The organism is Pseudomonas sp. EZ-C24, from assembly GCF_014525325.1.
Taxonomy (GTDB): domain Bacteria; phylum Pseudomonadota; class Gammaproteobacteria; order Pseudomonadales; family Pseudomonadaceae; genus Aquipseudomonas; species Aquipseudomonas shirazensis.
Genome location: NZ_JACDIU010000010.1, coordinates 22,049 through 76,970, shown reverse-complemented (window position 1 = coordinate 76,970; position 54,922 = coordinate 22,049). Strand labels below are relative to the sequence as shown.

Sequence of the window (54,922 nt, the reverse complement as noted above, 5' to 3'; positions counted from 1 at the left end):
TGACGGCCAGGCAGACAAGGCCAGCCGCATCGACCTGGGCAAATCGTTCATTGCCATGGCCGTGCGCCAGGGCGAGCCGAAGCCGAACATCAGCACGATGCAGAACCTGCGCAAGGTGCTGGTGGAGAGCAAATCGGTCGCCTATTCGGACAGCGCCAGCGGTGTTTATCTGTCCAGGACGTTGTTCCCACGTATGCAGCTGGGGTCGGAGTTCGATGCCAAAGCCCACATGATCCCGGCCGAACCGGTCGGTGCAGTGATCGCTCGCGGGCAGGCGCAGATCGGCTTTCAGCAGCTCAGCGAACTCAAGCCGGTACCGGGCATCGACATCGTTGGCTTGATCCCGGCCGAGGCACAGAAGATGACCATGTATTCCGGCGCGATGATCAGCAAAAGCCAGCATCAGGCAGCGGCCAAGGCACTGCTTGAATACCTCGCTTCGCCTCAGGCAGATGCGGCGATCAAGAGCAGTGGCTTGTCACCGCTGCCGCACCACGCCAGCTGATCACCGAGAAAATGACCACAAGGTTTGCGCAGCCGCGCAAGCCTTGCTCAGTCGGCAGCCAGCGCATCCAGCAGCTCCGCCCGGCACGCTTGCAGTATTTCATCTGCCAGCGCTGAGTCATCCGGGCACGCCCGCGACAACATGACGGCACCCACGGCATGAGTAAACAGGCTCACGACTTTGGCGCGCGCCTGCTCGGGCGTCGCCCCTGTCCCCGCCCGGTACTTCTCTTCAAGAGCTGCAAGGGTCTTTTCGATGCCGCTGGCGAAGGTCGCCTTGACCTCATCGGACTGGCGAGCAGCATCGCCACCCAAGGCTGCAACGGTGCAGCCTGTGTCTCTGCCATCTCGGTGGGCGCGGGAGACGTAGCGATTGACGAACTCCTCCAGACCAATAGTGCACGCACCGGCGGCAGACCTCTCCAGGCTGAGCGCTGCCGCTTCGGCCATCAGGTCGGCCTTTGAGCCAAAGTGCTTGTAGAACCCCCCTTGCGTGAACCCGGCAGTGGCCATCAGCTCGGCCACACCCACACCGTCGTAGCCGCGTTCACGAAACAGCTGCGAAGCCGTCTCGACGATATGCGCGCGATTAGCGAGTGATTGCGTCTTGGTGATCTTCATGGGGCGCCTCGGGGACTTCGTAACGATGGCCCAGCATACTCTGATGTCGACCATAATCAAAACCGTTGACAGTTTTGATTGTGATCGACATCATAAAAACGCTTCCCCATCTGACTGTCCCAACAGCCACTCACCTTGAGTACTCGTCCATGAACAATGCTGAAACCGTACTGATCACCGGCGCTTCTTCTGGCATCGGCGCAACCTACGCCGAGCGCTTCGCCCAGCGCGGCCATGATCTGGTGTTGGTAGCCCGTGACAAGACCCGCCTGGATGCCCTCGCCGCAACGCTGAGCCAGCAATATGCCGTGGCCATCGACGTGATTCAGGCTGACTTGACGCAAAGCAGCGACCTGGCGACCGTCGAAGCCCGCTTGCGCGATGACAGCAGCATCACCCTGCTCGTCAACAACGCCGGCGCCGCGCAATCCGGCAGCTTTATCGAGCAATCAACGGACAGCGTGGCCAACCTGGTCGCGTTGAACACCAGCGCCCTGGTTCGACTGGCCAGCGCCATCGCGCCACGGCTGGCGCAGGCCGGCAGCGGCGCGATCATCAATATCGGTTCTGTGGTGGGCCTGGCGCCGGAATTCGGCATGAGCGTGTACGGCGCGACCAAGGCGTTCGTGTTGTTCCTGTCACAGGGGCTGAGCCTTGAACTGGCGCCCAAGGGCGTCTATGTCCAGGCGGTTCTGCCTGCAGCGACACGCACGGAAATCTGGGATCGTGCCGGTATCGACATCAATACCCTGACTGAGGTGATGGCCGTGGGCGACCTGGTCGACGCTGCCCTGGTCGGCTTCGACCGCCGCGAGCCGGTGACCATCCCGCCCCTGCAGGACGCTGCACGCTGGGATGCGCTGCAGCTTGCCCGGCAAGGCTTGCTGGCAGAGATTCGCCAGTCCGTCGTCGCCGAGCGCTATCAAGGTCAGGCTATCGCCTGACCCCGCCAACGGCTGGCGCAGCATGATTGCTGCCCAGCCGGCTGAGCCAGACCGAGGCCAGAATCATCAAGCCACCTATCAGCAAGCGCCCAAGCGGCTCGTGCTGGTTCCAGATCAGCAGGTTGAGCAGCAAGCCCACCGGCACATGCAGGTTGTTCATCACCGCAAGCGTTGCGCCAGAAACCAGGCAGGCGCCCTTGTTCCACCAGTACAGCCCCAGCGCCGTCGGCACCAGCCCCAGGAACAACAGCACCAGCCACTGCACATCGGTGCTCGGCAGGCGCTGGGCATTGCCGAACAGCAGAAACGCCGGCAGCACCACCAGCAGCGCGCCGAGGTAGAAGTAGCCGAAGCGTCTGTAGTGAGGTAAGTCGCTAGGGTTGCGGGCGATCAGGTGGCGATACAGCACCTGACCTGCGGCATAGGTGAAGTTGGCCAGTTGCAGCAGCAGGAAGCCGATGAAGAACTCGCCACTGATGCTGTCCATGCGGATCACCGCCGCACCCGCCACTGCGACCAGTGCAGCCACCAGCGCCCAAGGGTTGAAGCGCCGGTTCAGGGCGTCTTCGATCAAGGTCACGTGCAACGGCGTGAGGATGGTGAACAGCAGCACCTCGGGCACAGTCAGCACGCGGAAGCTCAGGTACAGGCAGACGTAGGTGACGCCGTATTGAAGGGCACCGATCAGCAGCATCGAGCGCAAAAAGCGCGGTTCGACCTGGCGCCAGCGGGTCAGCGGCAGAAACACCAGCCCGGCCAACAGCACCCGCGCCAGTACGGCGAAGTAGCTGTCGACGTTGCCGGCCAGATACTCGCCGATCAGGCTGAAGGAAAACGCCTGGATCAGCGCGACGATAATCAGGTAGCCCATGGTGCTCTCTCGCAAATCAAGGCGGCGACCTTAGCCGGTTGCGCCACCCTGGGCAACAGATCTGCAGCGGGCAACATCAAGCCTCAGTGGCTCACGCCAGCGCGGCCAGCCTGGCCTTGGCCTGGTTGACGCCCTTCTCGTGGAAATCACCACTCATGTTCAGCCCTTCAGCGTGGATGAACTCCACGTCGTGAATGCCAATGAAGGCCATGGCCTGACGCAGGTACGGTTCCTGATGATCGCTGCCGGCACCGGCATGAATGCCGCCACGGGCAGTCAGAACGATGGCGCGCTTGCCTTGCAGCAAGCCCTGCGGTCCGGTCGGGGTGTACTTGAAAGTGATACCTGCGCGCAGCACATGGTCCAGCCAGGCCTTGAGGGTGCTGGGAATGGTGAAGTTGTACATTGGCGCCGCCATCACCAGCACGTCGGCGGCGAGCAGTTCGTCAGTCAGCTGGTTGGAGCGCTCGAAAGCCTCCTGCTCAGGCATGGACCGTTGCTCCGCAGGCTTCATCCAGCCGCCGAGCAGGTCGGCGTCAAGGTGCGGCAGCGGGTTGGCGGCAACGTCGCGCAGATTGATCTGGTCGCCAGGATGCGCCGCTTGCCACTGCTGGATGAAGTCGCGGGTCAGCTGGCGCGACACGGAATCTTGCTGGCGGGCGCTGCTTTCGATGATCAATACGTGGGACATGCTGCCTCCATTGGCATAAACGGGGTGCGATTCAATGGAGGCGAGATTAGAGGTTGACCTATCGATAAAAAAGCGTAAAAAGTAGAGCCAATCTATCGATTTATCCGTTTTATTGCGACTGACAGCTCAGCGCGATGCGCAGCTTGATGATCTGCCGGTTGAACTTCGCGGTCACGTCCACGCTTTTGTTTGCCGGCACCACGACGCGCCGCACGCGAGGCGCTTCCGGGCCGTTGCGAAAGCTGACCTTGCACGCCGCGGCCACTTCGCCGTAGTTGTTCACGGTAATGCTGCCGATGTCCTGATCAGTGTCATAGGCGGTGTAGTCGATCTTCACCCCGCTGATGTCCTTGGCCACATCGATCGGGTAAGCCATTGCGCTCAATGGCAGGCACAGCAAGACAGCCAGACAATATTTCTTCACAGGGCGCTCTCCTTGAAAGAGCGCAGCTTAGGACAACAGGAGCCGAAGATGAAAGCGCCGCGCGTAACCCTTGATCAGTGGCGAACCCTGCAGGCAGTGGTCGACCACGGCGGGTTTGCCCAGGCAGCCGACGCCCTGCACCGTTCGCAATCGTCGGTCAGCTATACCGTGGCGCGCATGCAGGAGCAACTCGGCGTGCCGCTGCTGCGCATCGACGGGCGCAAGGCCGTGCTGACCGAAGCCGGCAACGTGCTGCTGCGGCGCTCGCGGCACCTGGTCAAGCAGGCCAGTCAGCTGGAAGACCTGGCCCATCATATGGAACAAGGCTGGGAAGCCGAGGTGCGTCTGGTAGTCGATGCAGCGTACCCCAGCGCCCGCCTGGTGCGCGCACTGAGCGCGTTCATGCCGCAAAGCCGCGGCTGCCGCGTGCGCCTGCGCGAAGAGGTGTTGTCCGGGGTCGAAGAAGTGCTCCACGAAGGCATCGCCGACCTTGCCATCAGCAGCTTCAGCATCGGCGGTTACCTGGGCACCGAGCTGAGTTCGGTCGAGTTCATCGCCGTCGCCCACCCGGAACACAGCCTGCACCGACTGGGCCGCGAGATCACCTTCCAGGATCTGGAAAGCCAGTTGCAGGTGGTGATCCGCGACTCCGGCCGCGCTCAACCGAAAGATGTCGGCTGGCTCGGCGCCGAGCAGCGCTGGACAGTCGGTAGCCTGGGCACCGCCGCGACCTTTGTCGGCAGCGGTCTGGGCTTTGCCTGGCTGCCGCGGCACATGATCGAGCGCGAGCTGCGCGAGGGGCTGCTCAAGCCATTGCAACTGGATCAAGGTGGCAGTCGCCACCCACTGTTCTACCTTTACTCGAGCAAAGAGAAAGCCCTCGGCCCGGCCACGCAGATCCTCATCGATCTGCTGCGCAGCTTCGACACCGCGCCGCTGGATGTGCCTTTCGCCGCCCCTCCACAAGCCTGAGAAGCCCGCGCCCATGGCCTATTTCGAACATGAAGGCTGCACCCTGCACTACCAGCAATACGGTCAGGGCGAACCGCTGGTGCTGCTGCACGGCCTCGGTTCGAGCAGCCTCGACTGGGAGCTGCAGGTGCCGCTGCTGAGTCAGCACTACCGGGTGATCCTGCTCGACAGCCGCGGCCATGGCCGCTCGGATAAACCCGCCGACGGCTACCAGATCGCAACTTTCAGCGAAGACCTGCTGGCCCTGCTCGAACACCTGCAGACCGGCCCGGTGCACCTGGTTGGCTTATCAATGGGGGGCATGATCGGCTTTCAGTTCGCCGTCGATCACCCGCGCTGGTTGCGCAGCCTGTGCATCGTCAACAGTGCCCCGGAGGTCAAACGGCGCACCCGCAGCGATTGGGTCTGGTGGGCCAAGCGCTGGGCCCTGGCCCGCGCCCTGAGTGTCGAGACGGTGGGCAAGGGCCTGGCCGCGCGCCTGTTCCCCAAACCAGAGCAGGCTGACCTGCGGGAGAAGATGATCCAGCGCTGGGCGCGCAACGACAAGCGCGCCTACCTGAAGAGCTTCGACGCCATCGTCGACTGGGGCGTGGCGGAACGCATCGGCCAGATCCAGTGTCCGACACTGGTGATCGCCGCCGACCACGATTACACCCCGGTACAACTAAAACAGCGTTACGTCGAACGGATCCCGCACGCCAGGCTGGCGGTAATCGAAGATTCGCGGCACGCTACGCCGCTTGATCAAGCCGAGGTCTTCAACCAGACCCTGCTGCAGTTCCTCACTAGCGTTTCCACCTCTCAAGGATCTTTGAGCCCATGCTGAAAAAAATTCTGCTCGCTGCCTGTTCGGTTGCTTTTGCCACTAGCGTCCTGGCCTCGGACAAGACCCCGCACGTGCTGCTCGACACCAGCTTCGGTCCGGTCGAAATCGAGCTGAACGCCGAAAAAGCACCGATCAGCACCAAGAACTTCCTGCAGTACGTGGACAGCGGCTTCTACAACAACACCATCTTCCACCGGGTCATTCCGGGCTTCATGGTGCAGGGCGGTGGCTTCACCGAGCAGATGGTGCAGAAAGACACCAAAGACCCGATCAAGAACGAAGCCAGCAATGGCCTGCGCAACACCCGCGGCACTTTGTCGATGGCGCGCACGTCCAACCCTAACTCGGCCACCAGCCAGTTCTTCATCAACGTGAATGACAACGCCTTCCTCGACCCGGGCCGTGACGCTGGCTATGCAGTGTTCGGCAAGGTCACCAAGGGTATGGAAGTAGTCGATCAGATCGTCAATTCGCAGACCACCGTGAAAAAAGGCATGCGTGATGTACCGGCTGACCCGGTGTTCATCAAGTCCGCCAAACGCATCGACTGACCGCTGGTTTCACAGGGACGTGATACTGCCTGCGGTCGGGTAGAACAGGAGTTGCAATGCCCATGCTGTACCGCCGTTTCGAAAAGCTCATCGATATCTTCCGTGACGCCCCGAGCGAGGCTCCACCAACTACGGTGTGGGCCTTCTACCTGTACTACCTGCGTCAGGTCTGGCCGAGCTTCGTTGCCCTGCTGATCGTCGGCCTGGTCGCAGCGCTGATCGAAGTGGCGATGTTCGGCTACCTGAGCCGGATCATCGACCTCGCCCAGGGCACCCCGGACCCGAACTTCTTCAGCCTGCACGGCGCCGAGCTGCTGTGGATGCTGGTGGTGGTGCTGCTGATCAGACCGCTGTTCTTCGGCCTGCATGACCTGCTGGTGCACCAGACCATCAGCCCGGGCATGACCAGCATGATCCGCTGGCAAAACCACAACTACGTGCTCAAGCAGAGCATGAACTTCTTCCAGAACGACTTCGCCGGGCGCATCGCCCAGCGCATCATGCAGACCGGCAACTCGCTGCGCGACTCGGCGGTGCAGGCAGTGGATGCGCTGTGGCACGTGCTGATCTACGCGATCAGTGCGCTGGTGCTGTTCGCCGAAGCCGACTGGCGCCTGATGGTACCGCTGCTGGTGTGGATCGCCTGCTACATCGGCGCACTTTGCTACTTCGTGCCACGGGTCAAGGCGCGAGCGGTGGTGTCTTCGGATGCCCGCTCCAAGCTGATGGGGCGGATCGTCGACGGCTACACCAACATCACTACCCTCAAGCTGTTTGCCCATACCGACTACGAGCAGCAGTACGCCCGTGAAGCGATCAGCGAGCAGACCGAGAAAACCCAGCTGGCCTCGCGCGTGATCACCAGCATGGATGTGGTCATCACCACGCTCAACGGTTTGCTGGTAGTCACCACCACCGGCCTGGCGCTGTGGCTGTGGAGCAACTCGCTGATTACCGTGGGTGCCATTGCACTCGCGACCGGCCTGGCGATCCGCATCGTCAACATGTCGGGCTGGATCATGTGGGTGGTCAACGGCATCTTCGAGAACATCGGCATGGTCCAGGACGGCCTGCAGACCATTGCCCAGCCGGTCACGGTCACCGATCAGGCGCAGGCACCAGCGCTTGAAGTGACGCGCGGCGCGGTGCGCTTCGACAACGTTGGCTTCAACTATGGCAAGGGTCGCAGGGTCATCGATGGCCTGAACCTGGATATTCGTCCGGGTGAGAAGATCGGTCTGATCGGCCCGTCCGGCGCCGGCAAGTCGACTCTGGTCAACCTGCTGCTACGTCTGTACGACGTTGAAAGCGGGCGCATCCTGATCGACGGGCAGAACATCGCCGAGGTCAACCAGGCCAGCCTGCGCGCACAGATCGGCATGATCACCCAGGACACCTCCTTGCTGCACCGCTCGATCCGCGACAACCTGCTGTACGGCAGGCCCGACGCGACCGACGAGGAAGTCTGGGCCGCTGTGCGCGGGGCCAGGGCCGATGACTTCATCGGCCAGTTGTCCGACTCGCAGGGCCGCACTGGCTTCGATGCGCATGTGGGCGAGCGCGGGGTCAAGCTCTCGGGTGGCCAGCGCCAGCGCATCGCGATTGCCCGAGTACTGCTGAAGAACGCGCCGATCCTGATCATGGACGAAGCCACCTCGGCACTCGACTCAGAGGTGGAAGCGGCTATTCAGGAGAGCCTGGAGACGCTGATGCAGGGCAAGACGGTGATCGCCATTGCCCACCGACTGTCGACCATCGCGCGCATGGATCGACTGGTCGTACTTGACCAGGGCCATGTGGTCGAGACCGGCACCCACGCCGAACTGCTCGCCCATCAGGGCTTGTATGCACGCTTGTGGCACCACCAGACGGGCGGTTTCGTCGGGGTCGACTGACAGCCTTGTCGCGCCGGGCCTGCACAGGCTCGGCGTACACCTTGCTGACCCTTACTCCTGACGATAAGGCAGCATGCCCCGCGCCTCTTCGGCGTAAGCTCTGACGCCCTCCCCCTCCTGCTGCAAAAACTCCGCGACCGCCTCCCGCAAGCCTGGATGCAGCAGGTAATGCCACGAGCGAGTGATGACTGGCTCAAAGCCGCGAATCAGCTTGTGCTCGCCCTGCGCGCCAGCATCAAAACGTTGCAGCCCTTCAGCGATAGCGAAGTCCATGCCCTGATAAAAACAGGTCTCGAAGTGCAGCCGGTCGAACTCATCCAGGCAGCCCCAGTACCGCCCGAACAGGCTGTCGCCGCCGACCAGGCTCAAGGCCATGGCCACATCGCGGCCGGCCTGACGCGCGATCACCACGCGGATGGCCTCGGGCATGCGCTCGGCCAGCAGGCTGAAGAACTCACGGGTCAGATACGGCGCACGCCCGCGGATGGTGTAGGTGTTGGCGTAGCACAGGTAGACAAAGTCCCACTGCAGCTCGCTTAGCTGATCACCGCGGTACCACTGGAAGTCGATACCGTGGCCAACCACCTGCTCACGCTCCTTGCGCATCTGCTTGCGCTTGCGCGAGCTGAGCGTGTCGAGAAAGTCCTGGAAATCTCGATAGCCGCGGTTGCGCCAGTGAAACTGACAACCGAGGCGCTCCAGCCATCCCGGCAAGCCGGCGATGGTCTGGTCCAGCGCGGTGTCGGTGAAGTTGATATGCGCGCCGGACAGGCCGCCCTTGTTCAGGTACTCAGGCAAGGCCTGCAACAACAGCAAGCCGTCGGCTGAATCCTGCATCAGCACGCGTGGGCCACTGACCGGGCTGAACGGCACCGCGCCGAGCAGTTTGGGGTAGTAGGCGATACCGGCCCGGGCACAGGCATCCGCCCAGCCATGGTCGAACACATACTCGCCAAACGAATGCCACTTGCGATAGGCCGGCAACAGCGCGCGCACCTCGCCGTCGCGCTCCAGCACCAAGTGCTCGGCGGCCCAGCCGGTGGCCCGTACCACACTGCCGCTGTCTTCCATGGCACTGAGAAAGGCATGCCGCAAAAACGGCTGGCCAGCGGGCACCAGTGCATCCCAGCTAGCGGCTGGCAGGTCGCGGATGTGGGCAAGGCTGTACAAGCTGATCACGATATAAGCGCTCGTCGAGGTGGCCGCCAGTATCCGGCAAGGATGGCGCCACTGACAAATCCAGGCGGACTGTTTAACCGCAGTGCCACTAAATAGACATTATTCTGTCATTGCCCCCCGCAATACTTGCGCCTGTTTTCGAAACCGCGGCGACCTGTCTATTCAGGCGCTTTGCGCAGAATTGCCAACTCGGGGGTGGGCGTCCAAGCCTCCCCATATTGCTCAACACGGGAGAACTTTATGCGTCTTGTTTCTACACTAACTGGAGTGAGCCTGACCGGTCTGATGCTGGCTCTGAGTACTCCAGCCAGTGCTGCAGTCGACGCCAAGCTGCTCGAGATGCTCCGCGCCAATGGTTCGATCAACCAGGCACAGTACAACGAGCTGCAGGCCGACCTGTCTCAGGAAACCAAGGAAAAAGCCACGCAGAAAGCCCAGGCCGAACGCATGAGCTCCTTCGAACAGAAAGTCGCCTGGGCGGCCAAGACCCAGATCAAAGGTGATGTGCGCCTGCGTTACGAAGACGTCAACGTCGACGACCCGAACGCCTCCAGCGGCAACCAGGACCGTCAGCGCGTGCGTGCTCGCGTCGGCTTCTACAGCGAGATCAACCCACAGGTCGATGCAGGCGTGCGTATCGCCACCGGCAGCAGCGCCGACCGCCGTTCGACCAACCAGAGCCTGGATAACTACTTCGACAAGAAGTCGCTGTGGGTCGACCTGGCTTACCTCGACTGGCACCCGACTGCCCTGCCCGGCCTGCATTTGATCGGCGGCAAGATGGCTCAGCCGTGGGTGAGCATGGGCGACATCATCTGGGACAGCGACATCAACCCGGAAGGCGTGGCGGCTACCTACAAGACCGACCTGGGCGGCGCCGAGGTGTTTGCCAGTGCCGGTCAGTACACCCTCAAGGACAACGTCGACGGCGACGGTGTGCAGTACAAGCATGATGCGCAGGTCTACCACGGCCAGTTGGGTGCACGCTTCGCTCCGGCAGACACGCTCAAGGTCACCGTTGGCGCCAGCATCTACGGTTACGACAACGACAAGGAAGCGACCATCCTGCGCTCGTTCGGCAACACCACCAACGAGTTCAACCTCGTTGAAGGCTTTGGCCAGATCGACCTGACCGGCCTCGCGCTGCCACTCTCGGCCTATGGTCAGTACGTGAAGAACACCGACAGCACCGATGGCGAAGATCAGGCCTGGCTGGCGGGTCTGAAGACCAAGCTGGGCGCCTGGAGCCTGGATTACAACTACCGCGACGTGCAACGCAACGCTGTGGTCAGCCTGTTTACCGACTCTGACTTCGGCAACGGTTACACCGGTTCGCGTGGGCACAAGTTCAAGGTCGGTTACGAAATCGACAAGAACTTCTCGGTGGGCGCTGCTTACCTGATGGCCAAGACCGACCTGTCGCAGCTGCCGAACAGCAATGCCGATGTCGACACCCTGCAGGTGGATCTGGAAGCCAAGTTCTAACCGAGTAATCTGGGGCCGCTTTGCGGCCCTTTCCGACCGGTCCGGCGCCCCGGCAAGGCCGCTCCTACACCGCGGTCTCTTGTAGGAGCGGCCTTGCGTCGCGAAATGAGGGCGCAGCCCTCACCGGGGCCGCTACAGCCAAACACAATCCCAATGCGAATACTCACCAACTCTGCGCACGATCCCCGCGCGTATTGGGTTGCGAATGATGTACAGCGCGACAGCTTTGATATCCTCATCCAGGCGTAATGCCCGATCATGAAATCCTTGCGCCAGATATGCTGTCCAATGGCTCCCGTACGGTACAGAGCAACGCTGCTGCGGGATTTGAAGCTGCACATCAGGTTGGCGAGGGTTCCCGCTCCAAGCTCTACCAGCCAGTGCAAATGGCCGGGCATCAGTACCCAGGCCAGTGAGCGGCAGACACCCTCGTCCTGGATTTTGCGTAGTTGCTGGATGGCCGTTCTGGCGTAGATGAGATCAGTGAAAAGCGGCTGGCGATTTCGGGTGACGGTGGTGAGCAAATATGAGCGTCCGGGCTCGGATATTCGGCCACGGCGTAAGCTGTGGGCGTGGGGACTTTCCATGTCCTGCTCCTTTTGTGGGGTTCGGATACGGTAGTCGCGGTGGCGCTGAGGGATGTGTGATTAGGGTGTCCGGATGTTACGCCAGTGAGGGCTGCGCCCTCATTTCGCGACACAAGGCCGCTCCTACAGAGGACCGCGCATGACTGGCTAGCGCGGTCTCTTGTGGCGCGAAAGGGCTGCAAAGCAGCCTCGCTGTTAGATCACAGCTTGCGCAGGATCACGCTGCCAATCGAATACCCCGCCCCAAACGAACTCAGTACGCCCAACGCGCCCTTGGGCAGATCATCCTGATACAAATGCAGGGCAATCACCGAGCCCGCCGAGCTGGTATTGGCATACCGATCAAGAATCACCGGCGCATCCTCTTCAGCCACCTCGTGGCCGACCAGCTTCTTCACGATCAGATGGTTCATGCTCAGGTTGGCCTGATGCAGCCAGAACCTGCGCACGTCACTGGCCTGCAGATCGTTCTCGGCCAAATGCTGAGCAATCAGCTCGGCCACCATCGGGCACACTTCGCGGAACACCTTGCGGCCTTCCTGCACGAACAGCTTGTCGGCAGCACCCTCACCGTCTTCGGCAGTGCGGTTGAGGAAGCCAAAGTTGTTGCGGATGTTGTTGGAGAACTGGGTCAGCAACTTGCTGCTGACGATCTCGAACTGATGCGCCGAGGTCGCCAGGTCGGCACGCTCGATCAGCACAGCCGTAGCGCCGTCACCAAAGATGAAATGGCTGTCGCGATCACGGAAGTTCAGGTGCGCGGTGCACACCTCAGGGTTCACCATCAGCACCGCCCGCGCCTGCCCCAGCTGCACGCTGTTGGCGGCAGTCTGGATGCCGAAAGTCGCCGAGGAGCAGGCCACGTTCATGTCGAAGGCAAAGCCCTGGATGCCCAACGCAGCTTGCACTTCGATGGCGATGGCCGGGTATGGCCGCTGCAGGTTGGAGCAGGCGACGATCACGCCATCGACATCGGCCGCAGTGCGGCCAGCGCGTTGCAATGCCATCAGCGCCGCGCTCACGGCCATCTCGCAGAGGATCGACTGTTCTTCGTTGCTGCGCTCAGGCAGCAACGGCTTCATCCGCTGCGGGTCGAGGATGCCGGCCTTGTCCATGACGAAGCGGCTCTTGATGCCCGAAGCCTTTTCGATAAAGGCCGCATTGGATTCGGCCTGAGCCTCGACCTCGCCACGCTCGATGGCGTCGGCGTTGTCGGCATTGAATTGCTGCACCCAGGTGTTGAACGACTCCACCAGTTCTTCATTGGAAATGCTCTGGGCCGGAGTAAACAGGCCGGTGCCGCTGATCACGACGTTATGCACGATCGTTCCTCTGGTCGAAGGCCATCACGCTGGGGCGTTGGCCGAAATAGGGTTTGGCTAATGGCACCTTGGTACCAAGTTGAACCTGTAATTGTCTGCCTTGAAACGGCCGAAGGCTGTGCCTTCGAACGTTGCGCCTGGCCACACCTGCATCGGCGTATTGCTGCCCATGCCGGCCTGGCCAGGTCTCGCTGAAACCTGCAGCGAGTTTGCCACAACTTCAGCAATTTAGCCTTCTACCTGGCTCCACTGCTTGCTCAGGCGCTTGTCCGAAACCGCAACCTTGGTCCCCAACTGCTGGGCGAATAACGACACCCGGTACTCTTCCAGCAACCAGCGATACAGCACCAACTGCTCATCGCGCTTGCCTTCCTGGGCGTGCTTGTCGGCGCGGGTTTTGTACTGCGCCCAGAGGTTGGCCAGTTCGCCACTCCAGACCCGGTCCTTCTGCACCTGGCTGCCCAGCTTTTCCAGGCGCAGCTCGATCGCCTTCAGGTAACGCGGCAGCTCTTTGAGCCACTGCGCCGGTGTCTCTCGAATAAACCCTGGATAGACCAGGTTGGCCAACTGCTGCTTGATGTCGTTCAGCGACACCGCCTGACTCAGGTCGATCTTGCCCTTGAAGCGCTTTTGCAGGCCATGCCACAGCTTGAGAATCTCCAGGCTCAGGCGCGCCAGCCGCTCGGCATGCTCCGCCCAGCTGCCACGCTTGCGCTCGGCCAGCGACGCCAGTCCGGCGCCATCGCGTGGCAACTGCGCCTCGCCGTCGAGGATGCAGCTGTCGAGGCTGGCCAGGAGAATATCCTCGACCAGTCCCTCGACCCGGCCCATGTCGCGGTACAGCAAGCCCAGCTCGGTCAGCCCCGGCAACTTGCTGCGCAGGAACTTGGCCGGCTCTGCCAACTGCTGCAGGAGCAACCGCTGCAACGCCCGGCGGTGCTGGAACTCGGCCTCGGCATGGGTCGAAAAACGCCCTTCACGGACCGCGCCCTTGTCCTCGACCAGCGCCGGATACACCGTCATCGACAACCCGGCGATCTTCTGCTGGGCGGTCTCGGCTACCGGGGTAAAGGCCTTGGCCTGTACCGGCTGGTCGGATTTTTCGGTACGCGGCATGGCCAACGCCGCCTGGCTGGCGGCAACAAAGCGTGCAGTCAGTTCGGCCAGATCACGGCCCTCGCCGAGGAACTTGCCCTCGCCGTCGACCACTTCGATGTTCATCCGCAGATGGCTCTCGACCAGCTCGACGGCTTCGGCCCAGGCTTCGTCCGAGACGCGCGCACCGGTCATGCGCAGCAACTCCTGGCCAAGGGCCTGAGGCAGGCTGCCCTGGCCGAAGGTCATGCGCGAAAGCGCCGCTTTGACGAAGTCCGGCACCGGCACGAAGTTCTTGCGCAGCGCCTTGGGCAGGCTGCGCACCAGTGCAATGCACTTGGCTTCGAGCAGGCCCGGCACCAGCCACTCCAGACGCTCGCCCGGCAGGCTCGGCAACAGCGGCGCCGGCACCCGCACGGTGACGCCGTCGCGCGGATGATTGGGCTCGAAGTGATAGCTCAGCGACAGGCTCAGATCACCGATCTTCAAGGTGTCCGGATACTGCGCGGCAGTGACTTCGCTAGCCTCGCGAGCGAGCACATCCTCTTCGCGCATGATCAGCAGGTTGGCGTCCTTCTGGCTGGTCATGCGGTACCAGGCATCGAAGGTCGCGGTCTGGTGAATCTCTGCCGGCAGGCGTGCTTCGTAGAAACCGTAGAGGGTTTCTTCATCGGCTAGAATATCCCGGCGGCGGGCCTTGGCCTCGAGTTCGTCGAGCTGCTCAAGCAGGCGCTTGTTGGCCGTCAGGCATTTGGCCCGCGACTGGATTTCGCCGCCAACCAGTCCTTCGCGGATAAACAGCTCACGCGAAACCACCGGATCGATCGGGCCGTAATGCACCGGGCGGCGACCGACCAGAATCAGCCCATAGAGGGTGATCTGCTCGAAGGCGACCACCTGGCCACGCTTCTTCTCCCAGTGCGGCTCGAAGTGGTTCTTCTTGATCAGGTGGCCGGCCAACGGCTCGATCCAGTCCGGTTCGATCTTGGCGACCATGCGCGCATACAGCTTGGTGGTTTCGACCAGCTCGGCGGCCATCACCCACTGCGGGCGCTTGCGACCGATGCCGGACGATGGATGAATCCAGAAGCGCCGCTGCCGCGCACCGAGGTAATCGCCCTCTTCGGTCTTCTGCCCGATCTGGCTGAGCAGGCCACTGAGGATTGCCTTGTGCATGCGCTGATAATCGACCGGCTCTTTGTTCACGGTCAGTTGCAGGTCACGGCAGATCAACGCCAGTTGCCGATGAGCATCACGCCACTCGCGCAGGCGCAGGTAGTTGAGGAAGTTCTTGCGGCACCAGTTGCGCAGCGGGTTGGCGGTCAGGGCCAGGCGCTGCTCTTCGAAACCGCGCCACAAATTCACCAGCCCGGCGAAGTCGGAGTCGACGTCCTTCCATTGCGCATGGGCCTGATCGGCCGCCTGCTGACGCTCGGGTGGACGTTCACGCGGGTCCTGCACCGACAGCGCACTGGTGACGATCAGTACTTCCTGCAGGCTGCCCAGGCGCGCGCCTTCAAGCAACATGCGCCCCAGCCGTGGGTCGATCGGCAGGCGTGCCAGCTGCCGTCCGAGCGGAGTCAGCTGGTTCTCGCGGTTGACCGCCGACAGCTCTTGCAAGAGGTTGAAGCCGTCGCTGATGGCCTTGCCATCCGGTGGTTCGATGAACGGGAAGGCATCGATATCGCCCAGGCGCAGATGCAACATCTGCAGGATCACTGCGGCGAGGTTGGTACGCAGGATCTCCGGGTCGGTAAACGCCGGCCGGCCATTGAAGTCATCTTCGCTGTACAAGCGAATGCAGATGCCCGGCTCGACCCGGCCGCAGCGGCCCTTGCGCTGGTTGGCACTGGCCTGCGACACCGCCTCGATCGGCAGGCGCTGGACCTTGGCCCGGTAGCTGTAGCGGCTGATGCGCGCGGTGCCGCTGTCGATCACGTAGCGGATGCCCGGCACGGTCAGCGAGGTCTCGGCGACGTTGGTCGCCAGTACCACGCGACGGCCCGGGTGCGACTGGAAGATCTTCTGCTGCTCAGCCGGCGACAGCCGGGCATACAGCGGCAGGATTTCGGTGTGGCGCAATTGCGCCTTGCGCAGCATTTCGGCGGCATCGCGGATCTCCCGCTCGCCCGGCAGAAACACCAGCACGTCTCCCGGCCCCTTGCCGGCACTGCGCTCGTGCGCAGCGATCTCGTCGAGGGTGGCCAGAATCGCCTGATCGACGCTGAGGTCTTCTTCGACCTGGTTGCCTTCCTCGTCATGCTCGCTGGTCAGCGGCCGGTACCAGGTGTCGACCGGATAGGTCCGGCCAGACACCTCGATGATCGGCGCATCGTCGAAATGCTTGGAGAAGCGCTCCAGGTCGATGGTCGCCGAGGTGATGATCAGCTTCAGCTCGGGCCGACGGTGCAGCAAGGTCTTCAGGTAGCCGAGCAGGAAGTCGATGTTCAGGCTGCGTTCGTGGGCTTCGTCGACGATGATCGTGTCGTAGCGCTCAAGAAAGCGGTCATGCTGGGTTTCAGCCAGCAAGATGCCGTCGGTCATCAGCTTGACCAAGGTGTTGGCATCGCTCTGATCTTCAAAGCGCACCTGATAGCCAACCAATGCTCCCAGCGGCGTGCCGAGCTCTTCGGCCACCCGCGCGGCCACGCTGCGTGCAGCGATCCGCCGCGGCTGAGTGTGGGCGATCTGGCCGTGGCTGCCGCGGCCCAGTTCCAGGCAGATTTTCGGCAGCTGGGTGGTTTTGCCAGAGCCGGTTTCGCCGGCGATGATCAGCACCTGATGTTCGCTCAGGGCTTTTTTGATCTCGTCACGCTTGGCCGCAATCGGCAGGCTGTCGTCGTAGCGGATACTCGGCACACTCGCCTGGCGCGCGCTGACTTTGTCGAACGAGGCTTGCACCTTGTCTGCCCACAAGGCCAGCTTGGCCTCGTCCGGGCGCTTGCGCAGCTCGTGCAGTTGCCGACGCAGACGATGACGGTCGGCGATCATGGCGTGGTCGAGATTGTTCAGCAGCTGGTCGATGGCGTTATCAGTCATGGGGCTTTTTAATGATGCAGGTGAGCCTGCTGGTACATGATTGGCATTCGAAGAGGGGCGATTGTCGCAGATTTGCCGAATCTTTGCTTTCAGCGCCGGGCGCGGGTTGCGTGAACTTCAGCGAGCATGGCTGGCGCGAATGTTTAGCCAGCAGCTAACTTAAGGTAGCCATTCGCTGATTTAATCAACCTTACAGCCCATGGGAGTATCAACCCATGAGCGTCCCCACCCGCACCGCACGCCCGCCGTCCCGCCCTTCGCTGCCGAAGGCCCGGGCCTGTGTCGGCGAAAATCCACTGGTGCACATCATCCTCGCCTTCTGGGCCCTGTGGCACTGCCGCCACGCTCGCCCGCCCGATCTTTCGCCCGCGTTGCACTGACCAGACCCGGCGTCTCTGCGCCGGTTTACCGAGTCCGGCCTGGCGCCCATTGCGCGCAGGTCCGTGCGCCTCAGCAATGAGCCGCGAGCGAATCCACCATGCACTTTGCTCCCCTTGAGCAGGCCGAACAGTTTCTGGCCAACAACCCTGATATCGACCTGATCGAGCTGTTCATCCTCGATGCCAACGGTGTGCCCCGCGGCAAGCTGCTGCACCGTGACGAGCTGCTGGCGGTTTACCAAAGCGGCAGGCCGCTGCCGAGCACCATTCTTGGCTTGACCATCAATGGCGACGACGTGGAAAACTCCGGCCTGGTGTGGGACGTCGGCGATATCGACTGCCGCGCTTATCCCCTGCAAGGCAGTCTGGTGCGCCTGCCGTGGCGGCGGGTGCCAACCGCGGCGGTGCAAGTCAGCATGCACCCGCGTGAAGGCCTGCCAGCCAGTGTTGCCGACCCACGTCACGTCCTGCTGCGCACCATCGAAGCGCTCAAGGCCGACGGCTACCACCCGGTGATGGCCTGCGAACTGGAGTTCTACCTGCTCGACCAGCAGCGCGACGCCCACGGCCGGCCGCAGCCCGCGCTGGACAACGACGGCGGCCGCCCGCGCGCCACCCAAGTGTATGGCCTGCGCGAACTGGAGCAGATCGAGCCGTTTCTGGCTGACCTGTACGCCGCCTGCAAAGCCCAGGGCATCCCTGCGCGCACGGCGATTTCCGAGTACGCCGCAGGCCAGGTCGAGATCACTCTGGAACACGGCGACGCCCTGGCGGCGATGGACCAGGCCGTGCGCTACAAGCGCCTGGTCAAAGGCATTGCCCATGCCCACGGCATGCAGGCGTGCTTCATGGCCAAGCCGTTCGCCGACCTGGCCGGCACCGGCATGCACATGCACCTGAGCCTGGCCGACGCCGAGGGTCACAATCTGTTTGCCAGTGAAGATCCGGCCGGCACGCCGCTGCTGCGCCAGGCAGTCGCCGGTATGCTCCGGCATCTGCATGAATCACTGTTGCTGTTTTGCCCCAACGCCAACTCGTTCCGCCGCTTCCAGGCCAACAGCTACGCGCCGCTGGCGCCGACCTGGGGCGTCGACAACCGCACCGTGAGCCTGCGCGTGCCCGGCGGCCCGGCCAACAGCCGGCACATCGAACACCGCATCTGCGGCGCCGACGCCAACCCGTATCTGGCGGCTGCGGCGATTCTCGCCGCCACCCATCAGGGCCTGCGCGAACAGCTCGACCCCGGCGCGCCGGTGACGGGCAACGGTTATGCCCAGGCCACCGAACACCTGCCCACCGACTGGCTGACCGTGCTCGCTGCACTGGAGCAGTCGACCTGGGCCAAAGAGGCTCTCGGCGAGGATTTTCTCGGGGTATACCTCAAGGTCAAGCGCGCCGAGTACCGCCAGTTCATGGCCGAAGTCGGCGAGCAGGACTGGCGCTGGTACCTGCACCAGGCCTGAGCCCTACCCTTTTCATCTCAAGGAATTCGCATGAACGCAGCACTGAACAAGGGTTCGGCCCAGCGCGCGCCGTCCTACTACAGCGCCACTGTCAACGATCACAGCCAGTACCCCACGTTGCAGGGTACGCACCAGGTCGATGTGGCGATCATCGGCGGCGGTTTCACCGGCGTAGCCACGGCGGTCGAGCTGGCCGAACGTGGGCTCAAGGTGGCCATTGTCGAAACCAATCGCATCGGTTGGGGCGCCAGCGGGCGCAACGGCGGCCAGGTGACGGGCAGCCTGTCCGGCGACGAGGCGATGCGCCAGCAGATGAGCGCGCGCCTCGGCAGCGAGGTCGATGACTTCATCTGGCAACTGCGCTGGCGCGGCCACGAGATCATCGAGCAACGGGTGCAACGCTACGGCATCGAGTGCGACCTCAAGCGCGGCCACCTGCACACCGCGATGAAGCCATCGCACATGGCCGAGCTGCAGAGTTTTCAGGCCGAGGCCCAACGCCGTGGCATGGGTGATCAGCTTGAGTTGCTCGATCGCGACGGGGTTGCCCGCCACCTGCAGAGCCCGCTGTACCTGGGCGGCCTGAAGAACATGCGCAACCTGCACCTGCACCCGCTCAACCTGTGCCTGGGCGAAGCGCGCGCGGCACACGCGATGGGCGCCCTGATTTTCGAGAATTCCGAGGTACTCGACATCGTTCACGGCCCTCGCCCGGCGGTGGTCACCGCCCAGGGCCGGATCGAGGCGCGTCAGGTGATGCTCGCCGGCGATGTCTATCACAAGCTGGAAAAGCGCCAGCTAAAGGGCAAGATCTTCCCGGCGATGGGCGGCATCGTCACCACCGCGCCACTGGGCGAACTGGCCGAGCAGATCAACCCGGAGGATCTGGCGGTGTACGACTGCCGCTTCGTCCTCGACTACTACCGCCTGACCGCCGACAAGCGCTTGCTGTTCGGCGGTGGCGCCAACTACTCCGGCAAGGATTCACGGGATATCGCCGGCGAGCTGCGGCCGTGCATCGAGCGCACCTTCCCCGCTCTCAAAGGCGTGCCGATCGAGTTCCAGTGGAGCTGCGCGATGGGCATCGTGGTCAACCGCATTCCGCAGTTGGGCAAACTCTCGGACAACGTCTGGTACTGCCAGGGTTATTCCGGCCACGGCGTTGCCACCAGCCACATCATGGGTGAAATCATGGCTGAGGCGGTGACCGGAACGTTGGAGAAGTTCGATACCTTTGCCGGCTGCAAGCACGTCAAGGTGCCAATGGGCGACCTGCTCGGCAATCCGCTGCTGGCGGCGGGGATGTGGTACTACCAGATGCTGGAAAAACTGCGCTGACAGCTGCAGCGGCGACTGCGCGGGCATGAGCTGCCACGCAGTCGCCACCTGATCAGGCGGTCTTTTTCAGGCCTTGCTTCTTCAGCTCTTCGTCACGCAGCTCGCGGCGCAGGATCTTGCCGACGTTGGTGGTTGGCAAGGCATCACGGAACTCGATATAACGCGGCACCTTGTAGCCGGTGACGTTGGCGCGCATATGCTCCATGACCTGCTCCTTGGTCAGGGTCATGCCCGGCTTGACCACGATGAACACCTTGATCAGCTCGCCCGACTTCTCGTCCGGTACACCGATCGCAGCGCACTGCAGCACACCCGGCAAACCGGCGAGCACGTCTTCAAGTTCATTGGGGTAGACGTTGAAGCCGGACACCAGAATCATGTCCTTCTTGCGGTCGACGATACGCATGTAGCCATCGGTCTGGATCAAGGCGATGTCGCCAGTCTTCAACCAGCCGTCGGCATCGAGAATCTCGGCGGTAGCCTCTTCGCGCTGCCAGTAGCCTTTCATCACCTGCGGACCTTTGACGCACAGCTCGCCGACCTCGCCCAGGGCAAGCTCCTGACCGCTGTCATCGATGATCTTGCACAGCGTCGACGGCACCGGGATGCCGATGGTGCCGACCTGGTTGGCCTCAGCCGGATTGACCGCAGCAACCGGGCTGGTTTCGGTCATGCCGTAGCCTTCGCAGATGGCGCAGCCGGTTACGGCTTTCCAGCGCTCGGCAACGCTCAACTGCAAGGCCATGCCACCGGACAGGGTGATCTTCAGTGCCGAGAAGTCCAGAGCGCGGAAGCCTTCGTTGTTGCACAGGGCAACGAACAGCGTGTTGAGGCCGACAAAGCCGCTGAACTTCCACTTGCCGAGCTCCTTGACCATCGCCGGCAGGTCGCGCGGGTTGCTGATCAGCACGTTGTGGTTGCCGATCAGCATCATTGCCATGCAATGGAAGGTAAAGGCATAGATGTGGTAAAGCGGCAGCGGCGTGATCAGGATCTCGCAGCCTTCTTGCAGGTTGGCGCCCATCAACGCACGGCACTGGAGCATGTTGGCGACCAGGTTGCGGTGGGTGAGCATAGCGCCCTTGGCCACCCCGGTGGTGCCGCCGGTGTACTGCAGCACGGCAACATCATCGGCCTGCGGGTTGGCTTCGTTGACCGGCTGGCCGGCGCCCTTGGCCAAGGCATCGTTGAAACGTACGGCCTTGGGCAGGTGATAGGCCGGGACCATCTTCTTGACGTATTTGATGACGCTGTTGATCAGCAGCCGTTTCAGCGGCGGCAGCAGGTCGGCCACTTCGGTGACGATGACGTGTTTGACCTGGGTCTTGGGCACCACCTTTTCAGCCAGGTGGGCCATGTTGGCCAGGCACACCAGCGCCTTGGCGCCAGAGTCGTTGAACTGGTGTTCCATCTCCCGCGTGGTGTACAGCGGGTTGGTGTTGACCACGATCAGGCCAGCGCGCATGGCACCGAATACCGCCACCGGGTACTGCAGCACGTTCGGCAGCTGCACGGCGATGCGGTCGCCCGGCTTGAGGTCAGTGTGCTGCTGCAGCCACGCGGCAAACGCGCCGGACAGGGTGTACAGCTCGCCATAGGTCAGGGTCTTGCCCAGGTTGCTGAAGGCCGGCTTGTCGGCAAAACGCTGGCAGGATTGCTTGAGCACCGCCTGGATATTGGGGAATTCATCAGGATTGATTTGCGCCGCTACCCCGGCTGGGTACTTATCCTTCCAAAAATTTTCGATCATGGAAGCCAACTCCTTGAGCAACAGCGAATTCTTTATACGCGTTTATGCGTTTATTATTGATAGAAGGCGCCGGTTCATTGCCAACCGTATCCTCTGAAAGCGGGCCGAGAGTATCAGCTTTGCCAAGGGTCGCCTAGAGGCCAAAACAGGCCAAACGGTCACAAATATGACTCAATGAATTATATAAGTCATATTTAGAGTAATTAGCCAAAATGTCGCAAACCGGCTGCTGTGGGTTGATCTACTGGCTATGCATATAAAGAGAGGCAAGCGCGTCGCCGCTGCTTGCCTCTGCAGTGCCTAGGCCAGACCGGTCAGGCGATGTCGCGCAGCTCGCGCCGCAGGATCTTGCCGACCGGCGTCATTGGCAGCGAATCGCGCAGGACGATGTGCTTGGGCACTTTGTAACCGGTGAAGTTGGCCTTGCAGTAGGCCTTCAGCTCTTCAACGCTGACGCCCCCTTCACGGGCCACCACAAACAGCTTCACTGCCTCGCCGGAACGCTCGTCCGGCACCCCGATTGCGGCGCAGTTGGCGACCTGCGGGTGGGCCATCACCACATCCTCGATCTCGTTCGGGTACACGTTGAAGCCCGAGACAATGATCATGTCTTTCTTGCGGTCGACAATCCGCGTGTAGCCATCAGGATCGATGACGGCGATGTCACCCGTCTTGAACCAGCCTGCACTGTCGAGCGCCTGCGCCGTTGCCTCGGGCTGCTGCCAGTAGCCTTTCATCACTTGCGGGCCCTGGATACACAGCTCGCCGCGCTCGCCCAAGGGCAACTCGTTGCCATCGTCATCGATGACCTTGAACGCCGTGGCCACTACCGGGATGCCTACTGTGCCCAGCCGCGCCAGCTGCCCATAAGGGTTGGTACTGGCCACAGGCGAGGTTTCGGTCAGGCCGTAGCCTTCGACGATGCGGCACTTGGTCAGGCTCTCCCAACGCTCCGCGGTGGCCTTGACCAACGCGGTACCACCGGAGTTGGTGACCTTCAACGCCGAGAAATCCAGCGACTTGAAACCGGGGTGGTCCATCAGCGCGACAAACAGCGTATTCAGGCCAATCAAGCCCGAGAAACGCCACTTGCCCAACTCCTTGATAAACCCTGGGATATCACGTGGGTTGGTAATCAGCACGTTGTGGTTGCCGGTGACCATCATGCACATGCAGTTCGCCGTAAAAGCATAGATGTGGTACAGCGGCAGCGGCGCGATCATCACCTCCTGGCCTTCCTTGATCATCTTCTGGCCGTCGGCGCCGTGCTGGGAGAAGCACGCCAGTACCTGCAGCATGTTGGCGACCAGATTGGCATGGGTCAGCATGGCGCCCTTGGCCAAGCCGGTGGTGCCGCCGGTGTACTGCAGCACGGCGACATCGTCGAGGCTGCGCGGCACCGGTGTGTGGCTCAACGCCCTGCCCTCGCGCAGCACCTGCTTGAACGACTTTGCCTGCGGCAGATCGAAGGCCGGGACCATCTTCTTGACCTTGTCGACCAGGGTATTGACCAGCCAGCCTTTGGCGGTAGGCAGCAGATCCCCCATCTTCGCTTCGATCAGGTACTCAAGGCCGGTATCGGGGAGCACCTCCTGCACCCTTCTGCCAAACATGTTCAGGTACACCAGCGCACGCGCGCCGGAATCCTTGAACTGGTGGCGCATTTCCCGCTCGGTGTACAGCGGGTTGGTGTTGACCACGATCAGCCCGGCCCGCAGCGCACCGAACACCGCAATCGGGTACTGCAGCACGTTGGGCATCTGCACGGCAATACGATCGCCGGGGGCCAGGTCGGTATTGGCCTGCAGCCAGGCGGCGAAGGCCGCCGAGTGGCGTTCGAGCTCGCCATAACTCAAGGTCACGCCGAGGTTGCTGAAGGCCGGGCGGTCGGCGAAGCGCTTGCAGGAGCGCTCGAACACATCGACCACGCTGCGGTAGGCATTGATATCGATGGAGGAAGGCACGCCCGCCGGGCGTTTGTCATTCCAGAAGTCGGCATGCATTTATTATTGTTCCTCTTGGCCTGGAGCGTCCTTGACCTGCTGCACGGGGCGACAGGCGTTGAGCCGACGTTAGCAGGTAAGTGGGAGGTGGCAAACACGCCAAGGGCCGCCATTAACATTGTGAATCTTATTTGTGCCCGCCCTGCAATTTCAGTGGTAGTGCGTACACTGTCGGGGAACATGCACAGAAAAGGACGCGGTCATGGCTTACGATGCGCTCTGGGTTGCCGCCAGTGAGCACGGCAACCTGTACCTGCACCAATGGCTGCCGGCCACACCGGTCAAGGCCGTGGTGCTGCTGGCGCATGGCATGGCCGAGCATGGCGGGCGCTATCAGCGCTTGGGCCAGGCACTGAGCGCCGCCGGCTTTGCCCTGATCGCGCCTGATCAGCGTGGCCATGGCCGGACCGCCGAGAACGGTCGTCTGGGCCTGTTTGCCCGCAAGGATGGCTGGAATGCCGTGGTCAACGATCTCGGCCTGCTCAGCCAGCACATCGGCCAGCGCTTTCCTGGCACCCCACTGTTTTTGTTCGGCCACAGCATGGGCAGTTACATCGTCCAGGCTTACCTGCTGCACCACAGCGCCAGCGTGCACGGAGCTATTCTCAGCGGCTCCAACCTGCAGCCGCCCAGGCTGTATCGCGCCGCGGCCCTGATCGCCCGCGCCGAAGCCTGGCGCCAGGGCGCCGAGGCCAGCAGTGCGCTGATCGACAAGCTTTCGTTCGGCAGCTTCAACAATGCCTTCAAGCCTACCCGGACGCCATTCGACTGGCTAAGCCGCGACGAAGCCGAAGTAGACAAGTACATCGCCGACCCGCTGTGCGGGTTTCGCTGCAGCAATCAGTTGTGGCTCGATCTGCTCCGAGGCCTGGCGCAAGTCAGCCGGCCAAGCAACCTTGCCCAGGTCGATCCGAACCTGCCGATACTGATAATTGGCGGTGAATGTGATCCGGTGAGTGCCGGCAAGCGTCTCAGTGATCTGGCCGTCGCTTTGAGCGCGACCGGCAACCGGCATGTGCAGTTGCGCCTGTACCCGCAGGCGCGCCACGAACTGCTCAATGAAACCAATCGCGACGAGGTTACCGCCGACATTCTCGGCTGGCTCGAGCAGGCGCTGGCCCTTGGCCGCCCCGCTCGCAGTGAATGATAGCCAGGCCCCGTCCGCCAATAAGGAAGCCCTGATGACCCAGGTCACCAACACCCCCTACGAAGCCCTCGAAGTGGGTCAGAAAAATGAAGAGTTCGTCAAGCGCGTTGAAGAGCGCGACATCCAGCTCTTCGCCGCCATGTCCGGTGACCACAACCCCGTCCACCTCGATGCCGAGTACGCTGCCAAGACCATCTTCCGCGAGCGGATTGCCCACGGCATGTTCACCGGCGCCCTGATCAGCGCGGCAGTGGCCTGCAACCTGCCCGGGCCAGGCACGGTGTATCTGGGCCAGCAGATGAGTTTCCAGAAGCCGGTAAAAATCGGCGACACACTGACCGTGCGCCTGGAGATCCTCGAAAAGCTGCCCAAGTTCAAGGTGCGTATCGCCACCAACGTCTACAACCAGAACGGTGAGCTGGTGATTGCCGGCGAAGCCGAGATTCTCGCGCCGCGCAAGCAGCAGACCGTGCAGCTGGTGACGCCGCCGACCTTCGAGCCGAGCGTTGCCGAAGCCTGACTTCTAGCGGCCCTGCAAGTCGCGCAGGCGCTGCTCGATGTAGCGCCGCTCCGGCCCTTGTTGAGTCAGTATCAGGGCTCGCTGCCACGCTGCGCGAGCCGGCTCGGTCTGGCCCAGTTGGCCGTGCAGTTCTGCGCAGGCGGCGTGCGCCAGGTGATAGTCGAGCAGTTCGCCGCGCTGCAACAACGCTTTGATCAGCACCAAGCCCGCCTGCGGGCCATCGCGTCTGGCCAGGGCTGCGGCGCGATTGAGTTCGATCACCGGTGATGGCCAGTGGCGCTGCAATACATCGTACAAACCAATGATCTGCGCCCAGTCGGTATCTGCCGGGCGGAGCGCTTCTGCATGCAGCGCCGCGATCGCCGCTTGCAGGCTGTAGATACCGGCCGGGCCAGCGCGCAGCGCCCGTTCGGCCAACTGGCAGCCTTCGGCGATCTGCTGGTGATCCCACAGGCGGCGATCCTGTTGATCGAGCAGCACCATGTTACCGTCAAGGTCACTGCGCGCTGCTTGCCGGGAAGCTTGCAGCAGCATCAGTGCCAACAGGCCTGTCACCTGCGGGGCCGGCAACAGTTGCAGCAGCAGTCGACCAAGCCGAATCGCCTCATCACACAGCTCACGGCGCACCACCGCTTCACCCGAGCTGGCTGAATAGCCTTCGTTGAAGACCAGGTAAATCACCCGCAGGACACTGTCCAGACGCTCTGGCAGCTCAGCCTGCTCGGGGACCTGATAGGCGATACCGGCATCGCGGATCTTCGCCTTGGCGCGGACGATGCGCTGTGCAATGGTTGCCGGACGCTGGACAAAGGCACTGGCAATCTGCTCGGTGCTGAGGCCACAGACTTCACGCAGGGTCAGCGGCACCTGGACATCCGCAGCCAGCGCGGGGTGGCAGCAGGTGAAGATCAGGCGCAAGCGGTCATCGCCGAGTAACGCTTCATCAGCGGGGTCGTCATCGCTGGGCACAAGCATGATCAGATCCGCCTGGGCATGATCGAAACGGGCATGTCTGCGCAACAGATCGATGGCCTTGAAGCGCCCGGTCGACACCAGCCAGGCCCGTGGATTGCTGGGGATACCATCACGCTGCCAGCGCTCGACCGCGATGAAGAACGCCTCGTGCATGGCCTCCTCGGCCAGGTCGAAATCACCCAGCAGGCGAATCAAGGTGGCCAGAATGCGCCGCGAGTCTCGTCGGTAGAGCTCATCTACCACCTCACGCAGCTGCTCGCCGAGCATCAGTCAGGCATCTGCTGAGTGACTACCTCCACCAGGCGGTCCAGGCTTTGTCCCCACCCCTGGTGAAAGCCCATTTCTTCGTGGGCGCGGCAATCCTCGGCATTCCAGTGCAGCGCGCGGGCGGTATAGCGGGTCTTGCCGTGTTCATCATCGAAGGTCACCACTGCGGTCATGAAGGCCTTGGCGGCGGGGACCCAGCCCGGCCGAAACGCATCGGTGAAGACCAGCCGACGTGGCGCCACGATTTCCAAGAAGACACCCTGGTTATCGTATTCGGTGCCGTCCGCGGTGCGCATCAAGGTCCGGAACAAGCCGCCAACCCACAGTTGCATCTCGCATTCCGGGGTGGTCATGCCGTGCGGGCCCCACCACTTCATCAGCCATTGCGGTTCGCTCCAGGCGCGGAATACCTTCGCCGGTGGGGCGTCGATCAGGCGAGTGATGGACAGTTCATGTTCGGCCACTGCAGAGCCTGCGTGTGCGTGCGTCATTGTTGTTGTGCTCCACGTTCAGGGTTGTAGTTCGCGCACCGGGCGGACCTCGACGCTGCCGACTCGGGCGGCGGGGATGCCTTTGGCGATGCTCAACGCTTCATTGAGGTCGCGCGCTTCGACCAGATAGAAACCGGCGAGCTGTTCCTTGGTGTCAGCGAATGGCCCGTCGGTCAGGCTCATCTGGCCATTGCGCACGCGCACCGTGGTCGCGGCCTGGACAGACTGCAGCGCCTGCGCGGCGAGCACGCGGCCGCTGCTCTCCAGTGCCTGCGCATAAGCCTGGCATTCGGCATCGGCGGGGCTGTCGGGCAAGCTGTGCAGCAGCCCCTCGTCACAATAGACCAGGCACAGGTATTTCATGATTGCCTCCAACGTCAGTGGACAGTGCGTTTGGCGATAACAGCAGGCGTGCTCAGCTCAAGGTTGCAGGTTGAACAGCGCCTTCTGGGTTTGCATGTCGAACGGCGCCGACCAGTGCTCGTGGATGACCTGCCACTGCGCGCCACTGCGACGATAGCCGACCGTAACGCGCATGAAGCCGCATTGGCTGTCGTCATCTGCCGGCCCGCAGCGATTGAGCCAGTGGGCCAGGGCGAGGTTGTCGTCGACATGCAGGGTCAGTTGATGGATCTCGAACACCATCTCGCCCGAGCACATGCCCATGCACATTTCCCAGTGCGCACGGTAGGCGGCCTTGCCCTTGAAGTGCAGGGCCTGAATGGCGTCAAAGGCGACGACGTCTTCGGCGTAGGGAGCAACGATTGCATCGATGTCACGCTCGCGCACGGCCTGCATCCAGCTGTCGATCTGTTGACGCAGTAGCGATTCGGTTGAGGTAGTCATTATTGGGCTCTCGACCAGGGCAGCGCAGGATCATCCAGCGCCTTCATGACTAGTCGAATTGCGAGAGGCGAAATCGACAGGCACTGAAAAATATTTTTTTGAGCCTGGCGACGGGTACCATTGGCCACTGCACTCCTGCTGCCGCCTACGGGTATTGCCATGCCTTTGACCAGCGAAACCCTGCCTGCAAGCCCGCATTTCGAGCTGAGCTGGGTGCGCGCGCAAGGCGGTGCCAGCTTCCCGCGGCATACCCATGACGAGTACGTGATCGGCGCCAATCTCAGTGGCCAGGAGCGGATTTGGCTCGATGGCCGCGAGCTGGAGGTGGCGCCAAGCCAGATCACTTTGTACAACCCGCTGGCCGTGCAGGGTTCGGAATTTGCCACGACAGGTGTGGAATACATCAGCCTGCACCTGGCGCCAGCGGCGATCACGCAACTGATCAGCGCCGACAATCTGCGCTCGACCGCTACTGCGCCACGTTTGCAGCAAGGCGTGCTGCAGCGGCCGCAGCTGTTTGCTGCGTTGCTGGAGCTGGCCCGGGCCAGTGACGAGCAACGCGAACAGGCCGAGCTGTTGTTGCTCGCGCAATTGCTGGAGCAACCCGCCAGCGCCGCCCATGAGCAGTCAGCAGCCGTCGCTACCAGCCAGGCATACATGCGTGAGCATCTGCAGCAACGGCTGCCTCTCGAGCAGCTGGCGCAGGTCGCCGGCTTGAGCAAATATCACTTCGTACGCTGCTTCAAAAAGGCCACCGGCCTGGGCCCGTTGCAGTACCACATGCAACTGCGCCTGATCGAAGCGCGGCGCCGGTTACGTCTTGGCCAACACGCACAGGACGTGGCGCTGGACCTGGGTTTCTACGACCAGAGCCACTTCATCACAGCGTTTCGCCGGGTACATGGCGTGACGCCGCAACATTACGCGGCGGCAAGAATGAATTCGCGGTAGCCTGAAACGATCACATACACCGCGAAGTAGCAGAAAATCGCTGCCGACAGCAGGTAAGACCAGGTCAGCAAGCGGTCACCGAGCAAGCGCCCGCCGTGGCTGGCAATACCGCACAAGCTCACGCACCAGAGCAGACCGGCCGCGAAGAAACCGCCGAGAAACACAACCGCGTCGAGCAAGCTGCCAGCGCCTGAGCGGGAGATCAGCACACCGCCGACCGCAGCGAACCAGAGGATCGCGCTCGGCGACGACATCGCCAGAAACACCCCTCGCGCAAACTCGCGCCAACCCGACTCGACCACCACCTCGGCGCGCGCATCCAGATGCCCACCGCGCCAGGCGGCCAGCAGCATCTTCAGCGCAAACCAGATCAACAACGCCGAACCACCAAGCCACAGTACCCAGCGCACACTCTCGAACTGCAGCAGCACGGTCATCCCGGCCAATGCTGCGATGGCGTAGATCAAGTCACCCACGCAGGTGCCCAGGCCCAACCAGAACCCCTGAAGGAAACCACGCTGCATGGCCAGGGTGATCATGGCGATATTGGCGATGCCGATGTCCAGACACAGCGACAGGCTCAGCAGAAATCCGTTGGAAAAAGGCATGTGTAATAGCTACGCGACAGATCAGGAGGCGCTGATTAAGCCACAGGCCAACGGCGCCGGTATTGGAAGAAATTGCCTGCTTCCCGGTTGCGCCGATCTTCACTTACCCGTTTAAGAGTACGCCAGCGCCGTCTGGGTATTCAGCCGCTCAAGACCTGCGCATAACGTTGACGATCAATATTCGCGCCACTGAGCACCACCGCAACGCGCTTGCCCTTCTGCCGCTCACGTTCCTGCAACAGCGCAGCCAAACCTGCAGCGCCAGCTCCCTCAGCAGTGTTGTGAGTGGTTTCGTGGTAAATGCGCATGGCCTCGGCGATCTCGTCATCGGTCACCCGCACGATCCGCGCGGCATGCTGATGGATCAGGGCAAAGGCATCCGGGTGCGGCATCCGACAGGCCATGCCATCGGCAAAGGTGTTGGCCGTGGCGGTGGTGACGATGCGGCCCTGTTCAAAGCTCTGCGCGTAGGCGTCGGCGGCAGTCGAGACCACGCCGACGATTTCGGTCTTGAGCCCAAGCAGGTTGCGCGCCTGGATCAACCCGCAGATGCCCGAGCCCATGCCGATCGGCACGTACACGCAGTCCAGCGCGGCGACCGCATCGAACAGCTCCAAGGCATAGGTCGCCACGCCGCGCACCAGCTCCGGGTGGAACGACGGCACCATCTGGTAGCCCAGCTCGTTGGCCAACCGCGCGGCTTCTTCGCGGGCCAGATCGAAGTCGGCACCATGCTCGATCAGCTCGGCGCCCAAGGCCCGCATGGCGGCGTTTTTCTCCCGCGAGTTGCCTTGCGGCACGACGATCACCAGCGGGATACCCGCCTGGCGCGCGGCCAACGCCATGCTCTGGCCGTGGTTGCCGCGTGTGGCCGTGACCAGCCCTTTCGGCGGCTGCCCGTGGGCCAACAACGAACGCACGTAGACCAGGCCACCGCGCACCTTGAACGCGCCGGTCGGGGCGTGATTTTCGTGTTTGACCCACACTTCGCAGCCGGCCCGCTCGGCCAGCAGCGGCCAGACATGCTGCGGCGTTGCGGGCAGGTGTTGGTGGACGAAATCAGCAGCTTCGCGCAGTGCGGCCAGGTCGAACATGACGATCTTCCTTCATCGTGTGAGTTGCCCTGATCCTAGGCGCGGGGCATTGTATGGGTAAATCGATATATTGCATGGGTGGCAATTTCATGTGGATCCCGACGCTGACTGCCAGCGATCAGCCGCGTTATCTGGCGCTTGTCGATGCCATCGCCGACGCCATCGAGCGCGGTGAGCTCAAGGTTGGCCAGCGCCTGCCGCCGCAGCGGCGCCTGGCCTGGGCGCTCGGGCTCAACCCAAGCACCACCCAGCAAGCCTACCGCGAAGCCGCTGCCCGTCATCTGGTCGCTGGCGCGGTGGGGCGTGGTACCTATGTGCTGGCGGGCAGCAAGGAAGCCACCCTGTTCCGGCTCAAGCGCCACGATGCAGAACAAGCGGTGATCGACCTGTCGACCAACGTGCCAGTGGTCGAACCCGACAACCGAGATCTGCAGGCCAGCCTGCACAGGCTGCTAGAACTCGAGCAGTCTGGCTTGCTCGAGCATTACCTGGGGCCTGAGCAACTGCTGGCGGGGCGCGTACACGGGGCACGCTGGCTGGCCGAACGCGGCTTGACTCTCGCGACCGACGAGCTGCTGCTGTGTGCCGGCGCGCAATACGCGCTGAACTGCGTGTTGCAGTCAGTGTGCGAGGACGGTGAAGCGGTGATGGTCGAGGCGCTGACGGCGCCTGGGATCAAGGCGGCGTGCCGGCAATTGCGTTTGCCAGTGCACGGCGTGGCGCTGGATGAGCACGGCCTGCGTCCGGATGAGCTGGACCGCGTCACGCGTGCCAGCGGCGCCCGCGTGCTGGTGATCACCCCGACCCTGCACAACCCGACCTCAACCTGCATGGACGCGGCACGCCGCCAGGCCATCGCCGAGGTGGTCAAACGCCATCAGCTGTTGGTGATCGAAGATGATGTGTACGGCGCACTGAGCGAGCAGCCACCGCTGTACCCCTTGCTTGAGGGGCGCGGAATTCTGGTAAGCAGCCTTTCGAAAACGGTTGCCGCCGGCTTGCGCGTGGGTTGGATCGTGGCCCAGCCGTCCCTGCTCGCGCAGATCGAGCCGCACAGCCAGGCAAGTCACTGGTCGGTCTCGCCGCTGGATCTGCATATCGCCTGCCAGTGGATCGCCGACGGTACTGCCGCCCGCCGCCTGGCCTGGAACCGCCAGGAGACCGCCGAGCGCTGGCGACTGGCCCGCAGTGTATTGGGCGCGGCGTTGCTCGACGACCGGCAGGCCTCACCGCACGTATGGGTAGCGGCACCGGCCGGCGCCGAGGCGCTGGCCGCTGATTGCCGCAGGCGCGGGGTCGAGGTCGTTCCCGGCAACGTTTTCGCGATTGGTGTGGATGAGGTCAAGGCCGTGCGGATCAGCCTGTCGGCAGCCACCAGCCGAGCACAGCTCAAACAAGGCCTGGAGGCCGTCCGTCAGGCACTGGCCAAGGCCTGATCAGCCCTGGCTGCAACCCTCACCCATCGCCCGGTACTGCAGAGTATGGACCTGGCCCTGATGGTCCTCGTAAGTCATGGTGGCAGGCACCACATCGCAGACATTGGGCAGGGTCGACAGGCTGATCACACGTTTGATGTCGAGGTTGGTGCCGTATTCATATTGCACCGCCACAGGTGGGCTGGACACCGGTTGAGCCTCTTTTGCGAAGGCGAACGAGGACACACCGAAGAGTGCAAGAATCAGTAGAGCTTTCATGAGAGTTGGCCTTTGAGGCGATCAAGCTGAGCGATTGACTTCAGTCCGCCGTCATTGGCGCGGAGAAGTTGTCATCGAGTGCACCGATGGCACGAAGTACCGGTCCCGCTTTGTCGTACTGCTGAGGGGATGAGACAATTTTACGCCTGTTACGCAATACTTGAACCCCACGGTAGGACATACAGCCTTGCGCAATGTGCAACAGTCTGCCCCCCGGGCGCCCGCTACCGCTGAACTGGAACACACGATGACTGCCCTGACCTACGCGCCCCTCTGCGGACTGGAGCAACGCCTGCTTGATCACTTCTATCGCCAGCAAGGCTCGCGCATGCGCTCGGCAGCCGGCGGCGCGCTGTGGGTAGCGCGTGCGGGCGCAATCGTTGCGGGGATGAGCTTGAGCCCGGTGGGCCACGGTCAATGGCTGACCGGGCTGCTGGTCGACCCACAGTGGCGTAGGCGTGGCATCGCTGGGCAGTTGATCGAGGCCTCGCTGGCAACTGCATCGGGCCCCGTGTGGCTGTTCTGCCACCCGGAGCTACTGCCGTTCTATCAGCGATTGGGCTTTGCCCCCGCGCATGATCTGCCCGAGGCGCTGAGCATGCGTCTGGCGCGCTATCAGCGCAGCAAAAACCTGGTCGCGCTCGGCCGTGATCAGTCGTCGCCGATGTCCAGCCCAGGGAACAACACCTCGGTGTAGCCAAACCGGGAGAAGTCCTGGATCCGCGATGGATACAGGCGACCGATCAGATGATCACACTCATGCTGCACGACCCGCGCATGGAAGCCTTCAGCGACGCGCTCGATCAAGTTGCCCTCAGGGTCGATGCCGCTGTAGCTGATGCGCGTGAACCGCGGCACCACACCGCGCAAGCCCGGCACCGACAGACAGCCCTCCCAGCCCTCCTCGGTCTCACTCGACAGCGGTGTAATGACCGGGTTGAGCAGAATGGTCTGCGGCACTGCCTCGGCGTCCGGGTAGCGCTCGCTGTGCTCGAAGCCGAAGATCACCAGTTGCAGGTCGACGCCGATCTGCGGCGCGGCCAGGCCAACGCCACCGACGTGGTGCATGGTCTCGAACATATCGGTGATCAACTGCTGTAGCTCGGCGCTGCCAAGCAGGTGTTCGGGAACAGGCGGGGCGATGCGCAGCAGGCGCTCATCGCCCATTTTCAGGATGTCACGGATCATCAGCGGTTCGGCTCTGGGCTCGGGGGTTCGGTCGCCACCGGACGCTCATGACCCAGCACAGACACGGTCTCCTTCGGCTTGTGGCCGTCAAAGTCCTTCTCGCCTGGGTCTTTACCCTCGGCGGACATGTGCTCGATCACCGCGTTCATCTCGGCGCCAAGCAAGAGTACGGCGGCTGAAATATAGAAGTACAGCAGCAGCACGATAATTGCCCCGATGCTGCCGTACATGGCGTTGTAGTCGGCGAAGGTCTTGACGTAATAACCAAAGCCCAGCGAGGCGATGATCCACACCACCACCGCCAGCACCGAGCCTGGGGTAATGAACTTGAATTTCTGTTTCACGTCCGGCATGACGTAGTAGATCAACGCCACCGCGACCATCATCAGCACGACGATTGCCGGCCAGCGCACGATCGTCCACAGAGTAACGATGAACTCCTGCATGCCCACTTGGGCCGCAATCCACTCCATTACCTGTGGGCCCAATACCATCAACGCCGCCGCTGCCAGGAGCATCCCGGCGATGCCGATGGTGTAGAAGATCGACAGCGGGATGCGCTTCCACACCGGGCGCCCTTCCGGAACGTCGTAAGCGGCGTTCATCGCACTCATCATCAAGCGCACACCGGCCGAGGCGGTCCACAGGGCAATCACGATACCCACCGAGAGCAGGCCACCCTTGGACTGCTGCAATTGGTCGATCACCGGATTGACCTGTTCCAGTGCCTGCGGCGGCAGCACCAGCTCGGACTGCAAGCGCAGCCAGGAGAAGAAGTCAGGCAGGTGCAGGAAACCGATCAGGGCAATCAGGAACAGCAGGAACGGGAACAGCGAAAACAGCATCTGGTAGGCCAGAGCCGACGCGTAGGTGGACATCTCGTCATCGAGAAACTCACTGACGGTGCGCACCAGCACACGGTGCAGGGGGAGGCCCTGCAAGGCGTTAAAAATCATAGCGTCTCCTTTCGCCGCTCGATCATCTTGGCTGCCGGCCGACGATGCGACAGGCCTTATGGTATGCATGCAAGTCTAATAGACCACGCCAGGCGCGTTGCTGTTCATTGCTCATCAAAGGCAATTGGGGCCGCTCTACGGCCCTTCGCTCAAGCCCGCTCCCACAGGTACAGTGCTGGAGTCAGACTGTGCGCGATCCTGTGGGAGCGGGCTTGCCCGCGAAGGGCTGCAGAGCAGCCCCAAAATCAGCATTCAAACCTTAACTTACCGGCATCAACCCTTGGATAGCCGTTTTCCTAGGAATGAGCGCTTATGGCTTTTTAACCGCGTCTTTGACATCGCCGACTTTCTGCTGTGCTTCGCCTTTGACTTCCTGCGCCTTGCCTTCTGCACGCAGCTTGTCATTGTCGGTGACCTTGCCGACACCTTGCTTGATGTTACCTACCGCTTCGTTGGCCAAGCCTTTCGCTTTGTCTTTGGTGCCACTCATGGGGAAGTTCCTTTTAGGCAAAGACGCGAGATAACCGCGTCGACATACGAATCGACCGGTGGCTTTTGCCGAGAGTTTCATTTTTTTCTCGATCATTGCCTTGCGCGCAAAACCATCAGGCGCTGAAACATCGGCAAACTGCCGCCCATTGCAGGCAGCCGGGTAAAGCGACATCAGCGTGTGCAAGCCTTGCTCGCCCGCGCGCCACCCCGCACAATGTCAGGTCATCTCAAGCGTCAACCCGCAGGAACCTGCATGAAACTCGACAAACCCGCCGCCATCGCCCGGCGCAACCAAGCGCTGGCCCGGCCGGTGCTGACCAGCGACAACTGCCTGTTCGCCATCCTCGACCCCAAGCGCAACCTGTGGTGGTTCGACATCCCGATGCGGCTGCTGGTCAAAGGCCAGCCTGACTGGGTCAACCTGCTGCTGCACAGCCCGGAGTCAGACGAGCTGCAGCACTTGAAAGTGCCGATCAACTACCTGCGTGCGCACCAGGAGCAACTGGAAGTGCGCAACGCCGGCAAGCGCCGCTCGACCATCAGTCTGGCCCTCAGCGCTGACCGCGATTCGCTGCTGCGCGACACCCGGCCGGGCGGCGAGCAGCTGGACTTCCGCACCTTCGTCCAGGACTGATCAGACCCGCTCGATGCGATCGTCAAGGATGACGATACGGCCGGCCTTGAACAACGCGCCAATGGCTTTCTTGAAGTTGCCCTTGCTGACGTTGAACAGGCCGCTGATCACCTGCGGATCACTCTTGTCACACACTGCCAGAGTGCCGCCAGCAGCTTCCAGCTTGGCCATGATCTGCTCTTGCAGGCCATCGGCCAGGGCCTGACCAACCGGCTGCAGGCTCAGGGCGATCTTGCCGTCCTGGCGCACTTCCTTGATAAAGCCCTTCTCGTGCATGCCCGAACGCAGGAACTTGAATATCTCGTTCTTGTGAATCAATCCCCAATGGCGGTTGTTGATGATCGCCTTGAAGCCGAGATCGGTTTCATCGGCCACCAGCAGCTCAACCGGCTGGCCTGCGGTGTACGCGGCCGGGGTCAGGTCGAGGTAGCGGTCCAGCCGCGCGGTGGCGGTGATGCGGCGGGTGCGTTTGTCCAGGTAGACGTGGACAACACAGTAATCGCCGATCTTCAGCGAGCGCTTCTCTTCCGAGTAGGGCATCAGCAAGTCTTTGCTCAGGCCCCAGTCGAGGAAGATACCAGCCCCATTGATATCTTTTACCTTCAGGCTGGCGAACTCGCCGACCTGCACCTTGGGCTTCTCGGTGGTGGCGATCAGTTGGTCTTCGCTGTCCAGGTAGATGAACACGTTGAGCCAGTCATCGAGCTCGGTGGGCGTATCCTTGGGGATGTAACGCCGCGGCAGGAGGATTTCGCCGTCGGCGCCGCCATCCAGGTACAGGCCGAATTCGACGTGCTTGACGATTTGCAAACTGTTGTAACGCCCAAGTAGAGCCATTTCCGATGTTCCTCAAGACAAGGCGGCTATTCTACACCTGAACCCGCCGCCTCGCCCGACCGCTGGTTCGACTGAACTGCAAACCCGCCGCTGCGTCTATTGCTGGCACGCTCTTGCAAGGATTCGCTCATGCCTGTCTGCCTGACCAACGCCCTGCGCTTCAGCCTTGTCGCCCTGCTCTGCGCCGCCACCCTGCTCGGCTGCAGCCGCATCGACCTTGCCTATCGCAACCTCGACACGCTGGTGCCGTGGTCGCTGGGCGATTATCTGGACATGAACCGCGAGCAGAAAAACTGGCTCGACCAGCGCTTGCAGGCGCATCTGGCGTGGCACTGCACCACACAGCTGCCCGGCTACCTCGACTGGCTCGACCGCATGCGTGCGATGGTTGCCGAGGATCAAGTCACCGATCAGGCCTTGCAGCAGCGCACAGCAGAGGCCCGCGAGGCGATTGCCCGGGTCACCGAAGCAATCACTCCGTCCGCCGTCGAGCTGCTGCGCGGCATGGATGATCAGCAGGTCGAAGAGATGCGCCAGGCATTCGCGGATGACATCCGCGAGCGCCAGCGCACCTACGTCGACACGCCGCTGGCCAAGCAGATCAGCAAACGCGCCGAACGTATGGAGAAACGCATCAAGCCCTGGCTGGGCGAGCTCAACGCCGCCCAGCGCCTGCGCGTGCAGAACTGGTCGCAAGCCTTGGGCGACCAGAACCGCCAGTGGATCGCCAACCGCGCGCACTGGCAGCAACAGTTGCTGCTGGCCATGCAGCAACGTGCGACGCCCAGCTTCGAACCGCGCATCGCACAGCTGCTGCAGCACAAAGAAAGCCTGTGGACGCAGGACTATCGCAAGGCGTTCAACAACACCGAACTCCAGGCGCGCGGCCTGCTGGTCGACCTGATCAAGGACAGCACATCCGCCCAGCGTCAGTTCCTGCAAGAGCGCCTGAGCAAGGTGCGCACCAGCTTCAGTGAACTGAAATGCCTCAAGGGCTGACCGTCATTCGCGCGGCTGACGTCGATAAGGGAACACATCGATGACCTTGCCGCCGGCAATGGCCGCCTGCAGCCCTTTCCAGTAATCGGCGTCGTATAGCTCCCCGTGCAGCTTGCTGAACAGGCGGCGCTGGCCGATATCGGCGAACAGAAACGGTGGGAATTCTTCCGGGAACACATCATGGATGCCGATCGAATACCACGGCTCGCCTGACATCTCGTCTTCGGGATAGCGCGGCGGCGGGATATGGCGAAAGTTGACCTCATCGAGAAAGCAGATTTCGTCGTAATCGTAAAACACCACCCGCCCATGGCGGGTTACGCCGAAGTTCTTCAGCAGCATGTCACCGGGGAAGATATTGGCCGCCGCCAGCTGCTTGATCGCCAGGCCGTAATCTTCCAACGCCTCCAGCACCTGGGCGTCGCTGGCCTGTTCCAGATACAGATTCAGCGGCGTCATCCGCCGTTCGGTCCAGCAGTGGCGGATCAGCACCGTGTCGCCCTCCAGCACCACGGTGGACGGGGCCACTTCCAGCAACTCGGCCAGGCACGCGGCCTCGAACTTTTTCCGCGGGAAGCGAAAGTCGGCGAACTCCTGGGTGTCGGCCATGCGCCCGACCCGATCGACGCTTTTTACCAGGCGGTATTTGTCGATCACGGTAGCGCGGTCGACTGTTTTTGACGGTGCGAAACGGTCCTTGATGATCTTGAACACCGTACTGAAGCCCGGCAGGGTAAACACGCTCATGACCATGCCGCGCACACCCGGCGCCATGACGAAGCGGTCGTCGCTGCTGGCCAGATGATTGATCAGCGCCCGATAGAACTCCGACTTGCCATGCTTGTAGAAGCCAATCGAGGTATACAGCTCGGCCACATGTTTGCCGGGCAAAATACGTTTGAGAAAGCTGACGAACTCCGCCGGCGCCGGCACATCGACCATGAAATAGGAGCGGGTGAAAGAGAAAATGATCGACACCTCGGCTTCGTCGGTGATCACCGCGTCCGCCTCGAGGCCATGACCTTCGCGGTGCAGCAGTGGGATCACCAGTGGCCACTGCTCATCCCGGGTGTACAAACGGCCTACCAGATACGCACCTTTGTTGCGGTACAGCACCGGCGCAAACAGCTCCAGTGCCAGGCTCGGGTCCTTGCACACCCAGTCGGGCAAGCTGCGGCGCAGTTGCTGTTCAAGGCGGCTGACGTCGCTGGGCAAGTCCGCATAGTCGACACTGAACGGGTAATCGGCAAACACCCGGTGCAACAACCCGCTCAAGCTACCGTCGGCCTGATAAATGCGCGTCTGCGCAGCGCGCTGATGGTCGCGCAGGGCCGGCCGGGTGGTGTGGATAAACATGCAGCTGTCGCTGATCAGGTCATGGCTGAACAGGCTGCAGAACAGTGAGTTGTACCAAGTCTCGGCCAACTCATCGTCCAGCCGCGGATTGATCAGCCCAATGTAGGCGCTTTTGACCAACGGCCATTGTGCGACATCGAGCAATAGCGCCTCGGCAAATCCCTCGCGCAGCCAGCCATTGACCTCGACGACCTTCTCCTCATACAAGCTGATCCGCGCAGCTGCCGCCCGCTGGCTGTCGTGCCAGTCAGCGCGCTCGAATCGCTCGCGCGCACCCAGGGTTATCTGCCGGAAGTGCTCGCGGTAGTTATCGAAGCCATCGAGTACCCTGCGGGCGATTTCGCTGGCGGGCCAGTGCTGGGACATACCGATGCCTCTGCAGGGTTCAAGCGCTCAGCTTAGTAGCGCAGCAAGAAAGGACAAGAACCTGCCCAGCGCACTCACGTACACTCCCACCCTGCCCTGATTCTGGAGACCCCCGTGAGCCCCATCGCCCTCGCCCGCCTGCTGACCCTTGCCGCTGTCTGGGGGGCCAGTTTCCTGTTCATGCGCATCATCGCCCCGGAGCTCGGCACGGTACCGACGGCGTTTTTCCGGGTCTCGATCGCGTGCCTGGGCTTGATCGCGATCCTGACCGTGGCGCGGGTGCCATGGCAGTTCAACGGCAAGCTCGGCGCCTGCCTGCTGCTGGGCATGATCAACTCGGGCATCCCGGCGACGTTCTACTCGGTGGCCGCGCAGGTGCTGCCTGCGGGTTACTCGGCGATCTTCAACGCCACCACGCCGCTGATGGGCGTGCTGATCGGCGCGCTGTTCTTCCACGAGCCAATGACGGCCAGCAAGCTGGCGGGGATTTTTCTTGGCCTGCTCGGCGTCGGCATCCTCAGTGGCGCCGGCCCGGTGGCACTGGACCTGGCCCTGGTGCAAGGCGCGCTGGCGTGCCTGGCCGCGACCACCTGCTACGGCTTTGCCGGCTACCTCGCGCGGCGCTGGATCAGCGGCCTGGACAGCCGCCTGTCGGCCCTGGGCAGCATGCTCGGCGCAACCTTGCTGTTGAGCCCACTGTTCGCCTGGAGCGCCCTCAGCCAGCCACCTGCCAGTTGGGGCGGCTGGCAGGTGTGGTTGTCGTTGCTCGGGCTGGGCCTGCTATGCACGGCTTTTGCCTACATCCTGTACTTCCGCCTGCTGGCCGAGATCGGCCCGGTCAAGGCCAGTACCGTGACCTTCCTGATCCCGGTCTTCGGCGTGCTGTGGGGCGCCTGGTTGCTGGATGAGTCGCTGTCGATGGGCCACCTGTACGGCGGGCTGCTGATCGGCGTCGCGCTGTGGCTGGTACTCAGGCCTGCACCGCGCGCGCTGGCGCAGGCGCGCTCATGAGCACGGAGCACTCGCCGGTGTTCAAAAAGATCCTGTTCCGCCTGGAGCAGGATGCGCAAGGCTACCCTCCGGCTTCGGTGGAAGGCCTGTGGGCGCAGCAGACAGAGGCTGGCTACCTGATCGACAGCATCCCGTTCTACGCCTACGGCATCGCCCCCGGCGACCTGATCAGCGTCAGCGAAGCCGATGGCGAGGTGTGGTTTGCGGCGTTGAGCAACAGTGGCGGCGCCAGCGTGTTTCGCGTGCTGGTCAAGTTAGCTGGGGCGTTGGAGCCGGTGCGCGCAGCGCTGAGCGAGTTCGGTTGCCCCAGCGAAGTGGAGCAGGCGGTGAAGATGCTGGCGGTGCAGGTGCCGCCGACGCAGTCGCTCGACACCTTGCTCTATTACTTGCTGACCCAGCGCGAAGCTGGAACGCTGGAGTTCGAGGAAGGCGTGTTGCGCCACGCCATCCCCGCAGAGTTTCGCTGAGTCAGAACAACCAGCGATACAGCAGGTAAGCCACCAGTACGGCCAGGATCGGCCGCAGAATGCGGTAGGCCTTCGGGTTGGCGCGCTTGAACTGTTTGACCCGGGTGCTGAGCTTGTTGCTGAAGCGCTTGCTCCAGGCATAGGCCTGGTTGATCCCGCCGACGCGCTCGTCATCGGTGTTCTGCGGTGCAGTAGCACGGCCGAGGAAGGCACTGACCTTACGGTTGATGCGGGTCATCAGCGGGCTGGTCAGCGGCCGCTCGATGTCACAGAACAGGATCACCCGAGTGATGTCGGTCTCGTTCTTGACCCAGTGCACAAAGGTCTCGTCGAACATCACGTCTTCCCCGTCACGCCAGGCATACGGCTCGCCGTCGACGTAGATGCGGCAGTTGTCGGAGTTGGGTGTGGACAGCCCGAGGTGATAGCGCAACGAACCGGCGAACGGGTCGCGGTGTGGGTTCAGGTGGCTACCACCTGGCAGCAGGGCAAACATCGCGCCCTTGACGCTGGGGATGCTGCTGACCAGCTCGACGGTCTTCGGGCACAACGCCTCGGCGGACGGCAGCGGTTTGTCGTACCACTTCAGGTAAAAGCGCTTCCAGCCCTTCTTGAAGAAGGAGCCAAAGCCTGCGTCGTTGTCTTTTTCGGCGGCGCGGATGTAGCCCTCGTCGAACAGGCGCATGGCCTCTTCACGGATCACCGGCCAGTTGTCCTTGAGCACATCCAGCTCAGGGAAGCGCTGGCGATCCAGGTATGGCTTGGACGGCACGCCGGAGAACAGGTACATCAGGCTGTTGTAGGGGGCGAACAGCGCCGAATGGTTGACGAACTGGCGCAGCACGGGCAAGCGCGCCTTGCCGCGCAAATGGACGTACAGCACGCTGCCGAAGAACACCAGCAGGACACCCGCCTTGGCGACGAAGGAAAAGCTCATGCAACACTCCTTGGAGTAGGAAATCAGGCCATCACTTGCAGATAGCCGAACATCATAAACCCATCCGCCCGCAGTAAAAACAGGTTGCGCCGGATAGCAATGTTGAAGATTTTGTAATAAAGGCTTTCGCGGGGTATTGCGCGGGGTCAGGCAATTGCGCGGTACACGCCCTGCGCCGGGAATCCAAGGCGGCTCTCGGTTTGCTCAAGAGCCGCCATGACACAGGATTTTACTGCTGGTTTTCCTGCTCGGTAAACAGGTCAGAGAAAAGCATGCTCGACAGATAGCGCTCGCCCGAGTCGGGCAGGATCACCACAATGGTCTTGCCGGTCATCTCTGGTTTTTCGGCCAGGCGCACGGCCGCAGCCATCGCTGCACCACAGGAGATACCGCAGAGAATGCCCTCCTCCTGCATCAGGCGCAGGGCCATGGCCTTGGCTTCGTCATCGCTGACCGTCTCGACCTGGTCGACAATCGACAGATCAAGGTTCTTCGGGATGAACCCGGCGCCAATGCCCTGAATCTTGTGCGGGCTGGGCTTGAGCTCCTGGCCGGCCAGCGCCTGGGTGATCAGGGGCGAGGCCACCGGCTCGACCGCAACTGACAGGATCGGCTTGCCCTGGGTGTGCTTGATGTAACGGGAAATACCAGTGATGGTGCCGCCCGTGCCGACGCCTGCAACCAGCACGTCAACCGCGCCGTCGGTGTCGTTCCAGATTTCCGGGCCGGTGGTTTTTTCATGGATAGCCGGGTTGGCCGGATTGTCGAACTGGCCAGGCTGGAAATACATCTGCGGGTCCGAAGCAACGATTTCGTTGGCCTTGTCGATGGCGCCTTTCATGCCCAGCGCAGGCTCGGTCAGCACCAGCTCGGCGCCCAGCGCCTTGAGCACCTTGCGCCGCTCCAGGCTCATCGAAGCGGGCATGGTCAGCAGCAGCTTGTAGCCACGGGCGGCGGCAACGAAGGCCAGGCCGATACCGGTGTTGCCCGAAGTCGGCTCGACCAGGGTCATGCCCGGTTTGAGTTTGCCACTGCCTTCGGCGTCCCAGACCATGTTCGCGCCGATCCGGCATTTGACCGAGTAGCCGGGGTTGCGCCCCTCGATCTTGGCCAGGATGGTCACCCCGCGCGGGGCGATGCGGTTGATCTGCACCAGCGGCGTGTTGCCGATGGAATGGGCGTTGTCTGCGTAGATACGGCTCATTGGCAGGGTCCTTAACCGAGCGGGGAAAGCCTCAAGGGTAAGCCTGCCCGCCAGCAGCGTAAAGCCCGGTCGAACTCCCCGGCGATGCCTGCGGTCAACCGCTCAACCTGCTTTGGAGAGCCCTCATGACAGCCCGCTATCGCCGGCCACTGGTCGCCCTGGTCAGCCTGCTTGTGATACTGCTTGCCGTGCACCTGGCCCTGCCCTACCTGATGCGCGACTACTTGAACGAAAAACTGGCCGACATGGGTGATTACCGCGGCCAGGTCAGCGACGTCGACCTGGCATGGTGGCGCGGCGCCTACCAGATCAACGGCCTTAAGATCGTCAAGACCACTGGCAAGGTACCGGTGCCGTTTGTCGATGCGCCGAAAGTCGACTTTTCGGTGAGCTGGCATTCGCTGTGGTACGACCACGCAGTGGTGGCCGAGGTGACCTTCCTGCGCCCGGAGCTTAACTTCGTCGACGGTGGCAACAAGCAGAACTCGCAGACCGGTCAAGGCACCGACTGGCGCCAGCAGCTGGAAAAACTGCTGCCGATCACCCTCAACGAAGTGCGCATCGATGACGGTACGCTGACCTTCCGCAACTTCAACTCCAAGCCGCCGGTAACGCTCAAGGCCACGCAGTTGAAGGCGAGCATCCGCAACCTGACCAATGTGCGCGATGCCGAGGGCCGCCGCGACGCCAGCTTCGAAGGCACCGCGCGCCTGCTCGGCGATGCCAAGGTCGAGAGCAAGGCGACCTTTGACCCGTTCAGCGACTTCGATGATTTCGAGTTCCGCCTGCGCGCTACTGGCATTGAACTGCGCAAGATGAATGACTTCGCCAGTGCCTATGGCAAGTTCGACTTCAATGCCGGCAATGGCGACGTGGTGATCGAGGCTCAGGCCGAAAAAGGCCGACTAAAGGGCTACATCAAACCGCTGCTGCGCAATGTGGAAGTATTCAACTGGCAGCAAGACGTCGAGAACAAAGACAAAAGCTTTTTCCGTTCGATCTGGGAAGCGGTGGTCGGCACTACCGAAACCGTGCTGAAAAACCAGCCGGAAAACCAGTTCGCCACCCGCGTCGAGCTCAGCGGCAGTGTGCATCAGCAGAACATCAATGGCTTCGAGGCGTTTCTGCAGATCCTGCGCAATGGCTTCATCCAGGCGTTCAGTGCGCGCTATGAAAGGCCCGCGCCTGACACTGAATGAAAGGCGGCGCGACGCACCATTCAGAGACTGAATACCCGGTCTGCGTTTGCAGCTGCCCAGGTGCGGCGTATAGTCCAGTACACATTTAGATAGCCTTGCCTGGGCCGGCCCAGACACTTGCAGAGGATTGGTTGATGAAGTTCGAAGGCACCCGCGACTACGTCGCCACCGATGATCTGAAACTGGCGGTCAATGCGGCAGTTACCCTCGAACGCCCGCTACTGATCAAAGGCGAGCCCGGCACCGGCAAGACCATGCTCGCCGAGCAACTGGCGGCATCGTTTGGCGCGAAGCTGATCACCTGGCACATCAAATCCACCACCAAAGCCCATCAAGGCCTCTACGAGTACGATGCGGTCAGCCGCCTGCGCGACTCGCAGCTGGGTGTGGACAAGGTCCACGATGTGCGGAACTACCTTAAAAAGGGCAAGTTGTGGGAAGCCTTCGAGGCTGAAGAGCGGGTCATTCTGCTGATCGACGAGATCGACAAGGCCGACATCGAGTTTCCCAATGACCTGCTGCAAGAACTCGACAAGATGGAGTTCTACGTCTACGAAATCGACGAGACCATCAAGGCCAAGCAGCGCCCGATCATCATCATTACCTCCAACAACGAAAAAGAGCTGCCGGATGCGTTTCTGCGCCGCTGCTTCTTCCACTACATCGCCTTCCCTGATCGCGACACCTTGCAGAAGATCGTCGATGTGCACTACCCGAACATCAAGCAGTCGCTGGTCAGCGAGGCGCTGGATGTGTTCTTCGATGTGCGCAAGGTACCGGGCCTGAAGAAAAAACCCTCGACCTCCGAGCTGGTCGATTGGCTCAAGCTGCTGATGGCCGACAATATCGGCGAAGCGGTCCTGCGCGAGCGTGATCCGACCAAGGCCATCCCGCCGCTGGCCGGCGCCTTGGTCAAGAACGAGCAGGACGTGCAGTTGCTCGAGCGCCTGGCGTTCATGAGCCGGCGCGGTAATCGCTGACAGGAGCCAGTCATGCTGCTCAACCTGTTCAACGAAATGCGCGCGGCCAAGGTGCCGGTGTCGGTGCGTGAACTGCTCGACCTGCTCAATGCCCTGCAGCAGCGGGTGGTATTCGCCGACATGGACGAGTTCTACTTTCTGGCGCGGACCATTCTGGTCAAGGATGAACGCCACTTCGACAAGTTCGACCGGGCTTTTTCAGCGTACTTCCAAGGCCTGGAAAACCTCGACCGGCACCTTGAGGCGCTGATCCCTGAAGACTGGCTACGCAAGGAGTTCGAGCGTTCGCTGACCGATGAGGAACGCGCGCAGATCCAGTCGTTGGGCGGTTTGGACAAGCTCATCGAAGAATTCAAGAAACGCCTCGAAGAACAGAAAAAACGCCATGCCGGTGGCAACAAGTGGATCGGCACCGGCGGCACCAGCCCGTTCGGCTCCGGCGGCTACAACCCTGAAGGCATTCGCGTTGGCGACGCCGGCGAGCGCCGCGGCAAGGCGGTCAAGGTCTGGGAGCAGCGCGAGTACAGGAACCTCGATGATCAGGTCGAGTTGGGCACGCGCAACATCAAGCTGGCCCTGCGCCGCCTGCGCAAGTTCGCTCGCCAGGGCGCGGCCGAAGAGCTCGACATCGACGGCACCATCGACCACACCGCCCGCGATGCCGGCCTGCTCAATATCCAGATGCGCCCGGAGCGGCGCAATACGGTGAAGCTGCTATTGCTGTTTGACATAGGCGGCTCGATGGATGCCCACGTGCGCATTTGCGAGGAGTTGTTTTCAGCGTGCAAGACCGAGTTCAAGCACCTGGAGTATTACTACTTCCATAACTGCGTGTATGAGTCGGTGTGGAAGAACAACCTGCGGCGCAACGCCGAGCGCTTCGCCACCTTCGACCTGCTGCACAAGTACGGCGATGATTACAAGGTGGTGTTCGTCGGCGACGCGGCCATGGCGCCGTATGAAATTACCCAGCCCGGCGGCAGTGTCGAGCACTGGAACGAGGAAGCCGGGTATGTCTGGGTGCGGCGGATCAAGGAAAAATTCAAGAAGGTGGTGTGGATCAATCCGTACCCCAAACAGGCCTGGGAGCACACCACGTCGACTCACCTGATCCGCGAGCTGATCGAAGACAAGATGTACCCGCTGACCTTGCACGGCCTGGAAGACGCCATGAAGTACCTGGCCAAGTAACCCCGGCCGTTCAGATCAGCCCCAGCGTTGCAGGTAAGCCTGCTGCTCCTGCCAGGCGAACTCCTGCAGCACCGCCCTGAAGCGCAGCTGCCCCCCCGGCAGGCACTGGGCCAACTGGGCCAGCGCCAAGGGCGTCAATGCACCCAGCCGCGGGTAGCCGCCAATGGTCTGCCGGTCATTTAACAACACGATTGGCTGGCCATCCGGTGGCACCTGCACGGCGCCCAGAGGGATACCCTCCGAGATCATCGGCTCGCCTTGGTACACCAGTTGCGGCCCGAGCAGGCGCATGCCCATGCGGTCGGCGCGGCTGTCCAGGGTCCAGTCCCGGTTGAACGCCTCGAACAGGCTGGTGCCGCTGAACTGCCCCAGTTGTGCGCCCATTACCAGATCCAGCGCAGGCTTGGCGGCGTACACCGGCCTTGATTGTGCTGGCACCTCGCGCTCGGCCGGCAGGCCCTCGGCGCATGCCAGCAACTGCCCCTTGATCAGCGCCGAACCTTGGCCATCAAGCCCGCCCAGCTGTTCGCGTACCACCGTGGCGCAACTGCCCATTACCGCCTCGGCCTGAAAACCACCAAGCGCAGCCAGATAAGCACGAGCACCGTGCAGAGGCTGGGTAAAGCTCAGCCGCTGCCCCGCACGCAGATGAAAACTGCGCCAGGGCTTGAGCGGCTGGCCATCGATTCGTGCATCCAGATCAGCGCCCGCCAAGGCCAGGCAGCAGTCGCGCTGGGCGAGCACGCTGAAACCACCCAAGGGAATTTCCACCACCGGCGCCTGCAAGGCGTTATCCAGCAGCCAGTTGGCCCAGTGCAGCGCCACCCAATCCAGCGCCCCGCCCTGGGTCACGCCGAGATGGCGCACGCCAAAGCGCCCGCCATCCTGCAGCTGACACAGCGGCGTGCTGGCCTCGATCAACAGACTCATGCCTGACCCTCCAGCGGGCTGTCGTCGCCACCCAGGCTGATGAATTCGGCGTGGTCCACCGCGACGAAACGCACACGGTCACCCGGCTGCAACAAGCTGTAGCCCTCGCGCTCGCGGTCAAACAAACGTACCGGCGTGCGCCCGATGAGGTTCCAGCCGCCCGGCGACACTGCTGGGTAGGCCGCCGTCTGGCGCTCGGCAATGCCGACGCTGCCAGCGGCCACGCGCTTGCGCGGAGTGCTCAGCCGTGGCGTGGCCAGGCGTTCATCGACCAGCCCCATGAAGCCGAACCCTGGGGCAAAGCCAAGGGCAAATACCGGGTATTCACGCTCACTGTGCAGGCGCACCACATCGGCCTCGGACAGCCCACTGCGCGCTGCCAGCAATGGCAACTCGGGGCCGACACTGGGGTCATACCACACGGCAATTTCGTGCTTGCGCCCCGCCGCGCCTGCATCCGGCTGCAGATTTTGCAGCGCTTCGATAATCAGCCCTCGCGCCGCAGTCGGTGACTGCCGAAACTGCACCATCACGGTGGTATAGGACGGCACCAGGTCAACCAGATCGGCGCCCAGGGCACTGCTCAGGCGCTGGCTGGCAGCGAGGATCCACGGCATGTTGGCTTCATCTATGCGATCGAACAAGCGCACCATCAGGCTGTCGATGGCCACCGCCTCGATGCGCAGGTTCATGGCTGCACCAGTGCATCCAGGGCCTGGCGAATCTGCCGTACCGCCGCCAGCGAGCTGTCGTTGTCGCCGTGCACGCACAAAGTGCTGGCGTTCAGTCGCAGCGCGCTGCCGTCGTCTGCCAGCAACGTCTCGCCACGGGCCAGGCGCAGCGCCTGCTCGATGATCAACGCCGGCTCATGGTGCACTGCCCCCGGCAGCCGCCGCGACAGCAGGTGGCCGCTGGCCGTGTAGCCACGATCGGCAAATGCCTCGAACCACAAGGTGACACCCAGCTCCTCGCCCAGCTGCTGCGCCGCACGGTCATCAGCAGTAGCCATCAGCATCAGCGGCAGGCTGCTGTCGTAGGCGGCTACGGCTTCGAGCACAGCGCGCAACTTCACTGGGTCGGCCATCATGTCGTTGTACAACGCGCCGTGCGGTTTGACGTAGGCCACACGCCCGCCCTGGACCTTGCAGATGCCGTCCAGTGCACCGATCTGGTAGTGCAACAGATCACGGATTTCTTCATTGCTGCAGGCCATCGAGCGACGACCAAAGCCGACCAGATCCGGATAGGCCGGATGCGCGCCAATGGTCACACCATGCTGCAGGGCCAGGGCCACGGTGCGGCGCATGATGCTCGGGTCGCCCGCGTGATAACCACAGGCGATATTGGCGCAGTCGATGTAGGGCATGACCTCGGCATCCAGACCCATGCGCCAGTTGCCGTAACTTTCACCCATGTCGCAGTTGAGAAGCAGGGTTTGCATCTGGCGGACTCCTGAATCGACTAGAACAGAGTACGGCGGCGCCGAGGCGGCCAGCCGGCTTAGCGCCAGCTTTCCTTGACCACCTCGCGCCGCCCGCCAAGGATGACCCAGCCCAGCAGCACCAGCACGCTTTCGACCACGAACGCCAGCACAAAGCCTGCGCTCAGGCCCCAGCCGATGGCTTCGGGCACCAGCAGAATCTGGTAGCTGTAGCTGTTCAAGGTCTCTTCGCGCAATTGCGGGTCAGCCTGCGCCAGCACGTGCCAGCTCTGGCTCAGCCACGAGCCCTGCATGGCCTGCCACTCGTTTTCCAGTAACTGGTTGCGGACCAGCAGGCTCTCGATGCTGTTGGCATCGCTGATGAATACCGGATCCTCGCTGGTGCGGTAATGCTGCAGCAGCGCTTGCAGGTCGCCTTTGAAGAAGCGCTGGGCGGTTTCCTGGAAGCCGGACAAGGCCTCGCGCGACTCGAGCACACGGGCCTCGACGCGCTGGCCGTAATCCTTGACCAGGCCAGGGACCTGAATGCCCGCCAGCAGGCCGCAGGTGAACAACAGCAACCGCAGATAACTTCTGAACATGCCGCGTCCTTAGCTTTGCCCGTGGGCGATACATTCGCCATGCCGCCACAACGCCCATTGTCCGGGTTCGTAGCGGTTCCAGGTTTCGTTCTCGGTCAGGGCCTCGGTGGCGATCACCGTGACCACATCATTGGGCGTGGTTTCGGCCTGGAAGTCGACGATCATGTCGACGTCCTTGAGCCGGGCCGGGCCAAACGGCGCGCGGCGGGTAATGTGCACCAGCTTGGTCGAGCAGAAGCAGAACAGCCAGTCGCCGTTGCTCAGCAGGCAGTTGAACACGCCCTTGCTGCGGTGCTCGGCGCAGGCCTCGACCAGCACCGGCAGCAGTTGCTCGACCTCGACCGGCTCGGGGAAGGCATCGCGCACGCGGTTGAGCAGGTCGCAGAAGGCCGCTTCGCTGTCGGTATCACCGACCGGCCGGTAGAAGGTGCGCTGGCCGCTGAACTGCGGCAGCTGGCCGTTGTGTGCGAAGCACCAGTTATGCCCCCACAACTCACGCACGAACGGGTGGGTGTTGCTCAGGCAGACCTTGCCGACGTTGGCCTGGCGGATGTGGCCGATCACCACTTCGCTCTTGATCGGGTAGCGCTGCACCAGCTTGGCGACTTCCGACTCGCTGCTCGCTGCCGGGTCCTGAAACACGCGCAGGCCGCGCCCTTCGTAAAAGCCGATGCCCCAGCCATCGCGGTGCGGCCCGGTGCGGCCGCCGCGCTGCATCAGCCCGGAAAAACTGAAAACGATATCAGTGGGGACGTTGGCACTCATGCCGAGCAGTTCGCACATGCCTTGCAGCTCCCCTCAGAGACGTGGCTCGACCCGGCCACGGCCAGGCGCGGCCGGTGCCGGCGGATCATTGCGGTAACGGTCGTGGCGATCGGCGGCAACCGGCGCCTCGACCAGCACTTCGCTGTCTTCTGCGGCTTGCCGCCTGGCAGCTGCATCAGCTTGCTCGCGGCGCTCACGGGCGCGTTTTTCCAGCGGCCAGCGCAACAGCACGAACAACAGATACAAAGCAAAGGCGATCATGCCGTACATGGCCAGATCGGACGCCGCGCGCCAGGCGTTGTTGCCAACCTTGAAGGCGATATCCAGCGCGCTGATGGCAATGGCCGGGGCGAAGCTTTCCTTGACCGGGTCGACAATCGTCGGCGTCAGCAGCAGCACCGCAACCAGCACCCGCAGCGGTTCGCGCAGCCAGCGCCACATCCAGCCAGTCAGCTTGAAGGTCACCAGCAGGCAGCCGATGGCGGCCACCGCATACAGGCCCCAGGCAAGGGTATAGTCGTTCTCGGTCATGGTGTTCGTGCAAGCCAGGCGAAGAGATGCCTATGATAAACACTTTTAGGCACAGGTGCCTGTCTGCCCGTGATCACCGGTGCCACTGTCGCCCGGCCCTATTCGCTTTCGCCAGAGACCATACATGCCCGCTATTACTGCCCCGATCGCCCAGCAAGCCCCCGGTAACGACCCTTACGCCTGGCTGCAGCAGCGCGACAGCGCCGAAGTGCTCGCCTACCTGCAGGCCGAAAACGCTTATCAGGAGGCCTGCCTGGCCGATCAGGCGCCGTTGCGCGAGAAGCTGTTCGAGGAAATCAAAGGGCGCATTCTGGAAACCGACCTGTCGCTGCCCTCGCCGTGGGGGCCATGGCTGTACTACACCCGCACCACTGCTAGCGATGAGTACCCGCGCCACTACCGCTGCCCACGCCCGGCAGATGATTCCAACACAGTCGACGCCAGCGCCGAACAGCTGTTGCTTGACCCGAACGAGCTGGCGGCCGGCGGCTTCCTGTCGCTTGGCGCGTTCAATGTAAGCCCCGACCACCAGCTGCTGGCCTACAGCCTCGACACCAATGGCGAAGAAACCTACACGCTGTATGTCAAGGACCTGGCCACTGGCGCCATCACCACCCTGCCCTTCGAGGACTGCGACGGCAGCATGACCTGGGCCAACGACAGCCGCACGCTGTTCTTCGCCGAACTCGACGACACCCATCGCCCCTGCCGCCTGCGCCGGTTCAGCCTGGGCGAGGCTGATGCGCATACGGTGTTCGAAGAAGACGACGGGCGCTTCTTTCTGCACTGCTACCGAGCCAGCTCCGAGCGCCAGCTGATCCTGCTGCTCAACAGCAAGACCACCAGCGAAGCCTGGGTGCTGGATGCCGAGACGCCGTTGGCCGAGTTCACCTGCCTGGCTGCACGCGAAGAAGGCCATGAATACTTCCCCGATCACGGCCAGCTCGATGGCGACTGGCGCTGGTTTATCCGCAGCAACCAGGACGGTATCAACTTCGCCCTGTACCAGGCGCCCTCTGCGGCAGTCCCCAGCCGTGCACAGTGGCAGGTGCTGGTAGCCCACCGCGACAACATCATGCTCGAAGGCCTCAGCCTGAATGCCAGTGCCTTGGCGCTGAGCCTGCGTGAAGGCGGCCTGCCCATCATTGAAGTACGCCCGCAAGGCCAGGCGCCTTACCGCGTCGAGCTGCCGGATGCGGCCTACAGCCTGTACGTGCAAGACAGCCTGGAATTTGCCAGCACGCGCATCCGCCTGCGCTACGAGGCACTCAATCGCCCGGCCCAGGTGCGCCAGCTGGAACTGGCCAACGGCGCGCAGTCAGTGCTCAAGCAGACCCCGGTGCTCGGTGCCTTTGACGCCGACGCCTATGTCAGCGAACGCCTGTGGGCCACTGCCAACGACGGCACCCAAGTCCCGATCAGCCTGGTACGCCGCCGCGACGACGTCGGCAAGACGGTGCCACTCTATCTGTATGGCTACGGCGCCTATGGCGAAAGCCTCGACCCGTGGTTCTCCCATGCGCGGCTGAGCCTGCTCGAGCGCGGCGTGGCCTTTGCCATTGCCCATGTGCGCGGCGGCGGCGAGCTGGGTGAGGCCTGGTACCGCGCTGGCAAGCAAGAACACAAGCAGAACACCTTTGACGACTTCATCGCCTGCGCCGAGCACCTGATCGCAACCGGTGTCAGCCGCCCGGAACAACTGGCGATCAGCGGCGGCAGCGCCGGTGGATTGCTGATCGGCGCGGTGCTCAACCTGCGCCCGCAGCTGTTCCGCTCCGCGATTGCCGAGGTGCCGTTCGTCGATGTGCTCAACACCATGCTCGACCCTGAACTGCCGCTGACCGTGACCGAGTACGACGAGTGGGGCAACCCTGAACAACCCGAGGTGCATGCAAGAATCAAGGCTTACGCGCCCTATGAAAACGTCAAGGCTCAGGCCTACCCGGCGATGCTGGTAGTGGCCGGCTACAACGACAGCCGTGTGCAGTATTGGGAAGCAGCCAAGTGGGTAGCACGCCTGCGCACGCTCAAGACCGATAACAACCTGCTGCTACTCAAGACCGAGATGGGTGCAGGCCATGGTGGCATGAGCGGCCGCTATCAGGGGCTGCGCGATGTGGCGCTGGAATATGCGTTCGTACTCAATGAGCTCGGCGTGGTGTAAACCGGCTTTGCTGTTGTCCTATGCACAACCGTGAACAATCTTGCGTGGCCGCGTGATCAACGCTGCCACGCCAAGCGCAGAAGACCAGACCATGTCCGACCATTCCCACCTCAATGCCGAAATCCGCGACATGCTCATGGACTGCGGCCTGTTCGACACCTTGCAGGCCAGCGAATTTGCTGCCGCTGCCGGCTATTTCAGCCTGAGCAACATGAGCGCCGGCGAGACTATCTTTGCCGAGGGCGACGCCGGCACGTTCATGTGCATTCTGCACCGCGGCCAGGTTTCGGTGCGCAAGACCGACAGCAGTGGCCAGGCCGTCGAAATCGCCGTATTGCGCCGTGGCGCCTTTGGCGAAATGGCGGTGCTCGACGGCGAGCGGCGCTCGGCCAGTTGCGTGGCCGCCAGCGAATGCCAGCTGCTGACGCTGGGCAAGGATTCGCTGGAGAAGATGCTCAACGAAGCGCCGCGGATTGCTGCGCGGATCATTCGCGCACTCGCCGTGGCGCTGTCCAAACGCCTGCGCATGCAGGACGGCCAGCGCCTGGCGCAGGTCTAGTCGTCTTTGCCCTGCGGCCTGGGCGCGTCCTGCTGCAAGCCGGGCAGCGGCTCGTCCCGGCGCGGGCTAGGCAGCGGCATCGGTGGCAACAGCGGCCCACCGGGTTGATTGTCGTAGGCTTTGGGTGGCGCGCTCGGGGTGATCTGCGGATACGGCGTGGGCGTGGCGGTACCCGGAGCACCGGGCACCGGCGTACTAATGCGTGGCTGTTGCCCGGCAGCGTCAGCCAGCGGCGCGGCGAGCAGGATCAGTACGCTGAGGATCGCGTGGAGCATCGGCAACCTCCTGTCGAAAATTCATCTACAGGCTACGCCCATCTGCGGGTTTTTGCCTGTCCGCCTGGCCTGTAACCACGCTAGACTCAACGCCATAACCGTCATCAGCCTGATTACAAGAAAGGTCACACCATGAGTTCCACCCTCTCCGCCACCGCCCGCCTGGACCGCATCATCGCCGACGCCAAGCGCGACAAGGAAATGGGCTACCGCGACAAGGCCCTGAAGATGTACCCGCACGTCTGCGGCCGCTGCGCCCGTGAGTTCGCCGGCAAGCGCCTGAGCGAACTGACCGTGCACCACCGCGACCACAACCACGACAACAACCCCCAGGACGGCTCCAACTGGGAGCTGTTGTGCCTGTACTGCCACGACAACGAGCACTCGCGCTACACCGATCAGCAGTACTTCAGCGAAGGCTCGACGGCCACCCCGAGCATCGCCAAGGCTACCCACAACCCGTTCGCCGGGCTGGCCGGTCTGCTCAAGAAAGACTGAGCCCACAGCGGTCGGGCAACCCCGTATAATCGCGTCTTTTTTTGCGAAGGGCCCCGGCACGTGGCGAACAAACGGTACAGTTGCATCGGGCTGTTCAACCCCAAGTCTGCAGAGAACGTCGGTTCGGTGATGCGCGCTGCGGGTTGTTACGGCGTCAGTTCGGTGTTCTACACCGGCAAGCGGTATGAGCGCGCGCGTGATTTCGTCACCGACACCAAGCGGGTGCATTACGACATTCCGCTGATCGGCATCGACGACCTGCAACGCATCATCCCGCTGGGCTGCACGCCGGTGGCGGTGGAGCTGGTCGACGGCGCCCGCCCCCTGCCTGAATACACCCACCCTGATCGCGCCATCTATATCTTCGGCCCGGAAGACGGCAGCCTCGACGAAAACGTGCGCGCCTGGTGCGAAGAAACCATCTATATCCCCACCGAAGGCTGCATGAACCTTGCGGCAACCGTCAACGTGGTGCTTTACGACCGCCTGGCCAAGGGCCTGAACACCCGCTCGGGGCCTAAATTCAAGTAACAGGCAGGCCGCTGGGCATATGAAATGAACGGCGCGACAACCGCCAGGGTCAGTTATTTACCAACCTACCTGGAGGCTCTGCTCATGCTTGATCTAGATTCCAATGCCCATACCGAGGAAAAGAACGTGCATGGCTGGGAACGCGCCAGTTCCTTGGCCGGTGGCGCCCTGATGATCAGCAAAGGTATGCGCCATGGCGGCGTGATCGGCCTGCTGCAGGTTGCCGTTGGCGGCCTGGCGCTGGCACGCGGGGTCAAGGGCCGTTGTGCGACCAAGGCCTGGTGGCTGCGTCATCGT

General features: G+C 62.5%; 55 protein-coding genes and 2 pseudogenes (1 of these 57 only partly in view). 26 read left to right on the top strand and 31 right to left on the bottom strand.

All coding sequences use genetic code 11. The features are described 5' to 3' along the window. A protein-coding gene (locus tag IDM28_RS06530) for a substrate-binding domain-containing protein (protein ID WP_188035586.1) crosses the window boundary here: on the top strand, nt 1-505 show its 3' portion. Its footprint begins 290 nt before the window's first position; the window shows 505 of its 795 coding nt (coding positions 291-795); its start codon lies beyond the left edge, outside the window; the stop codon is at nt 503-505. 47 nt (nt 506-552) lie between these two features. Here IDM28_RS06530 and IDM28_RS06525 read toward each other — a convergent pair whose 3' ends face one another. After that, entirely contained in the window at nt 553-1,125 is a 573-nt protein-coding gene (locus tag IDM28_RS06525; protein WP_188035585.1) for a TetR/AcrR family transcriptional regulator, read from the bottom strand. Between the two features lie 149 nt (nt 1,126-1,274). Here IDM28_RS06525 and IDM28_RS06520 point away from each other — a divergent pair, with 149 nt between their 5' ends. Beyond that, a complete protein-coding gene (locus IDM28_RS06520) occupies nt 1,275-2,069 on the top strand; it encodes an SDR family NAD(P)-dependent oxidoreductase (RefSeq protein ID WP_188035584.1) in 795 nt (264 codons plus the stop codon). On the opposite strand, the gene IDM28_RS06515 is transcribed toward IDM28_RS06520, so the two are convergent. From IDM28_RS06515 to IDM28_RS06505, 3 genes are all read right to left on the bottom strand, one after another. Next, complete coding sequence (locus IDM28_RS06515; protein ID WP_188035583.1) at nt 2,059-2,940, bottom strand: carboxylate/amino acid/amine transporter; 882 nt, start codon at nt 2,938-2,940, stop codon at nt 2,059-2,061. The genes IDM28_RS06520 and IDM28_RS06515 overlap by 11 nt on opposite strands. Nucleotides 2,941-3,031: 91 nt before the next feature. After that, the gene (locus IDM28_RS06510) at nt 3,032-3,631 is read right to left on the bottom strand and encodes an FMN-dependent NADH-azoreductase (RefSeq protein ID WP_101317585.1); all 600 of its coding nucleotides are present in this window, start codon (nt 3,629-3,631) and stop codon (nt 3,032-3,034) included. 109 nt (nt 3,632-3,740) lie between these two features. Next, nucleotides 3,741-4,055: a 3-phosphoglycerate kinase gene (locus IDM28_RS06505; RefSeq protein ID WP_188035582.1), complete on the bottom strand. Its 315-nt coding sequence runs from the start codon at nt 4,053-4,055 to the stop codon at nt 3,741-3,743. A gap of 48 nt (nt 4,056-4,103) precedes the next feature. On the opposite strand from IDM28_RS06505, the gene IDM28_RS06500 reads away from it, so the two are divergent. From IDM28_RS06500 to IDM28_RS06485, 4 genes are all read left to right on the top strand, one after another. Next, nucleotides 4,104-5,027: a LysR family transcriptional regulator gene (locus tag IDM28_RS06500; protein ID WP_103436513.1), complete on the top strand. Its 924-nt coding sequence runs from the start codon at nt 4,104-4,106 to the stop codon at nt 5,025-5,027. A 13-nt stretch (nt 5,028-5,040) separates the two neighbouring features. After that, nucleotides 5,041-5,853: an alpha/beta fold hydrolase gene (locus tag IDM28_RS06495; protein WP_150571512.1), complete on the top strand. Its 813-nt coding sequence runs from the start codon at nt 5,041-5,043 to the stop codon at nt 5,851-5,853. Then, nucleotides 5,847-6,404 (top strand): peptidylprolyl isomerase, encoded by a 558-nt coding sequence (locus IDM28_RS06490; RefSeq protein ID WP_101317577.1) that lies wholly within the window; start codon nt 5,847-5,849, stop codon nt 6,402-6,404. The genes IDM28_RS06495 and IDM28_RS06490 overlap by 7 nt, the downstream gene beginning before the upstream one ends. A gap of 62 nt (nt 6,405-6,466) precedes the next feature. After that, nucleotides 6,467-8,299: an ABC transporter ATP-binding protein gene (locus tag IDM28_RS06485; RefSeq protein WP_150571519.1), complete on the top strand. Its 1,833-nt coding sequence runs from the start codon at nt 6,467-6,469 to the stop codon at nt 8,297-8,299. 51 nt (nt 8,300-8,350) lie between these two features. Here the strand turns inward: IDM28_RS06485 and IDM28_RS06480 are convergent, their stop codons facing one another. Beyond that, nucleotides 8,351-9,478 (bottom strand): GNAT family N-acetyltransferase, encoded by a 1,128-nt coding sequence (locus tag IDM28_RS06480; RefSeq protein WP_150571511.1) that lies wholly within the window; start codon nt 9,476-9,478, stop codon nt 8,351-8,353. A 240-nt stretch (nt 9,479-9,718) separates the two neighbouring features. Between IDM28_RS06480 and IDM28_RS06475 the strand changes: the two genes are divergently transcribed. Further along, nucleotides 9,719-10,963, top strand: a complete 1,245-nt coding sequence (locus IDM28_RS06475) for a putative porin (RefSeq protein WP_103436510.1) — start codon at nt 9,719-9,721, stop codon at nt 10,961-10,963. A 132-nt stretch (nt 10,964-11,095) separates the two neighbouring features. Here the strand turns inward: IDM28_RS06475 and IDM28_RS06470 are convergent. The 3 genes and pseudogenes from IDM28_RS06470 to hrpA form a co-directional block, all read right to left on the bottom strand. Then, nucleotides 11,096-11,550 (bottom strand): annotated as a pseudogene (locus IDM28_RS06470) (REP-associated tyrosine transposase). A 200-nt stretch (nt 11,551-11,750) separates the two neighbouring features. Next, a complete protein-coding gene (locus IDM28_RS06465; protein ID WP_101317571.1) occupies nt 11,751-12,872 on the bottom strand; it encodes a beta-ketoacyl-ACP synthase III in 1,122 nt (373 codons plus the stop codon). A 228-nt stretch (nt 12,873-13,100) separates the two neighbouring features. Next, a complete protein-coding gene (gene hrpA / locus IDM28_RS06460) occupies nt 13,101-17,006 on the bottom strand; it encodes an ATP-dependent RNA helicase HrpA (protein ID WP_188035581.1) in 3,906 nt (1,301 codons plus the stop codon). A 478-nt stretch (nt 17,007-17,484) separates the two neighbouring features. Between hrpA and IDM28_RS06455 the strand changes: the two genes are divergently transcribed. Both IDM28_RS06455 and IDM28_RS06450 read left to right on the top strand, forming a co-directional pair. Continuing rightward, nucleotides 17,485-18,849 carry a glutamine synthetase family protein gene (locus IDM28_RS06455; RefSeq protein WP_101317567.1) on the top strand — a complete coding sequence of 455 codons (1,365 nt, stop codon included), beginning with the start codon at nt 17,485-17,487 and terminating at the stop codon, nt 18,847-18,849. A 30-nt stretch (nt 18,850-18,879) separates the two neighbouring features. Then, on the top strand, nt 18,880-20,187 hold the full coding sequence (locus IDM28_RS06450; RefSeq protein WP_101317565.1) for an NAD(P)/FAD-dependent oxidoreductase: 1,308 nt from the start codon (nt 18,880-18,882) through the stop codon (nt 20,185-20,187). Between the two features lie 52 nt (nt 20,188-20,239). Here IDM28_RS06450 and fadD1 read toward each other — a convergent pair whose 3' ends face one another. Together fadD1 and fadD2 are read right to left on the bottom strand one after the other, a co-directional pair. Further along, nucleotides 20,240-21,937: a long-chain-fatty-acid--CoA ligase FadD1 gene (gene fadD1 / locus IDM28_RS06445; protein ID WP_188035580.1), complete on the bottom strand. Its 1,698-nt coding sequence runs from the start codon at nt 21,935-21,937 to the stop codon at nt 20,240-20,242. 314 nt (nt 21,938-22,251) lie between these two features. Continuing rightward, entirely contained in the window at nt 22,252-23,940 is a 1,689-nt protein-coding gene (gene fadD2 / locus IDM28_RS06440) for a long-chain-fatty-acid--CoA ligase FadD2 (RefSeq protein ID WP_150571975.1), read from the bottom strand. Between the two features lie 202 nt (nt 23,941-24,142). On the opposite strand from fadD2, the gene IDM28_RS06435 reads away from it, so the two are divergent. Beyond that, a complete protein-coding gene (locus IDM28_RS06435; protein WP_188035579.1) occupies nt 24,143-25,087 on the top strand; it encodes an alpha/beta hydrolase in 945 nt (314 codons plus the stop codon). A gap of 34 nt (nt 25,088-25,121) precedes the next feature. Then, nucleotides 25,122-25,607, top strand: a complete 486-nt coding sequence (locus IDM28_RS06430) for a MaoC family dehydratase (RefSeq protein WP_101317557.1) — start codon at nt 25,122-25,124, stop codon at nt 25,605-25,607. A gap of 3 nt (nt 25,608-25,610) precedes the next feature. On the opposite strand, the gene IDM28_RS06425 is transcribed toward IDM28_RS06430, so the two are convergent. From IDM28_RS06425 to IDM28_RS06410, 4 genes are read right to left on the bottom strand one after another with little or no spacing between them, the layout of a single operon-like run. Beyond that, entirely contained in the window at nt 25,611-26,849 is a 1,239-nt protein-coding gene (locus tag IDM28_RS06425; protein WP_188035578.1) for an RNA polymerase sigma factor, read from the bottom strand. Then, nucleotides 26,849-27,340: an SRPBCC family protein gene (locus IDM28_RS06420; RefSeq protein WP_150571501.1), complete on the bottom strand. Its 492-nt coding sequence runs from the start codon at nt 27,338-27,340 to the stop codon at nt 26,849-26,851. Before IDM28_RS06420 ends, IDM28_RS06425 begins: the two co-directional genes overlap by 1 nt. Nucleotides 27,341-27,358: 18 nt before the next feature. Beyond that, complete coding sequence (locus IDM28_RS06415) at nt 27,359-27,703, bottom strand: YciI family protein (RefSeq protein ID WP_188035577.1); 345 nt, start codon at nt 27,701-27,703, stop codon at nt 27,359-27,361. 57 nt (nt 27,704-27,760) lie between these two features. Continuing rightward, the gene (locus tag IDM28_RS06410) at nt 27,761-28,186 is read right to left on the bottom strand and encodes a YybH family protein (RefSeq protein ID WP_101317548.1); all 426 of its coding nucleotides are present in this window, start codon (nt 28,184-28,186) and stop codon (nt 27,761-27,763) included. A gap of 159 nt (nt 28,187-28,345) precedes the next feature. Here IDM28_RS06410 and IDM28_RS06405 point away from each other — a divergent pair, with 159 nt between their 5' ends. After that, nucleotides 28,346-29,137 carry an AraC family transcriptional regulator gene (locus IDM28_RS06405; protein WP_188035576.1) on the top strand — a complete coding sequence of 264 codons (792 nt, stop codon included), beginning with the start codon at nt 28,346-28,348 and terminating at the stop codon, nt 29,135-29,137. Here IDM28_RS06405 and IDM28_RS06400 read toward each other — a convergent pair. Then, nucleotides 29,107-29,745 (bottom strand): LysE family translocator, encoded by a 639-nt coding sequence (locus IDM28_RS06400; protein WP_181106031.1) that lies wholly within the window; start codon nt 29,743-29,745, stop codon nt 29,107-29,109. The genes IDM28_RS06405 and IDM28_RS06400 overlap by 31 nt on opposite strands. A 140-nt stretch (nt 29,746-29,885) precedes the next feature. Further along, nucleotides 29,886-30,839: a threonine dehydratase gene (locus IDM28_RS06395; protein WP_101317544.1), complete on the bottom strand. Its 954-nt coding sequence runs from the start codon at nt 30,837-30,839 to the stop codon at nt 29,886-29,888. Nucleotides 30,840-30,913: 74 nt separating this feature from the next. Between IDM28_RS06395 and IDM28_RS06390 the strand changes: the two genes are divergently transcribed. Continuing rightward, nucleotides 30,914-32,275, top strand: coding sequence for a PLP-dependent aminotransferase family protein (locus IDM28_RS06390; RefSeq protein WP_262500006.1), 1,362 nt, complete (start codon nt 30,914-30,916; stop codon nt 32,273-32,275). Here IDM28_RS06390 and IDM28_RS06385 read toward each other — a convergent pair whose 3' ends face one another. Next, the gene (locus tag IDM28_RS06385) at nt 32,276-32,533 is read right to left on the bottom strand and encodes a DUF2790 domain-containing protein (protein WP_101317542.1); all 258 of its coding nucleotides are present in this window, start codon (nt 32,531-32,533) and stop codon (nt 32,276-32,278) included. A gap of 328 nt (nt 32,534-32,861) precedes the next feature. Between IDM28_RS06385 and IDM28_RS06380 the strand changes: the two genes are divergently transcribed. Continuing rightward, entirely contained in the window at nt 32,862-33,230 is a 369-nt protein-coding gene (locus IDM28_RS06380) for a GNAT family N-acetyltransferase (protein ID WP_150572036.1), read from the top strand. Here the strand turns inward: IDM28_RS06380 and def are convergent. From def to IDM28_RS06365, 3 genes are all read right to left on the bottom strand, one after another. Further along, on the bottom strand, nt 33,185-33,721 hold the full coding sequence (def, locus tag IDM28_RS06375) for a peptide deformylase (protein ID WP_101317540.1): 537 nt from the start codon (nt 33,719-33,721) through the stop codon (nt 33,185-33,187). The genes IDM28_RS06380 and def overlap by 46 nt on opposite strands. Then, a complete protein-coding gene (locus IDM28_RS06370) occupies nt 33,721-34,677 on the bottom strand; it encodes a YihY/virulence factor BrkB family protein (RefSeq protein WP_101317538.1) in 957 nt (318 codons plus the stop codon). Before IDM28_RS06370 ends, def begins: the two co-directional genes overlap by 1 nt. A gap of 310 nt (nt 34,678-34,987) precedes the next feature. Continuing rightward, the gene (locus IDM28_RS06365; protein ID WP_101317536.1) at nt 34,988-35,167 is read right to left on the bottom strand and encodes a CsbD family protein; all 180 of its coding nucleotides are present in this window, start codon (nt 35,165-35,167) and stop codon (nt 34,988-34,990) included. A 255-nt stretch (nt 35,168-35,422) separates the two neighbouring features. Here IDM28_RS06365 and IDM28_RS06360 point away from each other — a divergent pair, with 255 nt between their 5' ends. Further along, the gene (locus IDM28_RS06360; protein WP_150571494.1) at nt 35,423-35,803 is read left to right on the top strand and encodes a hypothetical protein; all 381 of its coding nucleotides are present in this window, start codon (nt 35,423-35,425) and stop codon (nt 35,801-35,803) included. On the opposite strand, the gene IDM28_RS06355 is transcribed toward IDM28_RS06360, so the two are convergent. Next, complete coding sequence (locus IDM28_RS06355) at nt 35,804-36,640, bottom strand: S1 RNA-binding domain-containing protein (RefSeq protein ID WP_103436493.1); 837 nt, start codon at nt 36,638-36,640, stop codon at nt 35,804-35,806. A gap of 129 nt (nt 36,641-36,769) precedes the next feature. Here IDM28_RS06355 and IDM28_RS06350 point away from each other — a divergent pair, with 129 nt between their 5' ends. Further along, nucleotides 36,770-37,639: a DUF6279 family lipoprotein gene (locus tag IDM28_RS06350; protein ID WP_188035575.1), complete on the top strand. Its 870-nt coding sequence runs from the start codon at nt 36,770-36,772 to the stop codon at nt 37,637-37,639. 3 nt (nt 37,640-37,642) lie between these two features. Here IDM28_RS06350 and aceK read toward each other — a convergent pair whose 3' ends face one another. Next, nucleotides 37,643-39,361 carry a bifunctional isocitrate dehydrogenase kinase/phosphatase gene (aceK, locus tag IDM28_RS06345; protein ID WP_188035574.1) on the bottom strand — a complete coding sequence of 573 codons (1,719 nt, stop codon included), beginning with the start codon at nt 39,359-39,361 and terminating at the stop codon, nt 37,643-37,645. Nucleotides 39,362-39,475: 114 nt separating this feature from the next. On the opposite strand from aceK, the gene IDM28_RS06340 reads away from it, so the two are divergent. Together IDM28_RS06340 and IDM28_RS06335 are read left to right on the top strand one after the other, a co-directional pair. After that, nucleotides 39,476-40,372, top strand: coding sequence for a DMT family transporter (locus IDM28_RS06340; protein ID WP_188035573.1), 897 nt, complete (start codon nt 39,476-39,478; stop codon nt 40,370-40,372). Continuing rightward, a complete protein-coding gene (locus tag IDM28_RS06335; RefSeq protein WP_101317523.1) occupies nt 40,369-40,839 on the top strand; it encodes a DUF4265 domain-containing protein in 471 nt (156 codons plus the stop codon). Before IDM28_RS06340 ends, IDM28_RS06335 begins: the two co-directional genes overlap by 4 nt. A gap of 1 nt (nt 40,840) precedes the next feature. Here the strand turns inward: IDM28_RS06335 and IDM28_RS06330 are convergent, their stop codons facing one another. Both IDM28_RS06330 and cysK read right to left on the bottom strand, forming a co-directional pair. Further along, nucleotides 40,841-41,776: an aspartyl/asparaginyl beta-hydroxylase domain-containing protein gene (locus IDM28_RS06330; RefSeq protein WP_188035572.1), complete on the bottom strand. Its 936-nt coding sequence runs from the start codon at nt 41,774-41,776 to the stop codon at nt 40,841-40,843. Nucleotides 41,777-42,005: 229 nt separating this feature from the next. Further along, the gene (gene cysK / locus IDM28_RS06325) at nt 42,006-42,980 is read right to left on the bottom strand and encodes a cysteine synthase A (RefSeq protein ID WP_103436487.1); all 975 of its coding nucleotides are present in this window, start codon (nt 42,978-42,980) and stop codon (nt 42,006-42,008) included. 125 nt (nt 42,981-43,105) lie between these two features. Here cysK and IDM28_RS06320 point away from each other — a divergent pair, with 125 nt between their 5' ends. The 3 genes from IDM28_RS06320 to IDM28_RS06310 all read left to right on the top strand — a co-directional run bounded on the left by IDM28_RS06320 (nt 43,106) and on the right by IDM28_RS06310 (nt 46,350). After that, nucleotides 43,106-44,179, top strand: coding sequence for a DUF748 domain-containing protein (locus IDM28_RS06320; RefSeq protein WP_188035571.1), 1,074 nt, complete (start codon nt 43,106-43,108; stop codon nt 44,177-44,179). A gap of 134 nt (nt 44,180-44,313) precedes the next feature. Further along, complete coding sequence (locus tag IDM28_RS06315) at nt 44,314-45,159, top strand: AAA family ATPase (RefSeq protein WP_101317515.1); 846 nt, start codon at nt 44,314-44,316, stop codon at nt 45,157-45,159. A gap of 12 nt (nt 45,160-45,171) precedes the next feature. Continuing rightward, a complete protein-coding gene (locus tag IDM28_RS06310) occupies nt 45,172-46,350 on the top strand; it encodes a vWA domain-containing protein (RefSeq protein WP_150571489.1) in 1,179 nt (392 codons plus the stop codon). Nucleotides 46,351-46,365: 15 nt separating this feature from the next. Here IDM28_RS06310 and IDM28_RS06305 read toward each other — a convergent pair whose 3' ends face one another. The 6 genes from IDM28_RS06305 to IDM28_RS06280 are packed head-to-tail and all read right to left on the bottom strand — an operon-like array spanning nt 46,366 to nt 50,598. After that, entirely contained in the window at nt 46,366-47,280 is a 915-nt protein-coding gene (locus IDM28_RS06305; RefSeq protein WP_188035570.1) for a biotin-dependent carboxyltransferase family protein, read from the bottom strand. Continuing rightward, nucleotides 47,277-47,972, bottom strand: coding sequence for a 5-oxoprolinase subunit PxpB (gene pxpB, locus IDM28_RS06300; protein ID WP_188035569.1), 696 nt, complete (start codon nt 47,970-47,972; stop codon nt 47,277-47,279). The genes IDM28_RS06305 and pxpB overlap by 4 nt, the downstream gene beginning before the upstream one ends. Continuing rightward, nucleotides 47,969-48,721, bottom strand: coding sequence for a 5-oxoprolinase subunit PxpA (locus IDM28_RS06295; protein WP_188035568.1), 753 nt, complete (start codon nt 48,719-48,721; stop codon nt 47,969-47,971). The genes pxpB and IDM28_RS06295 overlap by 4 nt, the downstream gene beginning before the upstream one ends. A 59-nt stretch (nt 48,722-48,780) precedes the next feature. After that, entirely contained in the window at nt 48,781-49,302 is a 522-nt protein-coding gene (locus IDM28_RS06290) for a DUF2937 family protein (protein ID WP_188035567.1), read from the bottom strand. 9 nt (nt 49,303-49,311) lie between these two features. Next, a complete protein-coding gene (locus IDM28_RS06285; protein WP_101317504.1) occupies nt 49,312-50,085 on the bottom strand; it encodes a class II glutamine amidotransferase in 774 nt (257 codons plus the stop codon). A gap of 15 nt (nt 50,086-50,100) precedes the next feature. Then, complete coding sequence (locus IDM28_RS06280; protein ID WP_181106042.1) at nt 50,101-50,598, bottom strand: MFS transporter; 498 nt, start codon at nt 50,596-50,598, stop codon at nt 50,101-50,103. Nucleotides 50,599-50,722: 124 nt separating this feature from the next. Here IDM28_RS06280 and IDM28_RS06275 point away from each other — a divergent pair, with 124 nt between their 5' ends. Together IDM28_RS06275 and IDM28_RS06270 are read left to right on the top strand one after the other, a co-directional pair. Continuing rightward, entirely contained in the window at nt 50,723-52,762 is a 2,040-nt protein-coding gene (locus IDM28_RS06275) for a S9 family peptidase (RefSeq protein WP_188035566.1), read from the top strand. 91 nt (nt 52,763-52,853) lie between these two features. Beyond that, entirely contained in the window at nt 52,854-53,321 is a 468-nt protein-coding gene (locus IDM28_RS06270; protein WP_101322960.1) for a cyclic nucleotide-binding domain-containing protein, read from the top strand. Here the strand turns inward: IDM28_RS06270 and IDM28_RS06265 are convergent. Next, on the bottom strand, nt 53,318-53,596 hold the full coding sequence (locus IDM28_RS06265; protein WP_101317498.1) for a hypothetical protein: 279 nt from the start codon (nt 53,594-53,596) through the stop codon (nt 53,318-53,320). The two genes, IDM28_RS06270 and IDM28_RS06265, sit on opposite strands and share 4 nt — an antisense overlap. A 132-nt stretch (nt 53,597-53,728) precedes the next feature. On the opposite strand from IDM28_RS06265, the gene IDM28_RS06260 reads away from it, so the two are divergent. The 3 genes and pseudogenes from IDM28_RS06260 to IDM28_RS06250 form a co-directional block, all read left to right on the top strand. Continuing rightward, nucleotides 53,729-54,094, top strand: coding sequence for a YajD family HNH nuclease (locus IDM28_RS06260; protein ID WP_101317496.1), 366 nt, complete (start codon nt 53,729-53,731; stop codon nt 54,092-54,094). Between the two features lie 60 nt (nt 54,095-54,154). After that, a complete protein-coding gene (locus IDM28_RS06255; protein WP_101317494.1) occupies nt 54,155-54,625 on the top strand; it encodes an RNA methyltransferase in 471 nt (156 codons plus the stop codon). A gap of 84 nt (nt 54,626-54,709) precedes the next feature. Further along, nucleotides 54,710-54,922, top strand: a pseudogene (locus tag IDM28_RS06250) (DUF2892 domain-containing protein); the annotation flags it as partial.

Excerpts from the sequence above, each read along its gene's own strand:
- IDM28_RS06525 (WP_188035585.1), bottom strand. The coding sequence starts at position 1,125 with ATGAAGATCACCAAGACGCAATCACTCGCTAATCGCGCGCATATCGTC.
- IDM28_RS06520 (WP_188035584.1), top strand. The coding sequence starts at position 1,275 with ATGAACAATGCTGAAACCGTACTGATCACCGGCGCTTCTTCTGGCATC.
- IDM28_RS06515 (WP_188035583.1), bottom strand. The coding sequence starts at position 2,940 with ATGGGCTACCTGATTATCGTCGCGCTGATCCAGGCGTTTTCCTTCAGC.
- IDM28_RS06510 (WP_101317585.1), bottom strand. The coding sequence starts at position 3,631 with ATGTCCCACGTATTGATCATCGAAAGCAGCGCCCGCCAGCAAGATTCC.
- IDM28_RS06500 (WP_103436513.1), top strand. The coding sequence starts at position 4,104 with ATGAAAGCGCCGCGCGTAACCCTTGATCAGTGGCGAACCCTGCAGGCA.
- IDM28_RS06495 (WP_150571512.1), top strand. The coding sequence starts at position 5,041 with ATGGCCTATTTCGAACATGAAGGCTGCACCCTGCACTACCAGCAATAC.
- IDM28_RS06490 (WP_101317577.1), top strand. The coding sequence starts at position 5,847 with ATGCTGAAAAAAATTCTGCTCGCTGCCTGTTCGGTTGCTTTTGCCACT.
- IDM28_RS06485 (WP_150571519.1), top strand. The coding sequence starts at position 6,467 with ATGCTGTACCGCCGTTTCGAAAAGCTCATCGATATCTTCCGTGACGCC.
- IDM28_RS06475 (WP_103436510.1), top strand. The coding sequence starts at position 9,719 with ATGCGTCTTGTTTCTACACTAACTGGAGTGAGCCTGACCGGTCTGATG.
- hrpA (WP_188035581.1), bottom strand. The coding sequence starts at position 17,006 with ATGACTGATAACGCCATCGACCAGCTGCTGAACAATCTCGACCACGCC.
- IDM28_RS06455 (WP_101317567.1), top strand. The coding sequence starts at position 17,485 with ATGCACTTTGCTCCCCTTGAGCAGGCCGAACAGTTTCTGGCCAACAAC.
- IDM28_RS06450 (WP_101317565.1), top strand. The coding sequence starts at position 18,880 with ATGAACGCAGCACTGAACAAGGGTTCGGCCCAGCGCGCGCCGTCCTAC.
- fadD1 (WP_188035580.1), bottom strand. The coding sequence starts at position 21,937 with ATGATCGAAAATTTTTGGAAGGATAAGTACCCAGCCGGGGTAGCGGCG.
- fadD2 (WP_150571975.1), bottom strand. The coding sequence starts at position 23,940 with ATGCATGCCGACTTCTGGAATGACAAACGCCCGGCGGGCGTGCCTTCC.
- IDM28_RS06435 (WP_188035579.1), top strand. The coding sequence starts at position 24,143 with ATGGCTTACGATGCGCTCTGGGTTGCCGCCAGTGAGCACGGCAACCTG.
- IDM28_RS06430 (WP_101317557.1), top strand. The coding sequence starts at position 25,122 with ATGACCCAGGTCACCAACACCCCCTACGAAGCCCTCGAAGTGGGTCAG.
- IDM28_RS06425 (WP_188035578.1), bottom strand. The coding sequence starts at position 26,849 with ATGCTCGGCGAGCAGCTGCGTGAGGTGGTAGATGAGCTCTACCGACGA.
- IDM28_RS06420 (WP_150571501.1), bottom strand. The coding sequence starts at position 27,340 with ATGACGCACGCACACGCAGGCTCTGCAGTGGCCGAACATGAACTGTCC.
- IDM28_RS06415 (WP_188035577.1), bottom strand. The coding sequence starts at position 27,703 with ATGAAATACCTGTGCCTGGTCTATTGTGACGAGGGGCTGCTGCACAGC.
- IDM28_RS06410 (WP_101317548.1), bottom strand. The coding sequence starts at position 28,186 with ATGACTACCTCAACCGAATCGCTACTGCGTCAACAGATCGACAGCTGG.
- IDM28_RS06405 (WP_188035576.1), top strand. The coding sequence starts at position 28,346 with ATGCCTTTGACCAGCGAAACCCTGCCTGCAAGCCCGCATTTCGAGCTG.
- IDM28_RS06400 (WP_181106031.1), bottom strand. The coding sequence starts at position 29,745 with ATGCCTTTTTCCAACGGATTTCTGCTGAGCCTGTCGCTGTGTCTGGAC.
- IDM28_RS06395 (WP_101317544.1), bottom strand. The coding sequence starts at position 30,839 with ATGTTCGACCTGGCCGCACTGCGCGAAGCTGCTGATTTCGTCCACCAA.
- IDM28_RS06390 (WP_262500006.1), top strand. The coding sequence starts at position 30,914 with ATGGGTGGCAATTTCATGTGGATCCCGACGCTGACTGCCAGCGATCAG.
- IDM28_RS06385 (WP_101317542.1), bottom strand. The coding sequence starts at position 32,533 with ATGAAAGCTCTACTGATTCTTGCACTCTTCGGTGTGTCCTCGTTCGCC.
- IDM28_RS06380 (WP_150572036.1), top strand. The coding sequence starts at position 32,862 with ATGCGCTCGGCAGCCGGCGGCGCGCTGTGGGTAGCGCGTGCGGGCGCA.
- def (WP_101317540.1), bottom strand. The coding sequence starts at position 33,721 with ATGATCCGTGACATCCTGAAAATGGGCGATGAGCGCCTGCTGCGCATC.
- IDM28_RS06370 (WP_101317538.1), bottom strand. The coding sequence starts at position 34,677 with ATGATTTTTAACGCCTTGCAGGGCCTCCCCCTGCACCGTGTGCTGGTG.
- IDM28_RS06365 (WP_101317536.1), bottom strand. The coding sequence starts at position 35,167 with ATGAGTGGCACCAAAGACAAAGCGAAAGGCTTGGCCAACGAAGCGGTA.
- IDM28_RS06360 (WP_150571494.1), top strand. The coding sequence starts at position 35,423 with ATGAAACTCGACAAACCCGCCGCCATCGCCCGGCGCAACCAAGCGCTG.
- IDM28_RS06355 (WP_103436493.1), bottom strand. The coding sequence starts at position 36,640 with ATGGCTCTACTTGGGCGTTACAACAGTTTGCAAATCGTCAAGCACGTC.
- IDM28_RS06350 (WP_188035575.1), top strand. The coding sequence starts at position 36,770 with ATGCCTGTCTGCCTGACCAACGCCCTGCGCTTCAGCCTTGTCGCCCTG.
- aceK (WP_188035574.1), bottom strand. The coding sequence starts at position 39,361 with ATGTCCCAGCACTGGCCCGCCAGCGAAATCGCCCGCAGGGTACTCGAT.
- IDM28_RS06335 (WP_101317523.1), top strand. The coding sequence starts at position 40,369 with ATGAGCACGGAGCACTCGCCGGTGTTCAAAAAGATCCTGTTCCGCCTG.
- IDM28_RS06330 (WP_188035572.1), bottom strand. The coding sequence starts at position 41,776 with ATGAGCTTTTCCTTCGTCGCCAAGGCGGGTGTCCTGCTGGTGTTCTTC.
- cysK (WP_103436487.1), bottom strand. The coding sequence starts at position 42,980 with ATGAGCCGTATCTACGCAGACAACGCCCATTCCATCGGCAACACGCCG.
- IDM28_RS06320 (WP_188035571.1), top strand. The coding sequence starts at position 43,106 with ATGACAGCCCGCTATCGCCGGCCACTGGTCGCCCTGGTCAGCCTGCTT.
- IDM28_RS06315 (WP_101317515.1), top strand. The coding sequence starts at position 44,314 with ATGAAGTTCGAAGGCACCCGCGACTACGTCGCCACCGATGATCTGAAA.
- IDM28_RS06310 (WP_150571489.1), top strand. The coding sequence starts at position 45,172 with ATGCTGCTCAACCTGTTCAACGAAATGCGCGCGGCCAAGGTGCCGGTG.
- IDM28_RS06305 (WP_188035570.1), bottom strand. The coding sequence starts at position 47,280 with ATGAGTCTGTTGATCGAGGCCAGCACGCCGCTGTGTCAGCTGCAGGAT.
- pxpB (WP_188035569.1), bottom strand. The coding sequence starts at position 47,972 with ATGAACCTGCGCATCGAGGCGGTGGCCATCGACAGCCTGATGGTGCGC.
- IDM28_RS06295 (WP_188035568.1), bottom strand. The coding sequence starts at position 48,721 with ATGCAAACCCTGCTTCTCAACTGCGACATGGGTGAAAGTTACGGCAAC.
- IDM28_RS06290 (WP_188035567.1), bottom strand. The coding sequence starts at position 49,302 with ATGTTCAGAAGTTATCTGCGGTTGCTGTTGTTCACCTGCGGCCTGCTG.
- IDM28_RS06285 (WP_101317504.1), bottom strand. The coding sequence starts at position 50,085 with ATGTGCGAACTGCTCGGCATGAGTGCCAACGTCCCCACTGATATCGTT.
- IDM28_RS06280 (WP_181106042.1), bottom strand. The coding sequence starts at position 50,598 with ATGACCGAGAACGACTATACCCTTGCCTGGGGCCTGTATGCGGTGGCC.
- IDM28_RS06275 (WP_188035566.1), top strand. The coding sequence starts at position 50,723 with ATGCCCGCTATTACTGCCCCGATCGCCCAGCAAGCCCCCGGTAACGAC.
- IDM28_RS06270 (WP_101322960.1), top strand. The coding sequence starts at position 52,854 with ATGTCCGACCATTCCCACCTCAATGCCGAAATCCGCGACATGCTCATG.
- IDM28_RS06265 (WP_101317498.1), bottom strand. The coding sequence starts at position 53,596 with ATGCTCCACGCGATCCTCAGCGTACTGATCCTGCTCGCCGCGCCGCTG.
- IDM28_RS06260 (WP_101317496.1), top strand. The coding sequence starts at position 53,729 with ATGAGTTCCACCCTCTCCGCCACCGCCCGCCTGGACCGCATCATCGCC.